General features: G+C 69.3%; 48 protein-coding genes and 5 pseudogenes. 23 read left to right on the top strand and 30 right to left on the bottom strand.

All coding sequences use genetic code 11. The features are described 5' to 3' along the window. Window positions 1–58 precede the first annotated feature (58 nt). From LCE31_RS05575 to LCE31_RS05550, 6 genes are all read right to left on the bottom strand, one after another. On the bottom strand, window positions 59–283 hold the full coding sequence (locus LCE31_RS05575) for a VOC family protein (RefSeq protein WP_225012842.1): 225 nt from the start codon (window positions 281–283) through the stop codon (window positions 59–61). 85 nt (window positions 284–368) lie between these two features. After that, window positions 369–1,328, bottom strand: coding sequence for a PDR/VanB family oxidoreductase (locus LCE31_RS05570; RefSeq protein ID WP_225012841.1), 960 nt, complete (start codon window positions 1,326–1,328; stop codon window positions 369–371). Between the two features lie 70 nt (window positions 1,329–1,398). Then, window positions 1,399–1,824, bottom strand: a complete 426-nt coding sequence (locus LCE31_RS05565) for a Rieske (2Fe-2S) protein (RefSeq protein ID WP_225012840.1) — start codon at window positions 1,822–1,824, stop codon at window positions 1,399–1,401. A gap of 40 nt (window positions 1,825–1,864) precedes the next feature. Continuing rightward, window positions 1,865–2,908: an amidohydrolase family protein gene (locus LCE31_RS05560; protein ID WP_225012839.1), complete on the bottom strand. Its 1,044-nt coding sequence runs from the start codon at window positions 2,906–2,908 to the stop codon at window positions 1,865–1,867. After that, window positions 2,905–4,059, bottom strand: a complete 1,155-nt coding sequence (locus LCE31_RS05555) for an amidohydrolase family protein (RefSeq protein WP_225012838.1) — start codon at window positions 4,057–4,059, stop codon at window positions 2,905–2,907. Before LCE31_RS05555 ends, LCE31_RS05560 begins: the two co-directional genes overlap by 4 nt. Window positions 4,060–4,103: 44 nt before the next feature. Beyond that, entirely contained in the window at window positions 4,104–5,444 is a 1,341-nt protein-coding gene (locus LCE31_RS05550; RefSeq protein ID WP_225012837.1) for a CapA family protein, read from the bottom strand. Window positions 5,445–5,805: 361 nt separating this feature from the next. Between LCE31_RS05550 and LCE31_RS40770 the strand changes: the two genes are divergently transcribed. Further along, the gene (locus LCE31_RS40770) at window positions 5,806–7,011 is read left to right on the top strand and encodes a FadR/GntR family transcriptional regulator (RefSeq protein ID WP_225012836.1); all 1,206 of its coding nucleotides are present in this window, start codon (window positions 5,806–5,808) and stop codon (window positions 7,009–7,011) included. A gap of 165 nt (window positions 7,012–7,176) precedes the next feature. On the opposite strand, the gene LCE31_RS05540 is transcribed toward LCE31_RS40770, so the two are convergent. Together LCE31_RS05540 and LCE31_RS05535 are read right to left on the bottom strand one after the other, a co-directional pair. Continuing rightward, the gene (locus tag LCE31_RS05540) at window positions 7,177–7,350 is read right to left on the bottom strand and encodes a hypothetical protein (protein ID WP_225012835.1); all 174 of its coding nucleotides are present in this window, start codon (window positions 7,348–7,350) and stop codon (window positions 7,177–7,179) included. Between the two features lie 114 nt (window positions 7,351–7,464). Continuing rightward, complete coding sequence (locus LCE31_RS05535; RefSeq protein ID WP_225012834.1) at window positions 7,465–8,175, bottom strand: TetR/AcrR family transcriptional regulator; 711 nt, start codon at window positions 8,173–8,175, stop codon at window positions 7,465–7,467. 164 nt (window positions 8,176–8,339) lie between these two features. Between LCE31_RS05535 and LCE31_RS05530 the strand changes: the two genes are divergently transcribed. Beyond that, window positions 8,340–9,110 carry an NADPH-dependent F420 reductase gene (locus LCE31_RS05530; RefSeq protein ID WP_225012833.1) on the top strand — a complete coding sequence of 257 codons (771 nt, stop codon included), beginning with the start codon at window positions 8,340–8,342 and terminating at the stop codon, window positions 9,108–9,110. A gap of 36 nt (window positions 9,111–9,146) precedes the next feature. Here LCE31_RS05530 and LCE31_RS05525 read toward each other — a convergent pair whose 3' ends face one another. Continuing rightward, entirely contained in the window at window positions 9,147–10,316 is a 1,170-nt protein-coding gene (locus LCE31_RS05525) for a thiolase family protein (protein WP_225012832.1), read from the bottom strand. A 799-nt stretch (window positions 10,317–11,115) separates the two neighbouring features. On the opposite strand from LCE31_RS05525, the gene LCE31_RS05520 reads away from it, so the two are divergent. Then, a complete protein-coding gene (locus tag LCE31_RS05520; protein ID WP_225012831.1) occupies window positions 11,116–11,748 on the top strand; it encodes an L-threonylcarbamoyladenylate synthase in 633 nt (210 codons plus the stop codon). Window positions 11,749–11,808: 60 nt separating this feature from the next. Here the strand turns inward: LCE31_RS05520 and LCE31_RS05515 are convergent, their stop codons facing one another. After that, window positions 11,809–12,285, bottom strand: a complete 477-nt coding sequence (locus LCE31_RS05515) for a MarR family winged helix-turn-helix transcriptional regulator (RefSeq protein WP_225012830.1) — start codon at window positions 12,283–12,285, stop codon at window positions 11,809–11,811. Window positions 12,286–12,858: 573 nt separating this feature from the next. On the opposite strand from LCE31_RS05515, the gene LCE31_RS05510 reads away from it, so the two are divergent. Both LCE31_RS05510 and LCE31_RS05505 read left to right on the top strand, forming a co-directional pair. Next, the gene (locus tag LCE31_RS05510) at window positions 12,859–13,455 is read left to right on the top strand and encodes a cysteine hydrolase family protein (protein ID WP_225012829.1); all 597 of its coding nucleotides are present in this window, start codon (window positions 12,859–12,861) and stop codon (window positions 13,453–13,455) included. Window positions 13,456–13,464: 9 nt separating this feature from the next. Continuing rightward, window positions 13,465–15,021, top strand: coding sequence for an FUSC family protein (locus tag LCE31_RS05505; RefSeq protein ID WP_225012828.1), 1,557 nt, complete (start codon window positions 13,465–13,467; stop codon window positions 15,019–15,021). A gap of 411 nt (window positions 15,022–15,432) precedes the next feature. Here LCE31_RS05505 and LCE31_RS05500 read toward each other — a convergent pair whose 3' ends face one another. Further along, window positions 15,433–15,981: a TetR/AcrR family transcriptional regulator gene (locus LCE31_RS05500; protein ID WP_225012827.1), complete on the bottom strand. Its 549-nt coding sequence runs from the start codon at window positions 15,979–15,981 to the stop codon at window positions 15,433–15,435. A gap of 131 nt (window positions 15,982–16,112) precedes the next feature. Between LCE31_RS05500 and LCE31_RS05495 the strand changes: the two genes are divergently transcribed. Then, on the top strand, window positions 16,113–17,162 hold the full coding sequence (locus LCE31_RS05495; RefSeq protein ID WP_225012826.1) for an aldo/keto reductase: 1,050 nt from the start codon (window positions 16,113–16,115) through the stop codon (window positions 17,160–17,162). Between the two features lie 170 nt (window positions 17,163–17,332). Then, window positions 17,333–17,500, top strand: a pseudogene (locus tag LCE31_RS41150) (VOC family protein); the annotation flags it as partial. Between the two features lie 54 nt (window positions 17,501–17,554). Here LCE31_RS41150 and LCE31_RS05485 read toward each other — a convergent pair. The 8 genes from LCE31_RS05485 to LCE31_RS05450 form a co-directional block, all read right to left on the bottom strand. Continuing rightward, window positions 17,555–17,770 carry a DsbA family protein gene (locus LCE31_RS05485; protein WP_374118411.1) on the bottom strand — a complete coding sequence of 72 codons (216 nt, stop codon included), beginning with the start codon at window positions 17,768–17,770 and terminating at the stop codon, window positions 17,555–17,557. 25 nt (window positions 17,771–17,795) lie between these two features. Beyond that, entirely contained in the window at window positions 17,796–18,530 is a 735-nt protein-coding gene (locus tag LCE31_RS05480) for a GntR family transcriptional regulator (RefSeq protein WP_225012825.1), read from the bottom strand. 131 nt (window positions 18,531–18,661) lie between these two features. Then, window positions 18,662–19,705 (bottom strand): LLM class flavin-dependent oxidoreductase, encoded by a 1,044-nt coding sequence (locus LCE31_RS05475; RefSeq protein WP_225012824.1) that lies wholly within the window; start codon window positions 19,703–19,705, stop codon window positions 18,662–18,664. Beyond that, the gene (locus LCE31_RS05470; protein WP_225012823.1) at window positions 19,702–19,968 is read right to left on the bottom strand and encodes a tautomerase family protein; all 267 of its coding nucleotides are present in this window, start codon (window positions 19,966–19,968) and stop codon (window positions 19,702–19,704) included. Before LCE31_RS05470 ends, LCE31_RS05475 begins: the two co-directional genes overlap by 4 nt. Before the next feature lie 6 nt (window positions 19,969–19,974). Beyond that, a complete protein-coding gene (locus tag LCE31_RS05465; protein ID WP_225012822.1) occupies window positions 19,975–21,471 on the bottom strand; it encodes an aldehyde dehydrogenase in 1,497 nt (498 codons plus the stop codon). Beyond that, the gene (locus tag LCE31_RS05460; RefSeq protein WP_225012821.1) at window positions 21,464–22,204 is read right to left on the bottom strand and encodes an alpha/beta fold hydrolase; all 741 of its coding nucleotides are present in this window, start codon (window positions 22,202–22,204) and stop codon (window positions 21,464–21,466) included. The genes LCE31_RS05465 and LCE31_RS05460 overlap by 8 nt, the downstream gene beginning before the upstream one ends. A 128-nt stretch (window positions 22,205–22,332) precedes the next feature. Then, complete coding sequence (locus LCE31_RS05455) at window positions 22,333–22,893, bottom strand: amino acid synthesis family protein (RefSeq protein ID WP_225012820.1); 561 nt, start codon at window positions 22,891–22,893, stop codon at window positions 22,333–22,335. Then, entirely contained in the window at window positions 22,890–23,483 is a 594-nt protein-coding gene (locus tag LCE31_RS05450; RefSeq protein ID WP_225012819.1) for an amino acid synthesis family protein, read from the bottom strand. Before LCE31_RS05450 ends, LCE31_RS05455 begins: the two co-directional genes overlap by 4 nt. A gap of 254 nt (window positions 23,484–23,737) precedes the next feature. Between LCE31_RS05450 and LCE31_RS05445 the strand changes: the two genes are divergently transcribed. From LCE31_RS05445 to LCE31_RS05435, 3 genes are all read left to right on the top strand, one after another. After that, entirely contained in the window at window positions 23,738–24,691 is a 954-nt protein-coding gene (locus LCE31_RS05445; RefSeq protein ID WP_225012818.1) for a flavin reductase, read from the top strand. 61 nt (window positions 24,692–24,752) lie between these two features. After that, a complete protein-coding gene (locus LCE31_RS05440) occupies window positions 24,753–26,228 on the top strand; it encodes a purine-cytosine permease family protein (protein ID WP_225012817.1) in 1,476 nt (491 codons plus the stop codon). 183 nt (window positions 26,229–26,411) lie between these two features. After that, window positions 26,412–26,831 (top strand): GNAT family N-acetyltransferase, encoded by a 420-nt coding sequence (locus LCE31_RS05435; protein WP_225012816.1) that lies wholly within the window; start codon window positions 26,412–26,414, stop codon window positions 26,829–26,831. Here the strand turns inward: LCE31_RS05435 and LCE31_RS40305 are convergent. Both LCE31_RS40305 and LCE31_RS05425 read right to left on the bottom strand, forming a co-directional pair. Beyond that, a complete protein-coding gene (locus LCE31_RS40305) occupies window positions 26,786–27,013 on the bottom strand; it encodes a hypothetical protein (protein ID WP_263631489.1) in 228 nt (75 codons plus the stop codon). The genes LCE31_RS05435 and LCE31_RS40305 overlap by 46 nt on opposite strands. Before the next feature lie 357 nt (window positions 27,014–27,370). After that, on the bottom strand, window positions 27,371–28,012 hold the full coding sequence (locus LCE31_RS05425; RefSeq protein WP_225012814.1) for a superoxide dismutase: 642 nt from the start codon (window positions 28,010–28,012) through the stop codon (window positions 27,371–27,373). A gap of 242 nt (window positions 28,013–28,254) precedes the next feature. Between LCE31_RS05425 and LCE31_RS05420 the strand changes: the two genes are divergently transcribed. Both LCE31_RS05420 and LCE31_RS05415 read left to right on the top strand, forming a co-directional pair. Next, window positions 28,255–29,430, top strand: coding sequence for a HoxN/HupN/NixA family nickel/cobalt transporter (locus tag LCE31_RS05420; RefSeq protein WP_308042219.1), 1,176 nt, complete (start codon window positions 28,255–28,257; stop codon window positions 29,428–29,430). 130 nt (window positions 29,431–29,560) lie between these two features. Next, window positions 29,561–30,136: a Fur family transcriptional regulator gene (locus tag LCE31_RS05415; RefSeq protein WP_225012813.1), complete on the top strand. Its 576-nt coding sequence runs from the start codon at window positions 29,561–29,563 to the stop codon at window positions 30,134–30,136. A 59-nt stretch (window positions 30,137–30,195) separates the two neighbouring features. On the opposite strand, the gene alaS is transcribed toward LCE31_RS05415, so the two are convergent. Continuing rightward, window positions 30,196–32,841, bottom strand: a complete 2,646-nt coding sequence (alaS, locus tag LCE31_RS05410) for an alanine--tRNA ligase (protein WP_225012812.1) — start codon at window positions 32,839–32,841, stop codon at window positions 30,196–30,198. Between the two features lie 61 nt (window positions 32,842–32,902). Continuing rightward, window positions 32,903–33,949, bottom strand: a complete 1,047-nt coding sequence (tsaD, locus tag LCE31_RS05405) for a tRNA (adenosine(37)-N6)-threonylcarbamoyltransferase complex transferase subunit TsaD (RefSeq protein WP_225012845.1) — start codon at window positions 33,947–33,949, stop codon at window positions 32,903–32,905. Window positions 33,950–34,123: 174 nt separating this feature from the next. On the opposite strand from tsaD, the pseudogene LCE31_RS41145 reads away from it, so the two are divergent. Next, window positions 34,124–34,339, top strand: a pseudogene (locus LCE31_RS41145) (hypothetical protein); the annotation flags it as partial. Between the two features lie 89 nt (window positions 34,340–34,428). Beyond that, complete coding sequence (locus LCE31_RS05400; RefSeq protein WP_308042218.1) at window positions 34,429–35,382, top strand: hypothetical protein; 954 nt, start codon at window positions 34,429–34,431, stop codon at window positions 35,380–35,382. Here LCE31_RS05400 and LCE31_RS05395 read toward each other — a convergent pair. Genes LCE31_RS05395 through LCE31_RS05385 form a run of 3 tightly spaced genes read right to left on the bottom strand, consistent with a single transcriptional unit; the run spans window position 35,324 to window position 37,389 of the window. Next, window positions 35,324–35,935 (bottom strand): cupin domain-containing protein, encoded by a 612-nt coding sequence (locus tag LCE31_RS05395; protein ID WP_225012811.1) that lies wholly within the window; start codon window positions 35,933–35,935, stop codon window positions 35,324–35,326. The two genes, LCE31_RS05400 and LCE31_RS05395, sit on opposite strands and share 59 nt — an antisense overlap. A 2-nt stretch (window positions 35,936–35,937) precedes the next feature. Then, the gene (locus LCE31_RS05390; protein WP_225012810.1) at window positions 35,938–36,561 is read right to left on the bottom strand and encodes a cupin domain-containing protein; all 624 of its coding nucleotides are present in this window, start codon (window positions 36,559–36,561) and stop codon (window positions 35,938–35,940) included. A 42-nt stretch (window positions 36,562–36,603) separates the two neighbouring features. After that, window positions 36,604–37,389, bottom strand: a complete 786-nt coding sequence (locus tag LCE31_RS05385) for a FadR/GntR family transcriptional regulator (protein WP_225012809.1) — start codon at window positions 37,387–37,389, stop codon at window positions 36,604–36,606. A gap of 25 nt (window positions 37,390–37,414) precedes the next feature. Here LCE31_RS05385 and LCE31_RS05380 point away from each other — a divergent pair, with 25 nt between their 5' ends. From LCE31_RS05380 to LCE31_RS05365, 4 genes are all read left to right on the top strand, one after another. Further along, the gene (locus LCE31_RS05380; protein ID WP_225012808.1) at window positions 37,415–38,074 is read left to right on the top strand and encodes a hypothetical protein; all 660 of its coding nucleotides are present in this window, start codon (window positions 37,415–37,417) and stop codon (window positions 38,072–38,074) included. 14 nt (window positions 38,075–38,088) lie between these two features. Beyond that, window positions 38,089–38,688, top strand: coding sequence for an RHS repeat-associated core domain-containing protein (locus LCE31_RS05375; RefSeq protein ID WP_225012807.1), 600 nt, complete (start codon window positions 38,089–38,091; stop codon window positions 38,686–38,688). A gap of 159 nt (window positions 38,689–38,847) precedes the next feature. Next, complete coding sequence (locus LCE31_RS05370; RefSeq protein ID WP_225012806.1) at window positions 38,848–39,537, top strand: polymorphic toxin-type HINT domain-containing protein; 690 nt, start codon at window positions 38,848–38,850, stop codon at window positions 39,535–39,537. Between the two features lie 6 nt (window positions 39,538–39,543). Then, window positions 39,544–39,933 carry a hypothetical protein gene (locus tag LCE31_RS05365; protein WP_225012805.1) on the top strand — a complete coding sequence of 130 codons (390 nt, stop codon included), beginning with the start codon at window positions 39,544–39,546 and terminating at the stop codon, window positions 39,931–39,933. A 402-nt stretch (window positions 39,934–40,335) separates the two neighbouring features. On the opposite strand, the gene LCE31_RS05360 is transcribed toward LCE31_RS05365, so the two are convergent. Together LCE31_RS05360 and LCE31_RS05355 are read right to left on the bottom strand one after the other, a co-directional pair. Further along, on the bottom strand, window positions 40,336–40,581 hold the full coding sequence (locus tag LCE31_RS05360) for a DUF7848 domain-containing protein (RefSeq protein WP_225012804.1): 246 nt from the start codon (window positions 40,579–40,581) through the stop codon (window positions 40,336–40,338). Then, window positions 40,569–40,820: a hypothetical protein gene (locus LCE31_RS05355; RefSeq protein WP_225012844.1), complete on the bottom strand. Its 252-nt coding sequence runs from the start codon at window positions 40,818–40,820 to the stop codon at window positions 40,569–40,571. The genes LCE31_RS05360 and LCE31_RS05355 overlap by 13 nt, the downstream gene beginning before the upstream one ends. Window positions 40,821–41,094: 274 nt before the next feature. Between LCE31_RS05355 and LCE31_RS05350 the strand changes: the two are divergent. The 3 genes and pseudogenes from LCE31_RS05350 to LCE31_RS05340 all read left to right on the top strand — a co-directional run bounded on the left by LCE31_RS05350 (window position 41,095) and on the right by LCE31_RS05340 (window position 43,135). Continuing rightward, window positions 41,095–41,813, top strand: a pseudogene (locus tag LCE31_RS05350) (XRE family transcriptional regulator). 2 nt (window positions 41,814–41,815) lie between these two features. Next, complete coding sequence (locus LCE31_RS05345) at window positions 41,816–42,286, top strand: NUDIX domain-containing protein (RefSeq protein WP_225012803.1); 471 nt, start codon at window positions 41,816–41,818, stop codon at window positions 42,284–42,286. 531 nt (window positions 42,287–42,817) lie between these two features. Continuing rightward, entirely contained in the window at window positions 42,818–43,135 is a 318-nt protein-coding gene (locus tag LCE31_RS05340; RefSeq protein ID WP_225012802.1) for an SUKH-3 domain-containing protein, read from the top strand. A 253-nt stretch (window positions 43,136–43,388) separates the two neighbouring features. Here the strand turns inward: LCE31_RS05340 and LCE31_RS41140 are convergent. After that, a pseudogene (locus LCE31_RS41140) lies at window positions 43,389–43,703 on the bottom strand (site-specific integrase); the annotation flags it as partial. A gap of 42 nt (window positions 43,704–43,745) precedes the next feature. Then, window positions 43,746–43,967 carry a hypothetical protein gene (locus tag LCE31_RS05330; protein ID WP_225012800.1) on the bottom strand — a complete coding sequence of 74 codons (222 nt, stop codon included), beginning with the start codon at window positions 43,965–43,967 and terminating at the stop codon, window positions 43,746–43,748. Window positions 43,968–44,606: 639 nt separating this feature from the next. Between LCE31_RS05330 and LCE31_RS05325 the strand changes: the two genes are divergently transcribed. Further along, window positions 44,607–44,891 (top strand): helix-turn-helix transcriptional regulator, encoded by a 285-nt coding sequence (locus LCE31_RS05325; protein WP_308042220.1) that lies wholly within the window; start codon window positions 44,607–44,609, stop codon window positions 44,889–44,891. Next, window positions 44,891–45,347 (top strand): annotated as a pseudogene (locus LCE31_RS05320) (site-specific integrase); the annotation flags it as partial. The gene LCE31_RS05325 and the pseudogene LCE31_RS05320, both read left to right, overlap by 1 nt.

The raw sequence follows: 45,347 nt of genomic DNA, 5'->3' as shown, positions 1-45,347 counted from the left end.
GCAGAACACTTCCTCGCCTTCGCAGGCATCGCCGCAACTCTCATCTGCTACCGACGCCTCACCAAATGAGATGACTTCTAAAGCTCATGGTCCGCACCACGCGCAGGCCGAGGACGTCACGGTAGAACCGCACCCCCTCGTCCATGTCCTTGGCGAACATCACCAGGTGGTTGATGCCGGAGATCCGCCCGGTCGCCGGGCCGCGCTCCTGCAGGACCTGCTGGTGGCGCGGGCGGTCGCCGTGCTCCGCCGACTCATCCGTCCTGGGGGCTGCGGAGGTCATCGCGATCAACTCCTCACTTGTGGGTTTCCATCAACTGCACTGTTCTGAAGGGATGTTCAAGAGCCATCGATGCTCCAAGGGCGCGTCACGCGTCAAGGACGAGGCGGGCCGAGCACGACCGGGATACACACACCATCATGGTGCGGCCCCCGGCGCGCTCCTCCTCGCTGAGCACCTCGTCGCGGTGGTCGGGGACGCCCGCGACCACCGCCGTCTCGCACGTGCCGCAGATGCCCTCCTGGCAGGACGACTCGATGTCGACACCCGCCTCCTCCGCCATGTCGAGGATGGACCGGTCGGCGGGGACGGTCACCGCGACGCCGGAGCGGGCGAACTCCACCTCGAAGGCGGTGGCCTCCCCCTCCTGCGCGTCCTGCCTGCGGGAGAACCGCTCCGTGTGGAGCCGGTTCGTGGGCCGGGACGCGCAGTGTTCCTCGACCGCGTCAAGCATGGGAGCGGGCCCGCAGCAGTAGACCTCGGCCTCCGGGTCCGCCCGGTCGATGTGGGCGGCCAGATCGGCCCGGCCCGCCACCCCGCTCGCCTGGACCAGCACCTTCTCCGAGCCCAGCGCGAGCACGTCGTCGATGAAGGCCATGGAGTCGACGGAGCGGCCGCAGTACACGAGCCGCCAGTCCGCGCCCGTCGCGGCGGCCTCCCTGATCATCGGCAGTACGGGGGTGATGCCGATGCCGCCTGCGATGAACAGGTAGCTGCCCGCCGGCACCAGGGTGAAGGTGTTGCGCGGTCCCGCGACACGGACCGCGCTTCCCTCGGCGAAGGCCTCGTGGATGTGGATCGAACCACCGCGGCCGTCGGGCACGTGCAGCACGGCGATCTGCCACTGCCGCCGGTCCTCGGGCCTGCCGCAGAGCGAGTACTGCCGCACGAACTCCGTGCCCCTGGAGGTGAAGCGGAGGTCGATGTGCGCTCCGGGGGTCCAGGCCGGAAGCTCGGCTCCGTCCGGAGACGCGAGGGTGATCCCGAGGATTCCCTTGGCCACGGACTCTGTGCCCGTGACCACGAGTTCGAGGTCGCTTTCAGGCATCGGTACTCCTTGGTGAACTGGGGCGCTGCCGTCGTGGCGGCGGCGCCGGGCGCCGCACCGGGGGCGAGGGTCATACGTCGATGACGACCGTGGCGCCCTCGACCGAGACGGGGACGGTCTCCACGCCCTCCTTCAGGCGCTGGAGGACATCGGCGGGCACCACCTCGACGGGGTAGCCCCGCACCTTCTGCCGGGACGTGAAGATCGTCCGTCCGGACTTGATGTCGAACTCCCAGTGGTGCCAGGGGCAGGAGACGATCTCGCCCTGGCGCACCCACCGCATCTCGGGCTGGCCCTCGGCGTTCGCCGCGGCCTCGGACGTACCGCGCACCCGGCCCTTGCAGAGTGGGCCGCCCATGTGGGGACAGGTGTTCTTGAGCGCGTAGTACTCACCGTCGATGTTGAACACACCGACACCGCTCTTGACCTTGTCCGGGTACACGATCCTCGACGAGCCGGGCGGCAGGTCGGCCGCCGCGCCCACTACAAACCGCATGTGCTCTACCTCGTCTTCCGGGTCTTCCGCCGTGTCGGTGTCATGCGCTCGGCGCGGCGGCGATACGCGCCGCGAGCCGCGGGTAGAACTCCGCCGCGTTGCCGGCCAGGACGCGGTCCCGGTCCTGCGCGGACCAGTCGGGGAACACCTCGTCGGTGCCCACCCCGTCCCAGTAGGGGTGGCGGCTGCCGTACATCACCAGCGAGGAGTTGTCCCCGCCGACGGAGCCCGCGGCACGGGCGCTGTGCGGGGAGACGGTGTCCTCGGGCTGGGTGATGAAGCGGACGTGCCGTTGCAGGTAGCTCGTCGGTGCCCCGCTCACCCACGGGACCTCCAGGCGGTCGGACTGCCAGTCCTTGTCCGTCCTGATCGCGAGCGACCGCGCCGCGTGCACGCTCACGTCACCGAACACGACGCGGAGCTCGGGCAGGCGCTCGAAGACACCGGCGACGATGAAGCTGGTGAGGTGGGTGATGCCCGACAGCGGCCGGAGAGCGTGCACCTCCGAGAAGAAGCTCGGGAAGCCGACCTGCGTGGGGGGCGGCTCCACCAGCATGCCCAGGTCGTCGTGGACGAACACCACGAGGCCCCGCTCGACCGCGGCCCGCCAGATGGGGAAGAACCGCTGCTCGCCGTAGGTGGCAAGGGCCCGCGCCGGGACGACGAGCTGCACGAACCTGTCGTCGTCGGCCCAGCGGTCGATCTCGCGCAGGGCCGTGTCGGTGTCGTTCATCGACAGGCGGATGGAGCCGAGGAACCTGCCGTCGGCCTCGGGGGTGTCGAGCAGCTTCGCCGTCATCCGGTTCGCAGCGCTCGAAACCGCCGCCGCCTGCTGCGGGTTGGGCCAGTAGCCGCGTGCCGTGGGAGCGAGCACGGCGTAGTCGGCCCCGGCGCCGTTCAGGAGCCGGTCGGCGATCGCCGCGGGGCTCGCCGCCTCGGCCTCGTCCACGGCCAGCTGGTCGAACGGTGCCGCGTACCGGTCGCCGTAGAGGCTCGGCAGGGCGAGCAGGTTCCACGGCCCGCCGACCTCGCGGTTGAACTCCTCGTTGGGCAGGACGGGGTGGACGGCGCAGTCGATGATCACAGCCGGCCCGCCATGTCGTCGAAGCGGTCGGCCGGCCGGGTGGCGGGCAGGCCGTAGAGCTCGCGCGCGTTCCCTGACAAGATGCGCTTCCTCGTCTCCTCGCTCAGGCCGCGCGGCAGCGCCTTGCTCGGCGGGTCGTAGTCGTAGTGCGGGTAGTCGCTGGAGAAGAGCAGCAGCTCGCGTGCGTTGGCCTCGTCGAAGAGTGCGGCGATCTGGCGCGGGTCGGTCGACTCCTCGATGGGCTGGGAGGCCCAGCGGAAGTGGTCGCGCACGTACTCGTACGGCGTCTTGCGGCAGTCCAGCTCCTTCGCGGTGTGCTTCCACTGCCGCTCCAGCCGGTCGATGATCGGCTTGTACCAGAGGAAGCCGCCCTCGATGAACAGCACCTTGAGGTCCGGGTAGCGGTCCATGACACCGTTGCAGATCCAGCTGCCGAGGTGCGCCGCGTACGCCATCGGCGCGATCAGGGAGTGGTACTCCACGAAGTACTGCAGCGGTCCGGTGGAGGTCCAGCCCAGGGGCTGGGTGGCGCCGCCCCGGAAGTGCACGCCGACGGGGAGGTGGTGCTTCGCGGCGGCCTTCCAGATCGGGTCGTACATCCGGTGGCCGAAGGGGCGGAGCCCGTAGTGGCCGATCATGACCTGACGGAAGCCGGGGTGCCCGGCCCACTTCTCGATCTCGGCGGCGGCCGAGACCGGGTCGTCGATGGCGATGGTGATGGAGCCGACGTAGCGGTTCTCCGTGTTGTACTCGGAGAGCCACGTCTCGGACTGCCACCGGTTCACCGCAGCGGCGAGCGCGGTGTCGAGGGCCGGGTCGACGGTGAAGCCGCGAAAGCTCCACGGCAGCAGGAGGGCGTAGTCGATCGGGTCGTCGACGAACAGCTGACGCCCCACCATCTCGGGGTCGGAACCGATGTCGCCCTCGTCGGGGACGGCGTCCTTGCGGCCGCCGCCGTCCAGGGTCTTGTACGTCGAGCGGGCGAACGGAACGCGCTCGATGACCGAACGGGTCCGCCACGGCGCGTCGAGATAGGAGATCAACTCCTCGAACGAGCGCGGTTCGACATGGACGTCGGTGTCGATGACCTGAACGTCCACCTGACCTGGCCGGCTGCCCAGCGGGGCCGGGCGGGTCTGTGCTGTGGTCATGGTGTTCACTCTCCCTGTCTGTGTGCGGAGTGCGGCCCTTGCGGTCAGGAGCCCTCGACGAGCCGGCCCACCACGCGGCCGTCCTGCTGGGCCACTTCGACCCGGGTGTCGAACGGCTTCGACAACTCGCCCACCAGATCGAGGATTTCCCGCCCGTCCGTCTCGTCGGCGAGGACGGGAAGGCCGCGCCGGCCGCGCGACTGCCCGTAGCCGAGGGTCACCGGCAGCAGCTCGGACGAGACGAGCTCACCGTCGGTGAACCGGAAGCGGGGCACGACGGTCTGCCAGAACCGCTTCTCCTCGCCGTAGCCGGTGATCCGGTCGTAGAAGTCGGAGGCGGTGGACTCCTTCGCCATGCCCGCCTGCTGGTAGACCTCGGGCGGGAAGGAGTCGGTGGTCTCCAAGGTGAAGATGAAGTTGCCGAGGGAGTAGCAGATCGGCCTGCCCCGGTAGAGCTCGGCGCCGCGCAGCATGTGCGGACCACTGCCGATCACGCCGTGCGCGCCCGCGTCGATCAGCGCGTGGGCGAGCGGCCGCAGGAACTCGGCCGGGGTGTCGCTGTTCCAGCGGCCGTCGACGCCCTCGTGGCAGTGGAGCGCCACGAACACCAGGTCGGCCTGCCTGCGCGCCTCGTCCACCGCCTCGACCAGCGCGTCGATGTCACGCCGCAGCGCCGCCGTCACGATGTGCGAGGTGTCGTCGGGCGCGAAGTGCACGCCCTCCACCGCGAATCCGCCGGGCGGCGGGCCGTCCCACATGTTGCGGTCCGGGTATGGCAGGAAGATGCCGGCCGCCGTCGTGCCCTTGGGGTGGGTGTCCACCCCGGCCTCGGCGACCGTCTCCCGGAACGCGTCGAACTTGTCCCTGCGGATGAAGTGCGTCCTCTGGAGCCGGATGGGCGAGATCCCCGGCCGGCCGACGTCCCCGTCGCCCGGGTCCGCCGCCGCCGCGAGCCTTGAGTTGCTGGAGCCCGCGGAGATCAGCGCCACGCGTGCCCCGGCCGTCTGCACGTACACGGGCTTCCGCGCGTCCCGCAGCGTCTTGCCGACGCCGGCGAAGGGCATACGGCGGGCCCTCATCTCCTCGATGGAGGCGGCGAGGCCGTTCGTGCCGTAGTCCACGGCGTGGTTGTTGGCCATGCCGTAGACGTCGAAGCCCATCCAGGGCAGCTCGTCCAGCAGTTCGGGATCGACCCCGAGATGCGACCCGTGATACGTGGTCGCCGGCATCCGACCTGGCCCCGGGAACACCATCTCGACGTTGGTGTACGCCACGTCGGCGCCGCGGATCAGGTCCGTCAGGCCGGTGAAGCCGTCCTGCTTGATCGGCGACAGCCTGCGGGTGAGGATCGAGTCCCCGGTGGCCAGGAATGTTGTGCTGCCCACTGAGACCTACCTCTCCACGGTCCGCGAAACGCCGGAGGACGGGCTGCTGGAAACCATCACGTGCTGTCCCTTTCGCCATCGAAAGTCGGGCCCGGCTCCCCCCGCCGGAGGTGCCGCGGCGGTGGGCCGACGAGGTCTCAACGAGACCTTCGGTTAATTCATCTAAATGGATTCTTACGAGCGTGTCAACGGCTCTGGACGTACGAGCGTGACCGGCCCTGCGCGACCCGGGCATCGACATCCCTGCCCACGCCTACCTGGGGGCTTCCACCTGAACCCACGGCTGCACCACCCCGAGCCATGCGCCACCCTTGACGCCTCGGAACTCAATCTCTTTAAATGAAACAACTAAGACGGAGTCGTGCTCGCGGACATTACGAGGATCGCCATGGTCGAGTCACCTGCCCCAGAAGGCCCTCTCCGCTGGGGACCGGTCACCCTGGTGCTCTTCCTCACCGCTCCCCTGGCGGTCGCGCACGCCAGTGGTCTTGTTCCTCTCGGTGTTGTGTTCACGTACGGGGCCACCGCCCTCGGTCTTGTCCTCTCGGCCGCATCCCTGCGCCACGCGCTGCTTCTGCTACCGGGACGGCAGCGGCTGAGCCGGGCGATCGGCCGGCCGCGCGTCCTGTGGGGTGCGCTGGCGTACTGGGCGGTCCTGGAAGTCGGCCGGTCCGAGGCGCACTCACCCGCCGTGCTCGCCGGGCTCGGCCTGCTGATCGGGCTGTGCGCGGGCGTGGTCTGGGCGGCGCTCGCCGTGCGGCGGGAGGACCGCGTGGCAGGCTCTCTCTCCTGGCTCCCGCGCCTCGCCGGGCTGCACCCCGCCGGCCCTGGCATGCCGCTCGGCAGTGGGCACGGCGGCCGTGCCCCCACCGTGCGCCACCGTGAATACACCGCCGAGTATGGTGGTGGAGTGAAGAAGAAGACGGCTCGTCTCGTAGCAGGCGAAATCGTGCGCGACATCACCGCGGAGGGCCTGAGCCGTCTGCCGTCGGAGGCCGAGCTCCTCAAGCGCTATCCCGTCAGCCGTCCGACCCTTCGCGAGGCGCTGCGCATCCTGGAGATGTACGGCGTCATCTCGCTGAAGCCGGGTCCCGGCGGCGGGGCCCTCGTCAACGCGGTCGCGAGCTACCAGTTCGCAAACTCGTCGTCGCTCTACTTCCACCTCCTCCAACTGACCCTCGGCGACTTGATGTCGACGCGCATGCGGCTTGAGCCGTTCATGGCGCGGCTCGCGGCCGAGCGCGTCGCACGGGGCGAGGTGGATCACGAGACCCTGCTGGGCGCCGACAACATCCATATCGACGTCGCCCGACTGTCCAACGACCCGATCCTCCTGCTCATCGCCGAGGCGCTGCAGGACATCTTCACCGACAGGTCGAGCATCGAGCGGGTGCGCAAGGACCTGGCCGGCACAGTGAGCCCCACGCACGAGCTCATCCAGGATGCCGTCCGCAGCGGTGCCGCATACGACGCCGAACGCCTGATGCGGGAGCATCTGACTGACCACGTCTCCAAGTTGGAGAAGAACTACCCCAACTTGCTGGACCAGGTCATCGACTGGACGTAGGTCCGCACGGGCGGCGACCACACCGCCCGCCCCGCCGGTGAACACACTGTCGCCGGCCGTCGCCACCCAGCGGCGCACCCTCCCCACGGGGGTCTCGCGGTAGCCGGTGCGGTCTCGTCCGTGCAGCGGTCGGCCGAGGCGAAGCCGACGCGGGTGGCACGGGTTTCACGGGTTCCAGGACGGTGACGTGGATGCCGAGGCCGGCACTTCGTGGCTGACGCTCTCGCTGTAGCCCTCAAGCTCCCACTTGGCCGCGTGGCAGGCGCTGGAGGCAGCGAGGGCCGCCTGCCCGCCGAGGCCGGAGATCGGGATGACACGGCCGCCGCCCTGTTCGCGCATCGGCGCCGTGGCTGTCGTGCAGCCCGTCCGGGGCGGTCGGACGGCAGACCGTCGCCGTGGCCTGGTGGTCCCGCGAACTGACCCCGGGCGTGGGCGGAATGGCCGCCGTAGGCGTCAGCCCTCCCCCGCGGCTGGAGCCGGGGCCACCGGGCCGGGCAGCGGCTCCGTGTCGCGGCCGCCGGGCAGCGGCTCCGTGCTGCGGCCGCCGGGCAGCGGCTCCGTGCTGCGGCCACCGGGCAGCGGCTCCGTGTTGCGGCTGCTGAGGCCGTCGAGGGAGATGCGCAGCAGGCGGCGCCAGGGGGCGTCGTCGGCCGCCTGCACGGTCCGGCTCAGGGACGTGCTGAGCAGGATCAGGTCGTCGGTGGTGACATCGGGGCGCAGCCGCCCCGCGGCCAGGCAGCGCAGGCGCAGGTCCTCGATGACGGCGGCCCGGCGCCGGGCGCAGTCGGGGAAGGGGCCGCTCACATCGGCATAGCCCTCGACGAGGGCACGGTTGCGCGCGAGTTGGCCGAGCGCCTGCTCGAAGAAGGCGGTGAGGGCCTGCCAGGGGTCCGTGGCGGCGGCGGCCGACTCCTCGGCCGCGGCGATCCAGGAGATGAACTCCTGCTCCAGGACCGTGGTGAGAAGGTCCCCCTTGGTCGGGAAGTGGCGGTAGAGGGTCCCCATGCCGACGCCGCTGCGCCGGGCGATCTCCCGTACGTCGACCCCGCCGCCCTGCTCGGCGAAGACGGCCTGGGCCGCACGGACGATCGCGTCGCGGTTGCGCTCGGCGTCGCGGCGGGGGCGCCTGGGGGGCCGCGCGGCGGGCTGGTCGGCGGGGGGCATGCACGTCAGGATACAGCGGAAGCCGTTTCCGGAGCAGCCGCTCCGGTTGTGTTAGCTTTATCGGAGCGGCTGCTCCGCTTGAGCTCCGGCTCCCGCCGGAACACCGCCGCCGAGCCGCCTGCCCTCTGCGGGCGGCAGGCCCGTCAGATCAGGAGACCCTCCTCATGCCCACACTCGGTTTCATCGGCAGCGGCAACATCGGCTCGCGGATCGCACGGCTGGCCGTCGCCGCGGGCATCGATGTCGTGATGTCCAACTCGCGCGGACCCGAGACCCTGAAGGACACCGTCGCGGCGCTGGGCGAGCGGGCCGGGGGCGCAACTCCCGAGGAGGCGGCGCGAGTCGGCGACTGGGTCGTGGTGAGCGTCCCTCTCGCCGCCTACCGGCAGCTTCCCGCCGCCGCCCTGGCGGGCAGGACCGTGCTCGACACCACCAACTACTACCCCTTCCGCGACGGGCACTTCCCCGAACTCGACGCGGACAGGACCACGTCGAGCGAACTCGTCCAGGCGCATCTGCGCGGCGCACACGTCGTCAAGGCGTTCAACAGCATCGGCGAGCAGCACATCGCGGCCCTCGCACGGCCGTCGGGCGCCGCCGACCGCTCGGCCCTGCCGATCGCAGGCGATGCGCCCGAGGCGAAGGCCGAGGCCGCGGCACTGATCGACCGGCTGGGCTTCGACACCGTCGACGCGGGCCCGCTCGCGGAGAGTTGGCGCTTCGAGCCCGAGACGGCGCCGTACGTCATGCCGTACTTCCGCGACCCCGAGGCGTTCGCGCGGTCCGTCGCCGAACTGGGCGAGGAGTTGCGCACCAGCGGGTCGGTGCGCGGCGCGCGCCCCGTGGACGCGGGCGCCCCGCTCCCCGCGGGCCGCCTGGCCACCCTGCTGGACGAGTCGACCCGCAAGCCCACCGCGAGCCGCGTGATGCGCTGAATCCCGCTCCGCCGTGGCGGGGCGGCCCGGGCCCGCTCAGACCGACTCGAGCACCATCGCGTTGGCGAGCCCGCCCGCCTCGCACATCGTCTGCAGGGCGTACCGCGCACCGCGCTCGCGCATCGCGTGGACGAGCGTGGTCGTCAGGCGCGTGCCGCTGGCCCCGAGGGGGTGTCCGAGCGCGATGGCACCGCCGTGCACGTTGAGCCTGCCGGGATCGGCGCCGGTCTCCCGCAACCAGGCCAGCACCACGCAGGCGAAGGCCTCGTTGACCTCGAACAGGTCGATGTCGTCCAAGCCGAGACCGGCCCTTCGCAGCACCTTCTCGGTGGCCGGCACGACACCGGTGAGCATCAGGAGCGGGTCGGAGCCGGTGACGGCGAAGCTGTGCAGCCGGGCGAGCGGGCGCAGGCCGAGCCGGGCCGCGTTCTCGCTCGTGGTGACCAGCACGGCCGAGGCACCGTCGTTGAGCGGACTCGAGTTGCCCGCGGTGACATTCCACTCGATCTGCGGGAACCGCTCGGCGAAAGTTGGGTCATAGAAGGCGGACTTGAGCCCCGCGAGCCCCTCGGTGGTACTGCCGGGCCGTACGCACTCGTCGCCCGAGACTCCTTGGAGCGCTGCGACTTCGGCGTCGAAGAGCCCGGCCGACCATGCGGCGTCCGTCTTGTGGTGCGAGGAAGCGGCGAAAGCGTCCATCCGCTCACGGCTGAGCGAGTACTTGGCGGCGATGAGTTCGGCGCTGATGCCCTGGGGAACGAGACCGGCGGGGTACCGCTCGGCCATACCCGGGCCGAAGGGGTCCGTGCCGGGGGGCACGTTCGACCACATCGGAACGCGGCTCATCGACTCGACGCCGCACGCGACCGCCATGTCGTAGGCGCCGGAGACCACACCCTGCGCCGCGAAGTGCACCGCCTGCTGGGAAGAGCCGCACTGGCGGTCGACCGTGGTCGCCGGCACCGTCTCCGGCCACCCCGCGGACAGAACGGCATAGCGAGTGGTGTTCATGGCCTGCTCGCCGACCTGGTCGACGGTACCGCCGATGACATCGTCGATCAGCGCCGGGTCGACGCCGGAACGCTCGACGAGGCCGCGCAGTGTGTGGGCGAGGAGTTCGACGGGATGGACACCAGCGAGGGAGCCGTTCGGCCTGCCCCTGCCGATGGGGGTACGTACGGCTTCGACGATGACTGCGTCACGCATGTGGGGCCTCCGCGACCAGGGAAGTACTGGCGAATGGCAAAACGATCACAAACCCCGGGGCGACGGAGCCCGACACGTTCCTCAACCCCGCCCCGCACCGGTTCACACTGCCCAGCATCAGGCGCTCCGTCCGGGGCGGGCCCACGCCCGCACCGGGTCGGCCCCGACGCCCGGCGGCCGTACCGGTGTGGGCAGATGGCGCGTCCTGCCAGGGCCGACTGCCCCGATCACTGAGCCGTCGGCGTGGCGCCCGGGTTCGCGACTACGCATGGCAGGTTACTACACTGGGGAATTATTCAGTGCTGGAGTAAACTTCCTGCGCAGGCCGCAGGTGCCGCGGGGTCCGCACCGCAATGAAGGGAAACCCTTGCCCACCCAGAAACACTCCCTGATCACACTCTCTGATCACCGGCCGAGTGGTCCTGCCGCTCATGGGGCTCGGGCCCTCGCTGCTCGCGGGCATCTTCACCAGCGGCGTGGCCATGTCGCCCTGACGGCGCCCGCGATGACGCCACCCCGGAGCTCCGTCGGCCCCTGAAGGACACATCCCTGCCCGCGCACGACGGACATCCTCGACGTGGCCGCTTCGAGTCCGCATCGGACGCGGCAGCCCGGCAGGAACGAGGACACTAACCCGAGAGGGGCCCATCGCGTCGCGCGGGTCGGCGCGCACCAACGCCCCGCCGCTTGCTCCGGTCCGGCGGACGAACCGGCGAACGACTCGTCGCACGGCCGGGCATCGCGCACGCGGGGCCCTCGACCGAGCACCGTTGCACAAGAGCGCACAGGAGCAAAACGCATGCGGGTTCACAACTGCCGGAGCGAGACAGCCAGAGCGGCCGGTGTCGCCCACGCCACTGACGCTCTGCGGACCGGGCACCTGATCGTCTTTCCCACCGACACCGTCTACGCCATCGGCGCCGACCCCTTCACCCCGCAGGCCGTGCAGGACCTCCTGTCCACCAAACAGCGCGGCGCGGACAAGCCCGCCTCCGTCCTGGTACCTGACCTCGTGACCGCAGAGGCGCTGGTCGCCTCCCTGACACCCGACGCGCGGCGACTGGCGGAAACGTTCTGGCCCGGAGCGCTCTCGCTCATCCTGCCCGCAGCCCCCTCCCTCGCCTGGAACCTGGGCGACACCCGTGGAACGGTCATGGTCCGCATGCCCGCCGATCCCGTGGCCCTCGCCCTGCTGCACGCCGCAGGGCCCATCGCCCAGTCGAGCGCCAACGTCACAGGCCATCCGCCCGCGACCACGCTCGAAGAGGCAAGGGCCCAATTCAAGGAGCGAGTCCACACCTACCTCGACGGCGGGCCGAGCGGAAACATCCCGTCCACCATCGTCGACCTCTCCGCCGAGACAGGCCCTGCCGTATTGCGCGAAGACGCCATCCCGCGCGGCGCGGTCGAGGAAGCCCTGCGCAAGAGGTGACACCGCGACGCCCCGGCTCCCCGGCGGGCATCGGCGCGCCACGCCGGGCGACCGAAGCGTTCAGTGCCTGTCGGGAAGGCGATCGGGGGCGGTCTCCCGCAGCAGGGCCTCGCCGATCTCCGTGATGTGCTCACGCATGGCGGGTGACAACGTGTCCAGCAGGTACTCCCGCACAGCGCGGGCGAATCGAGGGGCCGCCTCCTCGGCAGCGGTGAGCCCTTTGTCGGTGAGCACCGCCATGTAACCCCGCCTGTCCCCTTCGACGGCCTCGCGCCGCAACAGGCCCATGGCCTCGAGACGGGAGGTCGCGTGAGTGATGCGGCTCGGCTTGGAGTCCGTCTCGGCCGCGAGCTCCGACATCCGCATCGCCCCTCCCGGCGCGCGGCGCAGGCGCCACAACACGTCGAAGTAGGTGCGCGGCAGCCCCACATCGGCCTGCAGGTCGTCCTCGATCCGGGCACTCACCACCCGCCACGACCGGTTGAACGCCCGGTAAACGCGCAGCTCCTCCGGGGTGAGCCAACCATCGTCCGTCATGGATTTACTGTAGCGCTGTACATCACACCCCAGAACGCTTCAGTGGTGAATTTTCCAGTTGTGACCACCCGCACCTCAACACACCCCGCCACCGCGTCCGGGCCCCGGCCTCAAGCAGGGTGAGGGGCCTCGCGTGTGCCGCAGGCCCAGGTGGATCTGGATCGCTCGGGCCGAGCCGGGCTTGCGTCGGTCAGCACGACCAGTCAGCCGTGCCGGTCGTCCGCGGGCGTCTCACCGCGCACCCGTTCCGTCGACCGCCAGGCGGCCGACGATGTCAGCGATCCACGTGACCCCGGAGCGGGCGACCTCCCCCGGCCGGGTCCCGCACAGGACATTGCAGGACCCGCCTCGCAGCCGTCAAGGACGTCCAGGTGGCTGAGAGGCAGACCCGACTCACGCTCCGCGTCGGCATCAAGCGGGCCGAGGCGGCTTTCCGGATGCGGTTGAGCGTGGGAACCACACGCGGCTCTCCGGGCCGAGCCGGTTGATCGCACGTGCACCCAGTACATCAAATACAGTACTGGATTATTCAGCGCTGTACTATGGCCTTACGCCCCGAAGAAAGGAACGGCCGTGACCGACTCCGCCCTGATCCCCAAGCGCACCGCCCTGCTCCTGATGGACCTCCAGCACTCCCTGTTGGGTGCCCTGCCCAACCCCGAGCGCGTCTTGGACGCCGCCCAGCGCGCCCAGCGCGCCGCCCTGGACGCGGACATCCGCGAGATCCACGTCCGCGTGGCCTTCACCCCCGAAGACCATGCAGCCGTGCCGCCGCACAACAAGGCCTTCACCCCCGTGGCCCGGGCCGGCGCTCTGGCGGCCGGCGAACCGGAGAACGAGGTGCACCCGGCGCTGAGCGAATCCCGCCAGGACCGGAAGGCGCTGACCGTCACCAAGACCCGCGTCAGCGCCTTTTCCAGCGGTTCACTCGACCCGCTGCTGCGCGAGCAGGGCATCGACACCCTGGTGCTCGGTGGCATTTTCACCAGCGGCGTCGTCCTGTCCACCGTCCGCGACGCCGCCGACAAGGACTACCGCCTCCTGGTGCTCAGCGACGTCTGCGCCGACCCCGACCAGCAGCTGCACGACACACTGATGCGGTCGCTGCTTCCCACGCAGGCCGATGTCATGGACGTCACCGCCTTCGAGACTGCCGTGCGCACGGCGTAAGGAAGCGACATGGCAGCACGGACACCCCTCCGGGCGGCGCGGGACACCGTCCGCACGGTCACCGGCCTCTACCTCGCCCGCGAGGGCCAGTACGCGTGGCACCTCGGCGTGGGCATGGTCCTGGCCTTGGGTGTCCCTTTGTCAATCGGCATCGCATCGGGCCATGCGCCCCTCGGCGTCGCGGCCGGCATCGGCGCCTACCTGCTGGTCCTGCTACCACCCCAAGGCGACCTTCATACGCGCGTCCGGCAGATCGGCACGCAGTGGCTGGCCTGCGCGGCGGCCACGGCACTGGGCGCCCTGGTGAGCGGCAACCTCCCGTTGACCGTACTGGCCATCCTGGTGATCGTGCCGGTCAAGACGCCGGGCATGGCGCCGGTCATCCCCCTGGTGTTCGCCGTGCAGGGGTTGGCGGGAGTCGGGGGCGCCCCGTACGCTCTCCTGTTCACCGTCGGCGGCCTGTGGACAAGCTTGCTGCTGCTCGTCCCTTTCATCGCGGGCCGCCCGGACCCAGCTCGGCCCGTACACGACGGACACCGCCGGCCCGGGGCCAGAGCGTTGGGCCGGTACTGGGAGAGCCTGCGCGCCTCGGTCACCGACCGCACGCCGGAATTCCGCTACAACGTGAGGCTCGCGGTCTGTTTCACCCTCACCTTTGTCGCCATCGATCTACTCCATACTCCGCACGGCCTGTGGGTCCTCGCGGGCATCTTCGGCTGCCTGCGGCCGACTTGGGGGCAGACGACCAGCCGTACCGCCAAACGCGTCATCGGCATCATTCTGGGCTCCAGCCTCGCCGCCGCCCTGCTGATCTTCACCTCTTCACCGCCTGTGCCGCTCCTCGCTGCCGTCACCGTGGCGTTCGCGGGAATCGCCCGGATTCTGCGCGGCTACAACTACGGCCTGTGGCCCATCTTCGCCTCACCCGCCATGCTCCTGCTGTTGTCCCTGGACACCCGGTCCACCTGGATCGACGCCCTGGAACGCGTCTCCAACAACGTTCTGGGCGCCGCTCTTGCCGCCCTGGCGACCCTCTTCCTGTGGCCACACCGCGAGCAGACTCTTGTCCCGGGACACCTGGAGGACCTACTCATGGCGCAGGCGCGCTACCTCGCCCGCGTGGCCTCTCTCGCCGGCGGGCCGCCGCCGGCCGAACGCGCCCACACGCGCGATGCCGTCGAAGCCTCCGAACAGCACCTGGCGACCTCAAGAAAGAGGCTCGCCACCCAGCCACGCCCGCCACAACAGCTGATGGCCGAACTCGCTGCCGTCCTTGACGCCTCCGCCCTTCTGCGCGCACCCCTGACCGTGCACCCTCCCCACGCGTCTCCACCCCTGCCCTACACCGTTGACGGCCTCCGCCTGCTGGCAGGGCAACTCCGTGACGTCGGCGCCGCGTTGGACGGCCTCGACACACCTCACACCACACAGCCCGCACTCTCCCGTCCCGGCATGAGCACGGACATCACCGACGCTGCCACCGCACTCATCCGGCACGCGACCGGCGCGGCAGTTCTGGCCACAGCACCCAAACGGGCTGCCAAACCCACGTCGGTCCCGCGATAGCGACAGTCGGTACCGCAGCAACCGGTCACCCGGCGCACGCACCGACTCTGCGACGGTGTGCGGCAGAGCCACGCCGAGGCTGGGGCTGCCCATGCCGGCGTACGCGTCCTTCCAGCGCAGACAACGGCCTGTGACACCGGCTCAGGAGACCACTCGCTGCACGCTGGTGGCGATAAATGACCCGATGTGGTCGGGTCGCCGGATCACACCGGTGGCGCACCTTGCCGTTTGTCGGTCCGAGTCGGCTGCTCCAGGCAGATACCGGCGAAGCTCCCACCAAAGCCCAGTACAGTCACGCCCTCCGTCACGCCGGCGCAGGCGGTGGTGTCCGGGAGGCGGGTCAGGGCCCGGAAGTGGGTGCGAGGTGCGGTGCCGCGGCACGCGAGCCCGACAAGATCCAAACGAGAGGGCCTAGCGCAGGCCGGCGATGGCGAGGTCGAGGAGCCGTGCGGCCTGGGCGGTGCCGTCGGGCGTGTTGGGGGTACGCCACAGGCAGCTCAGCAACATGATCACGTCGACGGGGTCGATGCCAGGGCGGACGTCGCCGGCCTGCTCGCAGGCGTCGAGGAGTTGCTGGACGGCCGTGGCGACCGGAGGCCAGGAGGCGCTGATGACCTCCCGTGCGGCGGCTGAGTGGAGGGCTTCGCCGAGGTCGTGCTTGATGCGGACGTAGGCGGTGAGCGTGGTGAACCAGCGGCGGAACGCGTCCAGCGGGGGGTGGTCGGCCAGGACGTCGGGCACGGAGGAGGTGAGGCGTGCGAGGTCATGCTGGTAGACCTCCAGGACCAGTGCCTCGCGGGTGGGGAAGTGCCGGTAGAGCGTGCCCGCGCCGACGCCGGCCAGCTTGGCGATGGAGTTGAGTGAGGCGCCCGGGGACTCGGCCAGGGCGTCGTGGGCGACCTCAAGGATCTTCTCGCGGTTCTTCAAGGCGTCCGCGCGCTGTTGCGGAGCACCGGTCATCGTGTCCTCCTGACGGTGGGCGGGTGCGCCCGTAAGTGACCCCATCGCGAAACGGAGAACTCTCCGGTAGGCTCGAACGAGTCGGCGGAGAGTTCTCCGCTTGGCTTCGTACCCATTGTAGGAGCCTCCCCGTGCGCTACATCAAGCTCGGCCGTACCGGCCTGGACGTTTCCCCGGTCGCCATCGGCGCCATGACCTACGGCGAGCCCGACCGCGGCCACCCGGTCTGGTCGCTGGACGAGGAGTCCAGCCGCCCGCTGGTCAAGCAGGCGCTGGAGACGGGCATCAACTTCTTCGACACCGCGAACATGTACTCCTACGGCTCCAGCGAGGAGATCCTGGGCCGGGCGCTGAGGGACTACGCGAACCGCGACGACGTCGTCATCACCACCAAGGTCCGCCACCCCATGCGTCCCGGCAGCCCGAACAGCAGTGGCCTGTCCCGCAAGGCGATCATGACCGAGATCGACAACAGCCTGCGCCGCCTGGGCACCGACTACGTCGACGTCTACATGATCCACCGCCTGGACCCCGCCACCCCGCTGGAGGAGACGCTGGAGGCGCTGAACGACGTGGTCAAGGCCGGAAAGGCCCGCTACCTCGGCGCGTCGTCCATGCACGCCTGGCAGTTCGCCAAGGCCCTCCACCTCCAGGAGCGGCACAGCTGGGCACGCTTCGTCACCATGCAGGACCACTACAACCTCCTCGCCCGCGAGGAGGAACGCGAGATGCTCCCCCTGTGCGCCGACAGGGGCGTCGCCACCATGGTCTGGAGCCCGCTGGCCCGAGGCCGCCTCGCCCGCCCCTTCGACCAGGCCGCCACCGGAACGCGCGCGGCCACCGACGGCGCCTACGCCGACCTGCTCTACAAGGCCAACGCCGACAGCGACCGCCGGATCATCGACGCCCTCGGCGCCATCGCAGAACAGCGCGGCGTCTCCCGCGCCCAGATCGCGCTGGCCTGGCTGCGCCGCAACCCCGTGGTCGCCGCTCCCCTGGTGGGCGCCCGCACCGCCCAGCAGATCGACGACGCCGTCGCCTCCCTCGACATCGACCTCACCGACGAGGAAGCCCGCCGCCTGGAGACCCCCTACACCCCGCGCCACGACTTCCAGGGCATCTCCGACGAACGCGAGATGGAACGCATCAAGGCGTCCATCCCCGGCTACGCCAACCTCTGACGCCGCACCGGCACCGCGTCACGCGCGCACCGATCCGGGGCGGCCCGGTGCGCGCGTCCCCCACCGCCCCCGACGAATGACGTACAGAAATACCCGAATCCATAAGGCGGCTCGGGTCCGTAGCGCTGGACTGCGCCGGCCCCCGGGCACTCGCCGCATTCTGGGCTGCCATGCTCGGCGGAGCCCTTACGACCGAGTCCGATGCCTTCTGCGCCGTCGAAATCGGAAGACTGCTGCTGGTCACCGTCCGAGTACCCGACTACCGGCCGCCGCGGTGGCCCGACGGCCACGCCAAGAAGTTCCACCTGGACATCGCTGTCGAGGATCTCGACAGGGCCGAGCGCCTCGCGCTCGCCACCGGCGCGACCACAGTGGCCCACCAGCCCAACCCCTCACGCCGGCGCCACCAGCTCGTCCGCGGTGAAGGCGCCGGTGTTCTTCTTCGCCGGGGCGTGCCCGTACAGCGCGTCGTGGTAGGCCCAGAACCGGCCCTGGCGGCCGGCCGTCCAGGCAGCGCGGGCGGCGTTCTGCGACTCGTCGCCGAGGATCGGGAAGTTCCGCCACTCGATGCGCAGCGCCCTCTTAGCTGCCCGGCGTCTGCTCCACAACCCGCCGAGCGCTGGGCCGGTGACGTCAGTGCGTGCTGTCCGGTGCTTGCGCGGGGGTGCCGGGGGTTTTGATGTCCTCCTCGGCGTCCCAGCCGGCCAGGAGGGCCTGGTGGGACCGGCGGACGTGTTCGCGCATCATGCGTTCGGCGCCGTTGCCGTCCTTGGCCCGGATCAGGTCGAGGACCTGGTGGTGTTCGTGGTCGGACTCGTGTATCCGGCCCGGCTGGGCGAGGGTGACGCGGACCAGCCGGGCGTAGGCGAGCTGGTTCATGAGGGTGCGGTAGTGCGCCTCCAGCTTGCCGTTGTCGGCGCCGACCACGATCAGCTCGTGGAACTCGTGCACCAGGCGGGCGTAGCGGTCGGTGTCTCCGGCCCGGGTCGCCTCGTCCGCCTCCGCCATGACGGCCTGGAGGCGTTCCGTCTCGGGCACCCGGCCGCGCAGCGCAAGGAGGCGGGCCGCGGCGCCCTCCAGAAGCTCCTTCATCTGGAAGAGTTCCGCCACGTCCCGGTGGGAAGGGACCGCCACGAAAGTGCCGACCCGCGGGCGGATCTCGACCAGGCCCTCGGTCTGGAGCTGCTTGAGGGCTTCGCGGATGGGGGTGCGGCTGATGCCGAAGGTCTCCGACAGCGCCATCTCGGAGAGGCTGGAGCGAGGCGGCAGCTCACCGCTGATGATCATCTCGCGCAGCTCGCCCGCGACACGCGCCTGCATGCTGGCCTTCGGCAGCCGCTTGACCGGCCGCCCCGTGGGTTCTTGCATGGTACAAGAAGGTAGTGAAGACGTTCGCGAACGTCAACATCTCGGTTCCGACCTGCCTATACCCGCCCTCCAGATGGCTTCTGCCATGCAAGAAACCCCGAGTGCCGCGTGGGGTCGAGCCGTCTGGGCGCTCACCGGAAGGCCGGCAGGACTTCCTTGATGAACAGGTTCAGCGAGGCCAGCTTCTCCTCGTGGGAGAGGGTGTTGTCGATCCAGAAGCTGTACTCGTCGACGCCCAGCTCCTCGTACCAGCGCAGCCGCTCGACGACCTCCTCCGGGGTGCCGATCATGGCCGTCTTGTGCAGGGCCTCGGGGGTGAACTCGGGACGCTCCGCGAACTTCTCCTGCGGGCTCGGCTCGAGGAAGCCGTTCTCGGGCGTCTTCTTGTTGCCGAACCAGGCGTCGAAGGTGCGGTAGAACCGGTTGATGCCCTCGGCCGCGGGACGCCAGCCCTCGGGGTCGTCGGCGGGATGGACGTGGGTGTGGCGCAGCACCATCAGCTCGGGACGCGCCACCTCCGGGTGGTTGGCCACGGCAGTGTCGAACTTCTCCTTGAGGGCGGCCACCTCCTCGTCGCCCTTCATCAGCGGGGTGACCATGACGTTGCAGCTCTGGGAGACGGCGAAGTCGTGGGAGGAGGGGTCGCGGGCCGCTACCCACATCGGCGGGGCTGGCTGCTGCACCGGCTTCGGCACGCTGGTCGAGGTCGGGAACTGCCAGACCTCACCGTCGTGCGCGTAGTCGCCCTGCCAGAGCGCCCGCACGGCGGGGACCAGCTCGCGCAGGTGCTTGCCGCCGTCGCTGGCCTTGACTCCGTCGGTGAGGCGGTCGAACTCGATCTGGTAGGCGCCGCGGGCGACGCCGACCTCCATGCGGCCGTTGCTGATGACGTCGAGGAGCGCGGTCTCGCCTGCGGCCCGGACCGGGTGCCAGAAGGGTGCGATGATCGTGCCGGCGCCGAGCCGGATCGTCGTCGTCATCGCGGCCAGGTGGGCCAGGATCGGCATCGGGCTGGGGGCGATCGTGTACTCCATGGCGTGGTGCTCGCCGACCCACACCGTGCTGAATCCGCCGGCCTCCGCCGTCAGAGCCAGTTCGGAGAGGTTCTCGAAAAGCTGCCGGTGGCTGACGGTCTCGTCCCAGCGCTCCATGTGCACAAACAGCGAAAACCTCATGACGGCTCCCTTTCTCCGGCGAACTCGGCGGGCTCAGTGGGGTGATCTGCGGGTTCAGTGGGGTGAATGGACTTCTGGTCCGACTCGGCGAGTGTGGTGCCGGCCGTGGACCAGTGGGTGCGGGGCACCTCGTGCAGGACGATGCGGACGTGTTCCGGCCGGGTGTCCACCGACCGCAGGACGGCCGCGTGCACCTCATGCAGCAGTGTCCGCAGCTGCTCGGGCGAGCGTCCCTGCCCGATCGTGACGGCGATGTGCGGCATGGCGGCTCAGCTCCGCATCGTGAACGGGTCGGCGACCGGCTCCTCGGCCGTGTTGATCCACACGCTCTTCAGGCGCGTGTACTCGTTGACCGACTCGGTGCCGTGCTCGATGCCGACGCCGCTGCTCTTGAAGCCCTGCCGCGGCGACATCGGCGACATGGCCCGGTAGGTGTTGACCCACACGGTGCCGGCGTCGAGGCGCCCCGCGACGCGGTGGGCGCGGGCCAGGTTGCTGGTCCAGACGCCGGCGGCGAGGCCGTACTCGGTCTCGTTGGCCAGCCGCACCGCCTCCTCCTCGGTGTCGAAGGGCATGACGGCGACGACGGGACCGAAGATCTCCTCGCGGACGACACGCATCGTGTTGTCGACGTCCACCAGGACGGTCGGCTCGTAGAAGTAGCCGCCGAGTCCGCCGTCGCTGGGTGCGCCGCCGGTCAGGACGCGCGCGCCCTCGCTGCGGCCGAGGTCGACGTAGCCGGCGACCTTGTCGCGCTGGGCCTCGAAGGCCAGCGGTCCCAACTCGGTCGCCTCGTCCAGCGGGTCTCCGATGCGGATGGTCTTCGCGCGCTCGCAGACCCGCTCAAGGAGCTCGTCGTAGACGGAGCGGTGGGCGAAGACGCGGCTGCCGGCGATGCAGGTCTGTCCCGCGGCGGCGAAGACACCGGCGATGACCCCCATGGCGGCGTTGCCGACGTCGGCGTCCTCGAAGACGAGCTGCGGCGACTTGCCGCCCAGCTCCAGGGTGGAGCCGATGAACCGGCTCGCGGCGGACGCCGCGATGCGCGATCCCGTGGCGGTGGAGCCGGTGAAGGAGATCTTCGCGAGCTTCGGGTGCTCGACCAGGGCCGCTCCGGCCTCCGGGCCGAACCCGGTGACGACGTTGACGACACCCGGCGGGAAGCCGGCCTCAAGGGCCAGCTCGGCCAGGCGCAGCCCGGTGGCGGAGGTGTACTCGGACGGCTTGATCACCACGGTGTTGCCGGCGCAGAGCGCGGGCGCCAGCTTGCTGGTGGTCAGCGTCAGAGGCGAGTTCCACGGCGTGATCGCGCCGACGACACCGACCGGCTCCCGCACCGTGTAGTTGAGGACCCGGGGATCGGACGCCGGGATGGTGGCGCCGTGGATCTTGTCCGCGAGGCCGGCGTAGTAGTGGTAGTACTCCGGCAGTGTGGCGAGCTGGCCGCGCATCTCGCGCAGCAGCTTGCCGTTGTCCCGGGACTCCATCGGCGCCAGCTCGTCCGCGTGCTCGGCGAGGAGTTCGCCCAGGCGTCGCAGCAGGTGGCCGCGGCGGGTCTGGCTCAGGTCGCGCCAGCGCGGGTCCTCGAAGGCGTTTTGTGCGGCGGTGACCGCGCGGTCGACGTCGGGTGCGGTGCCGCGTGCCGCCCGGTACAGGGTGCGGCGGGTGGCGGGGTCCGTGCTGTCGAAGTACTCGCCGGACGCGGGTTCCAGCGGGCTGCCGCCGACGAAGTGCTGCCAGATGGTGGGGGTGGTGGGGTCAGGCATGGGCGCTCTCTCCGATGAACGTGGTGAGGACCCGGACAAGCGCCTCGGGACGCTCGACGGGCAGCATGTGGCGCACGCCGGGGACGATCACCGCGCGGCACGAGGGCAGCGCCTTGGCCAGCCTGTGCGTCATCTCCGGGGTGGAGCCGGGGTCGTCGCCGCCGGTCACGGCCAGGGCCGGTGCGGTGATCTCGCCCAGGTGGTGGGCCAGTTCGGCGTCGGCGGTGGCGAAGACCCGGTAGCAGCCGAGGAAGGAGCCGACGTCGTTGGCGCGCAGGGTGGCTTCAGTCCGCTCGACCACGGAGCGCGGCACGTCCGTCCCCGCGTACCAGCGTTCCAGGGAGGCCGCGGTGCTCGCCGCGTAGTCGGTCTCCGCGGTGTGCAGCCTGGTCTCGACGGAGGCCCGCTCCGGTGCGTTACGGCGGCAGACCGAGCTGACCGAGGTGAGCGTCGCGGCCAGCTCGGGACGGTACAGCGCGAGGTGCTGGGCGACCAGCGCGCCGAGCGAGAAGCCGACCAGGTGGGAGCCGGCCGGGATGGCGTCGGCGACCCCGGCGGCCAGCTCGGCGAGGGTGACCGCGCTGTCGACCGGCGGCCGTCCGCCGTGGCCGGGCAGGTCGGGCGCGAGGACGGTGAACCGGTCGGCGAGCAGTTCGGTGACAGGCTCCCACATGGTGTGGTCGAGCCCGACGCCGTGCAGCAGCACCACCGTCCGTCTGACCGGCCTTGGCACCGATGCCGGCCCGTCCTGACCGCCGGGTACGGGCGGCGGACCGCCGCGGGCACGACCGGCGGTCCCGCCCGGCGGGTCCGGCTCGTGCGCGGGAGCCGTGGGTTCCGTGGAAGCCATGGGCGGACGGCCTACCGCTCGCTCGCCAGCGGCGCGAGGCGGGCCTGCGGACGGCCCTGTGCCGCCGCGGCGAGCCCGATGACGATCTCGTCGGCGCGGGGGCCGTCCGGCACCCGTGCCTCGAAGGTCTGGTGGTGCGAGCGGATGGTGGCGTCCGTGATGTGCTTCAGCGGAATGTCGAAGACGGCGCCGGCTCCGGCTCGCTTCTCCACGGCCGGCAGCAGTGTGGTGGCCTCGGCGGCCTGCCGGAAGTGGTCGCCGAACTTCAGCGTGTGGATCAGTCCGCTGCCGTGCTCGACCTCGCCGTCCAGGCCGACGACGGCGGCCTTGCCGTACGCCTCGACCGGCGCGCCGAGCGCCGCCACGACGCGCGGCGCGAGCAGCTCGCCGAGTTGGGGTGCGATGGCGTCGATGCCGGGAAGCAGGTCGGAGACGAAACCCTGGCCTGCCCAGGGGTTCTCGATCACGGCGAGCACGACCGCCGTCCGCGCGGCCGGCTCGACGGGCCGGCCGCCCTCGCTGTGGACGTCCTCGGTGTAGGTGACGATCTTGCGGAGCTTGAGCTGGCTCATCGGGCTTTCTCCAGGTCGGCGAGGCGGACTACGGGATCGGAGCGGCGGTCTCCGATGCGGGCATTGGGCCGTGCTCCGGACGCTGCGGCGGCGACCACGACGATCTCGTCGGGACGCGGCGCGTCCGGCACCCGGATCGGGACGGTCTGGTAGTGGGAGCGGGTCGCGGCGGCGGTCTTGTGCCACACCGGCACGGTCAGCGGTTCACCGGCGGCCAGCCGATCGTCGCTGAAGACGATGATCGAGCTGCCGTCGACCAGTTCCCGCAGGACATTGCCGAAGTACGGCGTATGGATCAGCGCACCGCCGTGCTCGATCTCCCCGTCCAGCCCCACCACGGCCGCCTTGCCGAAGGACTCGACGCGGTCCACGCCGCCCAGCGTCTCGATGAGGCGGCCGGCGAGCAGGCGGCCGAGGTCGGGAGCGACGGACTCCACGGCGGGCTGGAGATCGTCGACGACGCCGCAGCCCGCCCACGGATTCTCGATCACCGCGGCGACGGCGGCCCGGCGCACCGGGGTCACGACCGGTCGGCCGAGTTCGAGCAAGACCTCGTCGACGGTCGTGACCACCTTGCGCAGGCCGCTCACCGGGCGCACGGCGCACCGCCCCGCACCGCGCCACTGGGGCCTGTTACATGTTGCTGTGCCATGGCAGCGAGACTAGGAGTCACCCTCGGGAGCGTCAAGGGCCCCCCGGAAGGGGTTCCGAAAGAATCGCTCCCACCTGTGTCTTCTCTAGTGCCGATGCCATCTGTCAGTGAATTCGACGCAAGGCATTGACAGTGCGTACAAGAAGTTCCTACGGTCCACTGCCATACAAGAGTCGATCGAGGAGGATCGCGATGAGTCACACGCTCGACCGCACCAACCAGACCTCGGCACATGCCGACACGGACCGGCGGGAACGGCTCGGTGCCGCTTGGCACGCCGCGTGGAACCAGGGCGAGGTCGACGCCCTGGACGGACTCCTCAGCCCTTCGTACGTGCGCCGCCGTGGTCCGGCGGGCACTCCCCAGGACCGCGGGACGTTCAAGGAGAGCATCACCGCGGTGCGGGAGGCCTTCCCCGACCTGCACACCGACATCGAGGACCTGGTCGAGGACGGAGACCGGGTGGCCGTCCGCTGGCGCAGCGCCGGCCACCACACCGGCGCCTTCCTCGGCGTTCCGCCCACCGGCCGGCCGGTCGAGGTCTCCGGTGCCACGTTCGCCCGCTTCGACGGTGACGCGATCGCCGAGGAGCGGGTGACCTTCGACTCCCGGCAGCTCCTTGAGGCCCTCGGCATCATCACGACGGGCCACACCGCCGCCGTCGACCCGGACCTGGTGCGCGGGGTGCACCGGAAGTTCATCACCGGCGTCACCGTGGTGACCACCGACGACGGCGGGACGCCGCGCGGCCTGGCGGTCAACGCGTTCTCCAGCATCTCGCTCGACCCGCCGATGGTCCTCGTCTGCGTCCAGCGCAGCTCGTCCACCCACCCGGCGCTGCACCGCTCCCGTTACATCGGCATCAGCATCCTCGCGGCGGACCAGCTCGACGTCGCCAAGGTCTTCGCGAGCAAGGGCGACGACAAGTTCGCCACCCTCGACTGGGCCCCCGGCGGGCACGGCGCTCCGCTGATCGACGGGGCCGCCGCCCAGCTGGAGGTGGAGATCGGGGAACGGCTCGAAGCCGGCAGCCACACCGTCTTCACCGGCCGCGTGGTCTCCGCCCGCCACGACGACCGTGCTCCGCTCGTCTACAGCGGCGGCGGCTTCTTCGACATCTCGCAAACGGCGCCGCTGCCGTGGTGACCCGTCACAGGCCCACTCCCGGCCACCGTCCCCGCCCCGACGCCCTCTGGAGCACCACCCCATGACAACGGACTCCCAAGGCCCCGTTTACGGCAGCGTGGTCACCAAGGTCGAGCCCTTCGGCGTCGATCACATTCCCCACAACGAGCGGCACGGCAAGCCGAGTTCGCAGTTTTTCGTCTGGTTCGCGGCCGGCCTCAATTTTCCCGTCATCGTCCTGGGGTTCAGCGCGGCCACGTTCGGACTGAGCTTCACCACCGCCGTCTGCGCGATCGTCGCGGGCGCCGGCATCGGCTCCGTGATGATGGCCGTGATGTCGCGGATGGGCGTACGGCTCGGGGTGCCCCAGCAGATCCAGGCGCGGGGACCGCTCGGCTTCTTCGGCAACTTCCTGCCGGTCGCCTACATCAACGTCTTCTCCGGGATCGGCTGGGCCGCGGTCACCGTCATCCTGGGCGGCAAGGCGTTCTCCGAGCTGACCCATCTGCCGTACTGGCTCTGCGGAGCGCTGCTCACCGCCGTCGAACTCACTGTGGCCGTCTACGGCTACAACATGATCAACTTCTTGCAGCGGTGGCTGACCTATGTGCTCACCCCGCTGTTCCTGCTGATCACGGTGGTGGCGGTGGTCCGCGGCGGCAGCCTCTTCGGCGCCAACCCGGGTGCGTCCGGCTACGTCGGCACCACCGGCGGCTCCGTCACCCTGGGCGGCTGGTTCCTCGCTTTCCTGGTGGCCTGGGCGCCGTTCGCCTCCGACTACTCGCGCTATCTGCCCGACACCGCGCAGGTCGTCCGGCACACCACCTGGTACACCGGCCTCGGCAACTTCGTCACCATCTGCTGGCTCGGCATCCTGGGCGTGGTGGTCGGCGGTTCCACGACATCCACGGACACCATCGCCGCCCTGCACCAGCTGGCGGGACCCTTCGCCGTCCCGGCGCTGATCGCCGTCGGGCTCTCCGCGCTCGCGCAGAACTTCCTCAACGTCTACGGCGGCGCGATCTCCGTCCAGACCCTGAGGGTCCCGGTCAGCCGCACCCAGGCGGTGGCCGCGATCTGTCTGGTCGCCTACGTCATCAGCCTGTGGGGCGCCAGCGGCACGGAGGAGAAGTTCAAGGCGTTCCTCAACCTCACCGCCTACTTCATCGCTCCGTTCGCCGCTGTGCTGCTGCTCGACTTCCACCTCGGCGGACGCGCCGACCCCAGCAGGATCGCCGAACTCTACGACCGCTCCAGGGTCGTCGGCTGGGGCCTGGTGGCCTGGGCGGGCGGCGTCGCGGCGTCGGTCCCGTTCTGGCGCTCCAGCCTGTGGACGGGCCCTTTCGCCGAGGCGCACCCCGGCGCCGGGGACCTCAGCATGTTCGTCGCGGCGGGCGCCGCCGCCGCGCTCTACGCGCTGACGTACCGTCTGAAGCCGCTGTGGCGGCGGACGGTGGACGGCGGCGCGGACGACCGTACTCCGGCGGGGCCGGGAACAGACACTTCCGGCGGGCCCGGCCGGGTGGCAGACGGGGCGGACCTCGCCCCGCGCGGCTGAGACATCCGCGGTCCGGACGGCGAACGGCGTCCCGCCTGGGACGCCGTCCGCCGTCCGGATCGTCGCGCAGTGCCGGTTTGCCGCCGCAGGTGGTATCCACAATTGCGACCGGTCGCGGCAGTCACGGCGTCCTGGGCCGGCGCACGTGAGCTTTCCGGCCGGCACGTTGCGTAAAACCTCTCCGTGAGCGGGACGCCTCCCAACGCGAAAGATGAAGAGGTCGCGGGTTTCGCGGCAGCCTGGACGACCTCGATCCCTTTGCCGCACGAACGCTGCTATCCGCAAGTCACCGCGGCGTTGGGCCCGGAACGGTGCGCCGAGTGGCTGGGCGACGCCCGGGAGGTGGACGAGCTGGCCGGCCTGCCCTCCGCCAGGGCTGAGGGCCTGGGCTCCGCGCCCCTTGCGGCGGTCACTGAAAGCGCTCCCGAGCATCGCTGCTGGCTACTGACATCCGCGAGGGCCGAACATGCTCTGCGCTTCTACAGGCGCGTCGGCTGGCATCGGGTCACTCACCCGGCGCCCGGCAGCCGGGACCCGGTGGTCTTCCTCTCACCCCTTCACCCCGGCGCCACGGATACCGGCCCCATGGCCTCGAACCTCTGAATGTTCTGGGAGCTGCTGAAGCGCAGCGACCAGATCCGCGCCCGATGGTCGCGTGAGATGTGCGCCGGACTGCGCGTGGAGCACACCTCCCGGATCGGAGTGATCGCGGTGGCCTCGGAGCATTCCACGGGAGCGGGGATCAGGACGTGGAGGCCGCAGTCGGCACCGAGTACTTTCGCCATCTGGCGGCAGAGCGGGAGCTGTTGACCCGCCTGTGCGAGGATCTCCGGTCCGGTAGGGCCCGGCTTGAGCGACGTGTCAACGTGCTCGCACGCCGACCAGACGCAGGGGCGCGAGTGATGCAGCCTGGTCGAGTATGGCCGGGCACGCAGTGCGGCATCGGGTGCCGGCCGCGCAGCCCGAAACAGCGCGCGGGGAGCCGGCCATGTCCCGTTCCTCCACGGTCCCTTCGGGACTCTGACACGCCGGGACCTCAGAAGGGCGTCCGCGAGGATCGGCCCCGCGAACGCCCTTCGGTGTTCCGTCCGCGCGTGAAAGGTGAGAAGACGATCACGGAACGGACGTCTGTACGCCCTGGGTCAGGGGGCGAGAAGCAGGGTATTGGCGCGGGCCTTGGCGGCGGTGTAGCGCTTGGCCACGTCCTGCCAGTTGACGACGTTCCACATCGCCTCGATGAAGTCCACCTTCTGGTTCTTGTACTGGAGGTAGAAGGCGTGTTCCCAGGCGTCGAAGACCAGGATCGGCACGGAGCCCTGGCCGACGTTGCCCTGGTGGTCGTAGATCTGCTCCACGATCAGCCGGCCGGAGACCGGCTCGAAGGCGAGGACGCCCCAGCCCGAGCCCTGCGTGGTCGCCGCGGCCTTGGTCAGCTGCGCCTTGAAGCCCGTGAACGAGCCGAAGGACTCGGCGATGGCGTCGGCCAGCTCGCCCACTCCGTCGGCAGCGAGGGGCTCGCCGCCGCCGTCGCCGGTCATGTTGTGCCAGTAGATCGAGTGGAGGATGTGGCCGGAGAGGTGGAACGCGAGGTTCTTCTCCAGCCCGTTGATCGACCCCCACGACGACTTGTCGCGGGCCTCTTCGAGCTGCTCCAGGGTGTCGTTGGCGCCCTTGACGTACGCGGCGTGGTGCTTGTCGTGGTGCAGCTCCACGATCTGCGGATCGATCACCGGCTCAAGCGCCGTGTAGTCGTACGGAAGTTCCGGAAGTGTGTACGTGGCCATGGCTGAACGTGCCCTCCGTCGTCCTAATTGCACATACTATGCAACTGCACGCTAGCAGCAAGAATGTGCGCCACGCGCGCGACCCGGCCTCCGGGCCGCGTGGCACGACGACCGAGCCGGGGAGGGTGTCACTCGTGCGGGTGCCGTTTTAGCGGCCCGCTCTCTCTTGCGAATTTCTTGCAACAAAGGGAATAAAGGTCTAACCTTCAACCGTTTGTTCATCTACCTCGGGGAGACGCTCCGTGAGTGCCGATATATTCACAGACCCACCGCTGCATGAACGCCTCGGCGTGTTCCGGCGGTCGCTGACACGGCAGGACCGCCGATCACTCATGGGGATGCTGGGCTTCATCGTGCTGTTGCACGTTCTCGGGTTCGGCGTGCTCTTCGGTCTCGTGGTCCCGAAGCATTACCACCTCGGCGGTGACCACCCGGTCTTCAACATCGGCGTCGGCGTCCTGGCCTACACCTTCGGCCTGCGCCACGCCTTCGACGCCGACCACATCGCCGCCGTCGACAACACCACCCGCAAGCTCATGAGCGACAACGCCGAACGCGAAGCCCGCGGTGAGGCGCTGGAACGCCGTCCCCTCTCCGTCGGGTTCTGGTTCTCCCTCGGCCACTCCACGATCGTCTTCGCGCTCGCATTTCTGCTCTCCGTCGGCGTCAAGGCCCTCGTCGGGCAGGTGGAGAACGACGATTCCGGCCTGCACTCCGCGACCGGGATCATCGGCGCCTCGGTATCCGGCGTGTTCCTGTGGGTCCTCGGCATCCTCAACCTCGCCGTCCTCGTCGGCATCATCAAGATCTTCCGCAAGATGCGCCAGGGCCACTTCAACGAGCAGGAACTCGAAGACCAGCTCAACAAGCGGGGCTTCATGAACCGGTTCCTCAACGGTCTCACGAAGTCCGTCCGCAAGGCGTGGAACATCTACCCCATCGGAGTTCTGTTCGGCCTCGGCTTCGACACGGCCACCGAGGTCGGACTCCTGGTCCTGGCCGGCGGTGCCGCCGCGTTCAGCCTGCCGTTCTACTCCATCCTCGTGCTGCCGATCCTGTTCGCGGCGGGCATGTGCCTGATGGACACCGTCGACGGGGTCTTCATGAACGCCGCCTACGGCTGGGCCTTCGCCAAGCCCGTGCGCAAGGTCTTCTACAACATCACCATCACGTCCATCTCGGTCGCGGTCGCCCTGATCATCGGCACGATCGAGCTGATCGGCGTCCTCACCGACCAGGCCAACATCACCTCCGGCCCACTCTCCGCCATCGCCGACATCAATCTCGATTACGCGGGCTACGGCATCGTCGGCCTCTTCTTCGTCTCCTGGCTTATCGCCCTGCTCGTATGGCGCTTCGGCCGCATCGAGGAGAAGTGGTCCGCGAGCCTCCCCCTCCGTTCTACCGACAGCCAGTAGGGGCACCGTGCGAGCTCGGCCTCCGGCTCCCGCACCGCGGAACCGTGCGGGGGCCGCCTCCTCGCCCGTCGCCGTGTCGGACCTCCTCACCCCTGTCCAACGCGAGACTCCCAGGCGAGAACGGAACCGCATGAGCGACCGCAGTCCTTCCGTTCCACTCAGCGAGGTCATGGGCCGGTTCGGCACGCTCGGCGGCCATGTCCGCGACCACCTCCATCGCCGTAACCTGCGGGCCACACCCGCCCGCATCGTCGTCATGGGCGTCCTCGCCGGGGCGCCGGGCGCCGACCGGCGCGACCGGGCACCCGCTCCCTCGGCCACCTTCGCCGTCCCCGGACACCTCACCGTGCTCGGCCTGCAACGCGCGATCGCGGACCTGGCCATCCCCTTCGACAGCACGACCATCTACCGGGCCGTCACCACACTCCAGGACGTCGGACTCGTCCACCACGTCGCCATCCGCGACCGCGCCGCCCGCTACGGACTGAGCGACCCGGCACACCACCACGCCATCTGCACGGACTGCGGCACACTGCGCTCCATCCCGGCGGAGCGGCTGGCGGGCCTCCTGGAGACAGTCGTCGATCTCGCGGACCTGGAGCCTCCGGCCTGCGGCGCGCTCACCCTGCACGGCCGCTGTAGAGCCTGCCGCACCGCGGAGCGGACAACGTGCGCCGACGTTCCCGGGTCGGGCGAGGGGAAATAACGACCCGCGCACGTCCACACGGCACGGGCGCCGCTGCCGCTGCGCGCCCCGGCCTCCGCTCAGTGGCCCGCGACGAGTCCGGGCAGCTCCGCCAGTGTGGCGGCGACCCGGTCGGCGGGCAGCCCGCCGCCCTGCGCCACCTCTGCCGAACCGCCGCCTCTGCCGCCGAGGAGGCGTTTGGCCAGTGCGGCGGCGTTCAGCCCCGTGGCACCGGCCGCCTCGTTCAGCGCTACGACGACGACTCCAGCACGAGTCGCCACGCCGACGACGCCTGGCACGCCGACCGGCAGCCTGTCGCGGATCGCCGTGGCCAGAACGCGCGCCTCGTCCGCGTCGCTCTGGACGGTCGTTGTGACCACCTGGACGCCGTCGGCGTCGACCGCGCCCGCGACGAGTTCGGCGGCGCGCACGTCCGTCGCCTGCTGCCTCAGACGCGCGTTCTCCCGGTCCACCGCCCTGATCCGGCCGAGGAGGCCCGCGATCCGCTCGCGCAACTCGGCGCGCGGAGCCCCGAGTTCCTCGGCGACGGCGGTGACCAGGTCGCGCTCGCGGGCCAGATAGGAGAACCCCTCGATACCGACCGCGGCCTCCAGACGCCGCATGCCGGCTCCGACGGAGGACTCGGAGGTCAGGGCGACCATGCCGATCTGCGAGGCGTGGGCGACATGGGTGCCGCCGCACAGCTCGCGCGACCAGGCACCGCCGATCTCCACGACGCGGACCTGCTCGCCGTACGTCTCGTCGAACAGGGCAAGCGCCCCCAGCGCTTTGGCCTCGGTCAGCGGCATCCAGCGCACGCCGACGGGGAGGTCGCGCCGCAGGGCCCGGTTGGCGGCCTCCTCGACCTCGCCGCGCACCGTCGGGGAAAGCGGCCCGCGCCAGGGGAAGTCGAGACGCAGGTGGCCCGGGCGATTGTAGGAGCCCGACTGGAGCGCTGTCGGGCCGAGGATCTCGCGCAGGGCGGCGTGCAGGACGTGGGTGCCGGAGTGCGCCTGTCGGGCTCCGAGGCGCCACTCGGGGTCGACGGCCGCGTGCACCGCATCGCCCTGGGCGAGTTCACCGGCCGTCACCCGCACCTGGTGGGTGACGAGACCCGGCAGGGGCCGCTGGACGTCCAGCACTTCCGCGGTCACCGAGGTACCGGTGATCCGGCCGGCGTCGCTCTCCTGACCGCCGGATTCGGCGTAGAACGGGGAGCGGTCGAGGACCACGGTGACGATCTCCCCCTCCCCGGCCGCCGGCACCGGCCCCGACGCGCCGAGGACGGCCAGCACCGTGGACTCGGTGTCCAGAGTGTCCCAGGCCCGCCAGTCCGTCGGTCCGTGCGCGTCGAGGACGCTCCGCAGGGCGGAGGTGTCGGTGGTGCCACCGGACTTGCGGGCCCTCGTGTCCGCTCTCGCGCGCTCGCGCTGCGCGTTCATCAGAGCGGTGAAGCCCTCGCGGTCGACGTGGACGCCCTGCTCTGCCGCCATCTCCAGTGTGAGGTCGATGGGGAAGCCGTACGTGTCGTGCAGGAGGAAAGCCTGTGCGCCGGGCAGTGTGTTCCCGCCCTTCTCCCTGATCCCGCGTACAGCCGTGTCCAGGACGGTGGTGCCCTGCTTCAGAGTGGCGCGGAAGGCGTCCTCCTCCCCGTACGCCTGGTCCGAGATCCGCGGGAAGTCCCTCGCGACCTCCGGGTAGCTGGGCGCCATGCAGTCGCGGGCGACGGGCAGGAGCTCGGGCAGTGCCGGGTCCCGGTGGCCGAGCCTGCGCATGGCGCGGACCGCTCTGCGGAGGATGCGGCGCAGCACGTAGCCGCGGCCCTCGCCCGCGGGTGCCGTGCCGTCCGCGAGGAGCATCAGAGCCGTACGAACATGGTCGGCGACCACGCGCAGCCGGACGTCCGACTGAGCGTCCGCGCCGTAGCGGACTCCCGCGAGTTCGGCTGCCCGGTCCAGGACGGGCCGGGTCTCGTCGGTCTCGTAGAGGTTGTCCCTGCCTTGGAGCAGCGTGGCCATCCGCTCCAGGCCCATCCCGGTGTCGATGCTGCGACGGGGCAGATCCCCGAGAATCGGATAGCCGGACTTGCCTGTTCCCTCGCCGCGCTCGTACTGCATGAAGACCAGGTTCCAGAACTCCATGTAGCGGTCTTCGTCGGCCTCGGGGCCGCCTTCGCGGCCGAGCGCGGACCCGCGGTCGTAGAAGAGCTCGGAGGAGGGACCGCAGGGGCCCGGCACTCCCATGGACCAGAAGTTGTCCTCGTCGCCGCGCGCCACGATCCGGTGGTCGGGCAGCCCGGCGATCTCGCGCCAGAGCCGGCGGGCCTCGGCGTCGGAGTGGTGGACGGTGACCCAGATCCGGTCCGGGTCGAGCCCGTAGCCGCCGTCGTCGAGTGAGCCGGTCGACAGCTCCCAGGCGAAGGAGACCGCCTCCTCCTTGAAGTAGTCGCCAAAGGAGAAGTTGCCGTTCATCTGGAAGAACGAGCCGTGGCGTGTCGTCTTGCCGACCTCGTCGATGTCCAGGGTCCTGATGCACTTCTGCACGCTGGTGGCGCGTGGCCACGGCGCGGCCTGCTCCCCCGTCAGGTACGGCTTGAACGGCACCATGCCCGCGTTGACGAACAGCAGCGTCGGATCGGGGGTGGGCAGCGGCGCGCTGGGGACCGGCACGTGCCCTCTGGCCGCGAAGTAGTCGAGAAATCGGGTGCGGATCTCGCTGGTGCGCAAAGCGGATGCTCCGGTCGGTGGGACGGGTCGGGCGATGGTGGCTGGTCGCGCGGGCGCGCAGTCAGCTCACTGCCGCGACGGGGTGCAGGGCGGCGTACTCAAGCGGCGCCGAGGGGTCGACGGAGACGTCGAGCGGCGCGGGTTCGGCGTCCGCGCGGACCAGGAGGTCGCCCACGGCGGCGATCATCGCGCCGTTGTCGGTGCACAGCGTCAGCGGCGGTACGCGAAGCCGGACACCTGCCGCGGCACACCGTTCCTCCGCCAGGGCCCGCACATGGGAGTTGGCCGCCACACCGCCGACCACGACGAGCGTCGCGACCTCGTGGGCCCGGCAGGCAGCCAGCGCCTTGCGGGTGAGCACATCGGCGACGGCCTCCTGCAACGAGGCGGCACCGTCGGCCAGCGGGATCTCCTCGCCTCGCGCCCGGTGGGCCTCGGCCCACCGGGCCGCGGCGGTCTTGAGCCCGGAGAAGGAGAAGGCGTACGGGTCGTCGCGCGGGCCGGTCAGGGGACGCGGAAACGCCACGGCCCGCGGTTCCCCGTCGCGCGCGGCCCTGTCGACGGCAGGCCCTCCCGGGTACGGGAGCCCGAAGACCCGGGCCACCTTGTCGAAGCACTCCCCCGCAGCGTCGTCGAGCGTGTCCCCCAGGTGCAGGATCGGATCACGCACGAGGTCGCGTACGAGCAGCAGTGAGGTGTGACCGCCCGAGACGATCAGCACCACGCAAGGGTCGGGGAGCGGTCCGTGCTCCAGCGCGTCGGCGGCGACGTGGCCCGCCAGGTGGTGCACCCCGTACAGCGGCACGTCCGCCGCGTACGCCAACGCCTTCGCTCCAGCCAGCCCCACCTGCAACGCCCCCGACAGGCCGGGGCCCGTGGTCACAGCGACGGCGTCGAGGTCGGACAGTCGCAGACCCGCCTGTGCGAGCGCTTCGCCGACGACGGGATTGAAAGCCTGCAGATGCGCGCGGGCAGCGATCTCCGGTACGACCCCGCCGAAGCGCGCGTGCTCGTCCATGCTCGACGCCACCGCATGCGCCAGCAGCCGCCCGCCCGAGACGATCCCGACGCCAGTCTCGTCACAGGACGACTCGACCCCCAGGACCATCGGCGAGCGCACCACGACTCCTTTCGCACATCCTGTGCAGTTGCAAGTACTACGCAATAAAGATACCTCAGCCCCGCCGACAGAACCGCTTCGGTCGTCGCGGGGGGCATATACCTGGACGCCAGGTCCGGACGGATCGACTCTGTACCCATACGGCGTCACCGTCTTACCTCGATGAAGCTCCAGGACGTGACCGATCCCGTCGTCCACGGGACGACCCGGGACGGCAAGGACATCACCCTGCTGGATGTGACGGACCATTACCTGCCCGGGATGCCGAGTAGCGAGGAGACGTACAGGCCGGGGCTCGCGCTGGTCAACGCCCGCGTCACCACCGCACTTTTCGCCGAGGCCCGGGGGGAGATCGGCCACCTGGCCGACTGGGTGAACGCGCCTTCCGCCGTGCGCCCCGCCGGCCGCGACTGGTCCTTCTCGATGGAAACCACGAAGATCACCGACGCACACATCCCGACGGGTCGGTGGCCATCACGACCGGGCTGTACGGCAGCGGCAGCGACACCTGGGTCGACTTCACCCAGCGCACTCACTTCGACGTCTCGACGCACACACCCCTGCCCTGGCGCGGCATGCTGGAGCAGCGGGTCAAGCCCTTGCACGATCTGATGGCCCTCTGCCTCGGCAGACCGCTCGCCATGAGCACCCTCCTGCTCCGGCCGGCCGATCACGCGCAGGGGAACCTGTGCAGGGCCTACTTCGACGCGATCAGGCCGCCCACCACAGCCGGTTCCATCCTCGGCTACGGCTCCCCCACGCTGCTGACCGCACACGACCGACTGATTGACACCGGCGCTCTCGTCACACGCTGGTACGACCGGTACCAGGAATTCCGTCCTGTCCTCGCACCGCTCCTCGCACCGCTGTACGCACCCTTCATCCACTCCGAGCACCGGTTCGCCTCGTCGTTCCAGGCGCTGGAAGCCCTGGCAGCGAACAAGAATCTCTACGACACCAGAGACCTCGCCAGAGAACGCCATGCCGAGCGCGTGCGCCAGGCTCTCAATGCCCTCGACAGAGAAGGCCGTCGCCTCGGCACGTGCCAGTGTGTCCCACGGCGGGGCGAGGCCGATGGACGCCACCAGGCGGTACTGGCTCGGCGAGATCCTGTCCTGGATCACGCGCTGCCGCGTCCTCGACGCGGTGGGCGTCTCCGGGATCTACGAGAAAGCGGTGCAGAAGCACGCCTTCCTCCACGCTGCGGGGGAGGTCGGGCGGCCAACGGACTGATCTGCCCGCCGCGCCGCCCCGTCGGCGGCACGCCAGCCACCGAACGGATTCACAGCCGTGATCCCCCGGCCGGGTGGTGCGCCGCAGGCACCACCCTCGGATCGCCCGGTGATCCGGACGTGAAGCCCATTACCCCACGGGGTTCGGAGCCGACAGGTAGCGCCGGATCGCCTCCGCGTCGAGTGTGACGTCCGGTTCGTACTCGGGAGCGTCGTCCAGTTGCTCCAGATCGTTGAGTCCGGAGTGGCGGTAGATGCGGTTGATCGCCGAGATCAGCCGGACTGGGCGCCCCGGCTCGGCGTTGAAGTGCTGGTGGATCGTGTTGGGCGGCACGTAGATCACGTCACCGGCCTCCCACTCGAACCGCTGGATCTCGGGGCGCGGCTTCCAGTGGTACGTGTCGGTGATCTCGACATCGCAGTCCTGGTGCTGGTCGTAGCCGCGGCCCTCCAGCACGTACAGGCACTCCTCGGCCAGGTGGCGGTGCCGGCCGGAGCGGCTGCCCGCGGGGATGATCTGCATGTAGGCGTCGACCGTCTCCATGCGGGTGTTCATGTCCTCGTTGATCAGGTGCTTGAGGATGCCCTGGCGGGACATCTCCCAGGGCATCTCGTGCGGCCGGACGATCTTCTTGCGTCCGGCGTTGCGCACCGGGGCCTCGGTGGCCTCCTGGAGCAGCCGCCCGTAGAGCGGCTGATTGTCGTCGCCCGATATCCAGGCGCTCGTTTCGCCCCACGCCACGGTCAGTAGCCGCCTTCCGGGTGGTTGAAGTCCTCTTCGGCCTCGCGGGCCTCGAATCCGACGCCTCCAGGGGCCGGTTCGGTCTGCCGCGGCTCCACCTGTTTCTGGAAGAGCATGTTCATGAACAGGTACATCGGCTTGGTCTTGATCACGAGGGCGCGCGCGGGCTTCTCCGGGTCGGCGTTGAAGTGCTGGTGTACGCAGTTGTTGTGCACGATCGCCACGTCGCCGGCTTCCCAGTCGTAGCGGATGCCGTCGTGGATCTCGTAGCCGCGGCCGTCCAGTATGTAGAACGCCGCCTCATTGACGTGTCCGTGCTTCTGCGACTTGCCCCCGGGCCCGTACTCCTCCAGGTGCAGGTGGAAGGTCTGCGTGATGCCGTCCTTGGGTTCCACGTAGTGCCGGCTGTACGCCTGCGGACCGTCGACGAACTTGATCTCGTTGGCCTTGCGGACCCGCGGTACGGCGCGCAGCCGCTCCAACTCCGCGGACAGGCCGTAGTCGCCCTCGATGCTGCGGACGAAGATCCTGTTCTTCTGACTGTGGTACAGGCCCGCCAGGGCCGCGTCGGCGGGTGTCGCGGGCTCCTCGTCCGCGCCGTCCCCGATGTCACCGGATTCGCGCATCACATCTCCCGATTTCAGACCATGAACTATTTGGTCATACCATCAGGCCATATTCTGGACGGTCTCCGAACGGGTGTCAATGCCGAAGGCAGGAGTTTCCGTGGTGTCGTAGCGGCGTGTGCAGTTGATGATCAGTCGGATCGCTTCGGACACATCCGCCCTCTCGATGGCCGCGACCACGGCCTGGTGACCGGCCGGAGAGCAGTAGTCCGCGCGAGGCGCCGGAGACGCGCCTCCCGCAGCCTCCGCCCGCTGCATCCACAGTGCGCGCACCAGTGTCTCCAGCACCTGGTTGTGCGTCATTGCGGGCAGGCTCGCATGGAAGAGCAGGCCGTCGCCAGCGCCCGCCCGCCCCTCTGCCGCCGCCCGTTCGTGGCGGGCGCACATCTCCGAGAGCGCCGCCACCTCGTCCTCCGTCGCGTGGGCGCAGACCACGGGCATGATCGCGGCCTCCAGAGCTCCACACACCTCCGCGAGGTCAGACGTCGTCAGCGAGGACACCGCCAAGAGTTGGTGGATCTTCTTCACCGCTGTGTCCACGTCGATTCGCCTGACAAAGGCTCCGCCGTGCCCTCCCGCGCGGATCTCGATGAGCCCACGGGCTTCCAGAATGCGCAGCGCCTCCCGCGCGGTTGGCCTGCTGACGCCGTACTGCGCCACCAACCGGCGCTCACTGGCGAGCCGTTCACCCGGCCCGCACTTGCCCTCCTGGATCAGCGCGCGCAGTTGGTCCGCGATGAGCTGCGGAACGCGGCGTCCTCGCGCTCCCCGCCCACCCGCAAGGGCATCGGAAGCCACGGACTGCGGGGTCTCCAGATCCAGCGACATCGGGCCGGTCCTCTCCACTGGCACGGTGGAGGCGGGTCGCTTCACCCCCGACTGGACCGCCACGGACGCCTGCGCGGCGACACCCGGAGCCGGAAGCAGCGCAACGGTCGGCGGTCCACAGCCGTACTGGCAGTCCTGGACGTACGACGATGCCGGGGACCGGTCCACGCAGACCGACCACGACGTCACCGGCGACACGTCCGAGGACACGACGGCCACCTACGTCTACCCGGCGCAGGGCTCGGCGTCCGACCAGCCGCACACCCTGACCGGCACCTCCGCCACCGGCCCCGAAAAGACTGCCCAGACGGCGAGTTACACCTACGACGCGGCCGGCGACGAGACGGCCCGCACCACTGAGTCCGGCACGCAGACGATGTCGTGGGACGACCAGGGCAACCTCGCGTCCCTCTCGGACACGGCGACGGGCGGCACCAGCACGTACCTCTACGACACGGACGGCAGCCTGGTCCTGCGCACGGACCCCGGCGAGGCGACGCTGTTCCTCGACGGCGAACAGATCACCGAGAACACCTCAACAGGCGCCATCAGCGGCAACCGCTACTACGACCTCGCGGTACGGGCACGGTCGTCGCGGAACGCTCTGGCAACGACATCCAGTACCTCATCCCCGATCGCCACGGCACGGACACCCTCGCGATCGACTACCAGACATACGCCGTAACCCGTCGCGCGTACTTGCCCTTCGGGCAGGACCGCGCCACTTCACCCACGAGTTGGCCGGGCGGCGACGACGGCTACGTGGGCGGCGCACCTGACTCCGCGACGGGCCTGGAGAACCTGGGCGCCCGCGAGTACGACCCGACGGACGGCCGTTTCATCTCGGCGGACCCGGTCCTGGAGACCACCGACCCCACGCAACTGGGCGGCTACGACTACTCGGGCAACGACCCTGTGACGGAGTCGGACCCTTCGGGGGCGATGATCTACGACCCGGTGACCGGGCTCGGATACGGCAATGCCACGGTGCAGCACAACATCTACAAAGAGCAGGGCTGCATCGACAGCCACGGCAGGTCGACCGCCAAGTACAACGCCCTGCTCTACCACTACGACGCATACACCGTGCCGACATGGCAGTACTTCTCCAAGCCGAAGCCGAAACCCGCACCGAAGAAGTCCGGGTTCAGTGTCAGCCAGTATGTGAAAAAGGTCGGGAGTCTGGCCTACCACTATTCCGGTGCGTCGGATGTCGTCGGCTGCGTCTCGGACCCGAGCCTGGGGGGCTGTGTCTCCGCGGGCCTCGTAGTGGGCGGTTTCCTTGCCACCGGCGGCTAGGACGAATGGGCGATAGCCGCCTATAAAGCCGGGGAGGATCTGGGCGAAGAGGAGGGGACGAATGTCGCCGAAGAGCTCGCCAAGAGCTGTGCGGTAGGAAAGCACAGCTTCACAGGGGACGCCCCGGTCCTGCTCGCCGGCGGACGAAGCAAGCCGATCGTGAGCGTCAGACAGGGCGACAAGGTCGAGGCGACCGATCCGCAGACCGGTGTCACGGCCACGCACACGGTGCAGCGCGTCATCAAGACGACGACGGACCGCGACTTCACGGACCTGACCGTCACCGCGACAAAGGCCGCCGGCAAAGGCCACGCCGCGACGAAGTCCAGCGCCGTCCTCACGACGACCTGGCACCACCCGTTCTGGGACGCCGGCACCCACCAGTGGGTCGACGCCTCCCGCCTCACCCCAGGCACGAAGCTCCGCGAGTCGAACGGCGCTACGGCTCTCGTTGCCAAGGTGCGGAACTACCACAAGAAGGCCGTCACCTACGACCTCACGATCGCCGACCTGCACACGTACTATGTGCTGGCGGGTAGTACGCCAGTGCTGGTGCACAACACTGCATGCGGAATCACGACGCGAACCGAGAAGGCTGGCGATCTCGGTAAATATACCGAGGGGGAGAAGACCCGGGATCCGGCATCGCAGTGGTATCACGAAGAACTGAGTAATGAAGAACTCCTGGACGGAATCAACAACCCTGGCGAGGGAGGCGGACTCCTCGTCTCGCACGACGGCACGATCCTTGGAGGGCATCACCGCTGGGATGAACTTCAAACAAGAGTCAGGGACGGGCGCATTGACCCCGATACACCAATACGCGTTGATGTCTACGACCCGGAGTAATGCTTGATGCCTCTGATCCATTCGACCGACCCCGACTTTCGTATTTGCCAGATCAGCTTCGAAACGCTTCTCGCGATCCAGTTGGAGGCGGAGAGTCGAGGCTGGGCGACTAGATGGTCCTCGGTAGACGCGCTCCGCAGCCAGGTCAAGGATGGTCCCGTCGTCCTCCAATCGCTGATGCGAGAGGAGCGAGGTGGGGCTGTGTCGGCATTCCGGTGTCTCGTGTTGTTCTCGGTCGTAGACGGCAAGGGAGCTGGCGGAATCGCCACGATCGATATTGATCCGGCAAGGTTCGAGTCGTTGGAGCGGCTTGATCGAGACCCGGCCGTTCGGGAGGTACCTGCGCGGATGTTTTCCCTTGCGAGCGGCGGCATTTCGATGATCTCAAAGAAATAGTGCCGAATCGAAGAAGCGCCGACAACAACGGACCTGACCATCGACCGGACAGCTTGACCAGCGGGTGAGCTGTTCTTGAGAGGCCGCCCGGCGGGCCTCGCGCCGTGCCGGACGCCCATGCATGCTGCCTGGCTGGGGGTCGTGACGATGGAGATAACTGGGCTGTTGCCGGTGCGGGGGTGAGCGAAACACACGTGGCGGGTGAACGTTCGACGCACTCGCCGCCGTCGTGGCTGACTTTCTGTGGCTGAGGCCCCGACCCCGTAGTCATAAGCACAGCACGCTCATATGGGCCCGTCTTTGCCAGGGCTCACAAGGGCGGGGAGCCTCGATTGGCCGCGCCCGGCAGGGACGGGAGTCGAGTGGGTCAGCGCGGTGCGGCGGCTGGCCGAGGGGGACAGGTCACGTCTGCCGCCAGGCCCGCCAGGGGCGAGTGATGATCTCTCGGTAGGCGTAATGGGACGGGTTCTGGCCGCAGTGCCGCAGCACCCAGTCCTGCGGTTCGGCGAAGTCCTCGCTTGTCGGGGACATCTCTCCGTCCACGGCGCACTGCATCGCGTACAAGACCGGCTCCGCGTCCGGCTCGCGGTCGGGCTGGAGTGTCCAGGTCTCGTAGCGCAGGACCGACCGCGGGGTCACCGTCCCCACCTCCGGTTGGCCACGGCCACCTTCGCGCTCAACTCCTCTGTCGGAGTCGGCGAACGTACGTCTTCGGGTGGCACGTCCCACCCTCGACCACCGCGCGGCGGCCGAAGCTGCACGTACGTCCCCACATGCCCCATCACCACGCCCACCTTGCCGTTCCGCCGGTCGACCACCAGGGCGCCAGCATCGGGCGAGACGGGCTGCCCGTCGGCATCAGGGGTGGGGGCCGTCATCGTGACCACCCCAGCGAGGCGGCGCGGGACCGGGCGTCCAGTCTCAGGGCGGGAGCACGTGGGGATGGCGCTCATTCGCACGGTGACGCTCCTCGGCGGCGTTGATGCGTACCCCTGGGCTTGTTGGTGCCGCAGGGTCGGCACCAATCCTCACGCCGGTCACCGGGACGAAGGAACCTCCACCAAACCCCACTTCGGGTCGTCCTGCACCGTGTAGAACGCCCCTAGTGCCGTCCTGAGACGAAGGGGGACACTCGTGCCGAACGAGAGACTACGAGCCGTCATGGCGGCGGGAGGCTAGACGTACGCCGCACTCGCTCAGCAGGTCGAGGTCGACCTCAAGTCGGTCGAGCGCTGGGTGAACCTCGGGCGCATCCCACGTCGTACCACCGCCCTCCAGGCGGCCAAGGCCCTGGGAGAAGAGGTGCACGCACTCTGGCCGGCCTCCGCCAGGCCCGCCCCGCCCGCGCCATCAGCCACGAACTGGTGGCGCTCTACGAGCAGCGGGCCGACCTCCCCGTCGCAACGTTCACCGACCTGATGGCCCAGACCCGGGAACGGATCGACATCCTCGTCCACTCGGCAGTCTTCCTCCACGAGGCGTACCCGCGGCTGAACGAACTCCTCACCGAACGCGCCGCCGAAGGCTGCACCGTCCGCATCGCGATCGGGGACCCCGGCAGCGACAACGTCCAAGCCCTCGGCAAGGAGGAGCGGTTCGGCCATGGCATCGAATCCCGCTGCCGCCTCGCCCTCATGCACTAAAAGCCGCTCGCCGCCACCCCAGGCATCGAAGTACGCGCCCACGGCACCACGCTCTACAACTCCCTCTACCGCGCCGACGACCAGCAACTCGTCAACGCACGCGTCTGGAGCGTCAACGCCTACGCCTCCCCCGTATGGCATCTTCGCCGACACGGGACAGGCGGCATGTTCGATACCTACGCCGACAGCTTCGACGCCGTGTGGGCGACGGCAACCCCCAAACGAGAGGAAGTCTGACCGTGGCCCGCACCGAGTACTACGACGACCCGAACGCGCCTATGCCGAACAGCATGGTCGCCGCCGCCTCCGCCGTCGTCGCCGACGATCACGGGCGCATCCTCCTCCAGCACCGCCGCGATAACGACCTGTGGGCGCTGCCCGGCGGTGGCATGGACCTCACCGACTCCCTGCCAGGCACAGCCGTCCGCGAGGTCAAAGAGGAGACCGGCCTCGATGTTGAGATCACCGGCCTGGTCGGCACGTACACCGACCCGAAACGCATCATCGCCTACACCGACGGCGAGGTCCGGCGCCAGTTCAACGTCTGCTTCACCGCCCGCATCACCGGCGGCCAACTGACAATCTCCGACGAGTCCACCGAGCTCCGGTTCGTGCCGCCGGACGAGATCGAGCAGCTGCCGATGCACCACACCCAACGACTCAGGCTCCAACACTTCCTGGAACAGCGCGAAAGGCCGTACCTGGGCTGAACCGTCTGACCGCGGTAGCGACGGCAACAACCCCGCACAACCACGGACATCCACGCACTTTACCGGACCAGCAAACTGCACTTGACCTGCGAGAAAGCAGGGCGAAGGCTTCGCGCAGCACACGTACTATGTGCTGGCGGGGGCTACGCCAGTACTCGTTCACAATTGCGATCCACTTGTGGATTATGCCGACTCTGCGCGTAATGAGCCGGGAACAAAGTTCGCCTCCGAGGACGAGTCCCCCTCCGGGGCCAAGTATTACGGCCGTAATAAGCATGGCCAGCAGGCGGACGGGGAACTGGCCGAAGCTCTAAAAGAAGCTGGTCATCATGGGGGCTGTGCGGAGGTGAGCTGCCTAATCCAGGCGCAGGCGGCTGAAGGCAGCGGTGCGATCAGGTCAGGAACGATGCGCACGGTGAGATCAAGAAATAACTCCATGCCCACTTCGAGCACTGCCGGACACGGCGAGCCAGCCACTCCATGTGGTGGCTGTGCGCAGCTACTGGGCAACCTCGGGATCGGTTAAAGAGCATGACCAAGTTTGACTCGATGTCCCCCAGCCTGCTGCAAGCCCTTCGTGATGCCGGCTGGCACTCACGCCGGAGAGTGGACGCCAGCCACTGGCTCGACTCCTTGCGGCAGGAGGGGTACCTGCCAAGTTCAAAAGCCGAGGAGATCCTCATCTCTCTGGGAGGATTGGTTATTGAGCCGATGAACACATCTGGTCCGAATTTCGAAAACGATGAGCCTTTCAACTTCGACCCCATCGCGGCTGGGGCTGGCCAACGTGATCTGACTTCGAAGATCGAGGGGGTTCTTGGTGGCCAGTACTTCCCTATCGGCGAGTAGCTCAGTTATTCGAGCGTTTTCGTGGAAATGGGAGGAAAGGTAGTGGCCGCAGGCCTCGGATGGATATGGGAAATAGGCTCTACTGTCGAGGACGCTTTGGAATTGGTGATCTGTGCAGATCGACCTCTGGTCTGCCTGCACTCCGATCCCGGACTTCAGCCCTGGCCCCGGTGATCTCGCGATAGCGTGCAGAAGCCCCGTCAGGAATGCCCTGACGGGGCTTCTGCACGGCATGACGGCAGTAGTTGACGACAACGTCAGCGGCGCAGGGTGGCTGCTCGCTGCTGTTACCCGTGGCCGTCCTGATGTTCGTCGGGTGGCCGGGTGCGGTGCTGAGAGCGTCGATGGCGTCGCGCTGGAAGCGGAGCCGGACATGGGCTTACACGGTGGCGGCGACGCCGATGTGGGCGTGGCCGAGGAGTTCCGTGATGACGGCGAGGCCGACGCCTTACTCCAGGAGCAATGTCGCGGTCGAGTGAACATCGCTACGTATCAATACACCTAGGTCGTGGATTCGGATGTGGCGGAGTCCGGTATGGTCGAGGAAGCGGTGGAAATTGCGGGTCAGAGTGTTCGCGCCGCGAACGCACACCCACGCGTGCATCGCCACCTACAGCGTGCTGGTCGGGTTCCGCTCCGGGCCGTGTATGAATCCGGGTACCCAGCGGCGCGGTGTGCCGACTAGGAAGAGGGTGACCCGGACGCCGCAACCGACCGGGATCTCCTTACGGGCCTGCACGTCAGGTACGCCGAACCACCGGTCGGCGACGGTCTCACCGGTCGGCCGCTGGATCATGCCGGGCAGCCGCTTCGGCTCGGCCTCCCATGCCACCAGTTCGCGCCCCAGAGCCCCCTACCGATTACGGAACCAAGCCGCGTCATCCGGCGCATCGTACAGTCCCGCCTCACGGCCGACACGCAGCCGCTCCCGGGACGCTCGGGTCTCCGCCATGCAAGCGAGGATGCCGTTTCCCGAGTCATACAGACCGTCCCCAACTGCCCGGCAGCGGTCACGCTCAGCCCAGGAAGCTCAGCCGTACCTGGCGGTCGGGGTTGTCCACGTTCGTGTCCACCAACATCCGTTAAGACAACCTCCAAGCTACCCGATGACGCGCTCGACGCGATGTGTCATCGGGAAGGCGTGAAACGGCGGCCTCCAACGGATCTCTGCGCCCATGCAAGTCATATCCCGGAGATCTCGTCGTGAGCGGCGGGAACATAGTCGCGCATCGCCGGTTGGGCAAACCGGCGCTTCTGCAGACGATTGTTGTCCCACGTCTGCACCGAGCACCACCGCGGATCGTCCCACGGCGAGACCTCGCCACCGCTGCGGAGATGAAATCCCGTGTTCTCCTCTCGCGGGCCGCATCGTCCGTCGCCGGCGGCCCTTCTCCCGTATCCGCCTGGTGATCCTCACCACCCGGAGATCCACCACACTTGTCTCCCGAACCGATAACGGCATCCACAAACCATCAACCGCAAGCAAAAGGAAGGCGCGACGCACTCCGTCGTCGGAGCCGCTGTCTGCCTCCAAAACGACGACCGTTCGTCCCTCCTGTCCAACGCCTGGTATTCGACCAAGGACCTCGCCGCCCTCCTGCACGTAGATGCCTCGACTCTCCGTCGCTGGCGCACCGTTCGGCCACCGCAGGGCCCGCCGTTCGTCTCCGTCTCGGAACGCGTCATCATGTACAGCGCGCTCGACGTCGAGGAATGGCTGCGCAGCCGCCGAACCATCCCGTGCCCAGAAGCCTGATGGCCGATAGAACCGTTGTTCCGGTCGGTGTCCGGCTCTCCACCGACATCGAGTACCGGCCCGATCGCCCCAACCCTTACCGCACGCGTGCCCGCTGGTTCGATCCCACGACGAAGCGTCGCCTGTCCGTGTCTGAGGGAATGGCTGACGAGGGCGAGGCACAGGAGTGGCCCCAGGCCATCCTCGAAGCAGCCCAGGCCGGATTGTCCCTGGCGCTCGCCACCACAAGCCTCGCCGAGTACGGCAACGCGAACATGACTCTCGCCCTGCGCGGGCTGGAGTTGAAGACCCTCGACCTGGGACACGCTCGTCCAACTGGCCGATGCACTCGTCGCCGCCTCCTCCAACCACTACCGGGGCTGGGGCGACGTCGTCCTCTTCGCCGCGAGCACCGCCGCCCGGATCGGAGAAGTCTCAGGCTGCCGCGTCGCAGACATCGACACCAACCAATGGATC

This window comes from Streptomyces sp. 8L (genome assembly GCF_020176795.1).
Classification (GTDB): domain Bacteria; phylum Actinomycetota; class Actinomycetes; order Streptomycetales; family Streptomycetaceae; genus Streptomyces.
The sequence above is the reverse complement of the archived record's forward strand: the minus strand, read 5'-3'. Positions and strand labels throughout refer to the sequence as shown.

Coding starts and splice junctions, on each gene's coding strand:
- LCE31_RS05540 (WP_225012835.1), bottom strand. CDS start 7,350: ATGCGCGAACAGGGCGGCGGCCGTGTCATCCCGATCTCCGGCCTCGGC.
- LCE31_RS05525 (WP_225012832.1), bottom strand. CDS start 10,316: ATGCGTGACGCAGTCATCGTCGAAGCCGTACGTACCCCCATCGGCAGG.
- LCE31_RS05515 (WP_225012830.1), bottom strand. CDS start 12,285: ATGACGGACGATGGTTGGCTCACCCCGGAGGAGCTGCGCGTTTACCGG.
- LCE31_RS05445 (WP_225012818.1), top strand. CDS start 23,738: ATGAGTCACACGCTCGACCGCACCAACCAGACCTCGGCACATGCCGAC.
- LCE31_RS05500 (WP_225012827.1), bottom strand. CDS start 15,981: ATGACCGGTGCTCCGCAACAGCGCGCGGACGCCTTGAAGAACCGCGAG.
- LCE31_RS05520 (WP_225012831.1), top strand. CDS start 11,116: ATGCGGGTTCACAACTGCCGGAGCGAGACAGCCAGAGCGGCCGGTGTC.
- LCE31_RS40305 (WP_263631489.1), bottom strand. CDS start 27,013: ATGGCGAAAGTACTCGGTGCCGACTGCGGCCTCCACGTCCTGATCCCC.
- LCE31_RS05390 (WP_225012810.1), bottom strand. CDS start 36,561: ATGCGCGAATCCGGTGACATCGGGGACGGCGCGGACGAGGAGCCCGCG.
- LCE31_RS05530 (WP_225012833.1), top strand. CDS start 8,340: ATGCCCACACTCGGTTTCATCGGCAGCGGCAACATCGGCTCGCGGATC.
- LCE31_RS05575 (WP_225012842.1), bottom strand. CDS start 283: ATGACCTCCGCAGCCCCCAGGACGGATGAGTCGGCGGAGCACGGCGAC.
- LCE31_RS05475 (WP_225012824.1), bottom strand. CDS start 19,705: ATGAGGTTTTCGCTGTTTGTGCACATGGAGCGCTGGGACGAGACCGTC.
- LCE31_RS05535 (WP_225012834.1), bottom strand. CDS start 8,175: ATGCCCCCCGCCGACCAGCCCGCCGCGCGGCCCCCCAGGCGCCCCCGC.
- LCE31_RS05505 (WP_225012828.1), top strand. CDS start 13,465: ATGGCAGCACGGACACCCCTCCGGGCGGCGCGGGACACCGTCCGCACG.
- LCE31_RS05480 (WP_225012825.1), bottom strand. CDS start 18,530: ATGCAAGAACCCACGGGGCGGCCGGTCAAGCGGCTGCCGAAGGCCAGC.
- LCE31_RS05385 (WP_225012809.1), bottom strand. CDS start 37,389: ATGTCGCTGGATCTGGAGACCCCGCAGTCCGTGGCTTCCGATGCCCTT.
- LCE31_RS05340 (WP_225012802.1), top strand. CDS start 42,818: ATGACCAAGTTTGACTCGATGTCCCCCAGCCTGCTGCAAGCCCTTCGT.
- LCE31_RS05425 (WP_225012814.1), bottom strand. CDS start 28,012: ATGGCCACGTACACACTTCCGGAACTTCCGTACGACTACACGGCGCTT.
- LCE31_RS05555 (WP_225012838.1), bottom strand. CDS start 4,059: ATGACCACAGCACAGACCCGCCCGGCCCCGCTGGGCAGCCGGCCAGGT.
- LCE31_RS05470 (WP_225012823.1), bottom strand. CDS start 19,968: ATGCCGCACATCGCCGTCACGATCGGGCAGGGACGCTCGCCCGAGCAG.
- LCE31_RS05455 (WP_225012820.1), bottom strand. CDS start 22,893: ATGAGCCAGCTCAAGCTCCGCAAGATCGTCACCTACACCGAGGACGTC.
- LCE31_RS05440 (WP_225012817.1), top strand. CDS start 24,753: ATGACAACGGACTCCCAAGGCCCCGTTTACGGCAGCGTGGTCACCAAG.
- LCE31_RS05565 (WP_225012840.1), bottom strand. CDS start 1,824: ATGCGGTTTGTAGTGGGCGCGGCGGCCGACCTGCCGCCCGGCTCGTCG.
- LCE31_RS05415 (WP_225012813.1), top strand. CDS start 29,561: ATGAGCGACCGCAGTCCTTCCGTTCCACTCAGCGAGGTCATGGGCCGG.
- tsaD (WP_225012845.1), bottom strand. CDS start 33,949: ATGGTCCTGGGGGTCGAGTCGTCCTGTGACGAGACTGGCGTCGGGATC.
- LCE31_RS05365 (WP_225012805.1), top strand. CDS start 39,544: ATGCCTCTGATCCATTCGACCGACCCCGACTTTCGTATTTGCCAGATC.
- LCE31_RS05465 (WP_225012822.1), bottom strand. CDS start 21,471: ATGCCTGACCCCACCACCCCCACCATCTGGCAGCACTTCGTCGGCGGC.
- LCE31_RS05570 (WP_225012841.1), bottom strand. CDS start 1,328: ATGCCTGAAAGCGACCTCGAACTCGTGGTCACGGGCACAGAGTCCGTG.